This window comes from Sporosarcina pasadenensis (genome assembly GCF_047228845.1).
Taxonomy (GTDB): Bacteria; Bacillota; Bacilli; order Bacillales_A; family Planococcaceae; genus Sporosarcina.
Genome location: NZ_JBFEGM010000011.1, coordinates 1 through 57671, shown reverse-complemented (window position 1 = coordinate 57671; position 57671 = coordinate 1). Strand labels below are relative to the sequence as shown.

The 57671-nt window shown below is 47.3% G+C and carries 53 protein-coding genes (1 of these 53 running past the window's edge); 47 read left to right on the top strand and 6 right to left on the bottom strand.

Annotation, left to right across the window (positions count from 1 at the left end; genetic code table 11):
* The 16 genes from glyA to AB1K89_RS14610 form a co-directional block, all read left to right on the top strand.
* Positions 1–297: the final stretch of a serine hydroxymethyltransferase gene (gene glyA / locus AB1K89_RS14685; protein ID WP_252501938.1), read on the top strand. Its footprint begins 957 nt before the window's first position; the window shows 297 of its 1254 coding nt (coding positions 958–1254); its start codon lies beyond the left edge, outside the window; the stop codon is at positions 295–297.
* Positions 298–598: 301 nt separating this feature from the next.
* Positions 599–1228: a uracil phosphoribosyltransferase gene (gene upp / locus AB1K89_RS14680; protein WP_413055461.1), complete on the top strand. Its 630-nt coding sequence runs from the start codon at positions 599–601 to the stop codon at positions 1226–1228.
* Positions 1229–1284: 56 nt separating this feature from the next.
* Entirely contained in the window at positions 1285–2385 is a 1101-nt protein-coding gene (wecB, locus tag AB1K89_RS14675) for a non-hydrolyzing UDP-N-acetylglucosamine 2-epimerase (RefSeq protein WP_371922515.1), read from the top strand.
* Positions 2386–3210: 825 nt separating this feature from the next.
* Positions 3211–3585, top strand: coding sequence for an ATP synthase subunit I (locus AB1K89_RS14670; RefSeq protein ID WP_413055460.1), 375 nt, complete (start codon positions 3211–3213; stop codon positions 3583–3585).
* Positions 3586–3615: 30 nt separating this feature from the next.
* Positions 3616–4329: a F0F1 ATP synthase subunit A gene (gene atpB, locus AB1K89_RS14665; protein ID WP_413055459.1), complete on the top strand. Its 714-nt coding sequence runs from the start codon at positions 3616–3618 to the stop codon at positions 4327–4329.
* Positions 4330–4398: 69 nt separating this feature from the next.
* Positions 4399–4623 carry a F0F1 ATP synthase subunit C gene (gene atpE, locus AB1K89_RS14660; RefSeq protein WP_252501943.1) on the top strand — a complete coding sequence of 75 codons (225 nt, stop codon included), beginning with the start codon at positions 4399–4401 and terminating at the stop codon, positions 4621–4623.
* A 195-nt stretch (positions 4624–4818) separates the two neighbouring features.
* Positions 4819–5349 (top strand): F0F1 ATP synthase subunit B, encoded by a 531-nt coding sequence (gene atpF / locus AB1K89_RS14655; protein WP_413055511.1) that lies wholly within the window; start codon positions 4819–4821, stop codon positions 5347–5349.
* On the top strand, positions 5346–5885 hold the full coding sequence (locus tag AB1K89_RS14650; protein ID WP_413055458.1) for a F0F1 ATP synthase subunit delta: 540 nt from the start codon (positions 5346–5348) through the stop codon (positions 5883–5885). The genes atpF and AB1K89_RS14650 overlap by 4 nt, the downstream gene beginning before the upstream one ends.
* A 23-nt stretch (positions 5886–5908) precedes the next feature.
* The gene (gene atpA, locus AB1K89_RS14645; protein WP_413055457.1) at positions 5909–7420 is read left to right on the top strand and encodes a F0F1 ATP synthase subunit alpha; all 1512 of its coding nucleotides are present in this window, start codon (positions 5909–5911) and stop codon (positions 7418–7420) included.
* A gap of 56 nt (positions 7421–7476) precedes the next feature.
* Positions 7477–8334 carry an ATP synthase F1 subunit gamma gene (gene atpG, locus AB1K89_RS14640; protein WP_413055456.1) on the top strand — a complete coding sequence of 286 codons (858 nt, stop codon included), beginning with the start codon at positions 7477–7479 and terminating at the stop codon, positions 8332–8334.
* A 39-nt stretch (positions 8335–8373) separates the two neighbouring features.
* On the top strand, positions 8374–9789 hold the full coding sequence (gene atpD / locus AB1K89_RS14635; RefSeq protein WP_413055455.1) for a F0F1 ATP synthase subunit beta: 1416 nt from the start codon (positions 8374–8376) through the stop codon (positions 9787–9789).
* 23 nt (positions 9790–9812) lie between these two features.
* Positions 9813–10214, top strand: coding sequence for a F0F1 ATP synthase subunit epsilon (locus AB1K89_RS14630; protein WP_413055454.1), 402 nt, complete (start codon positions 9813–9815; stop codon positions 10212–10214).
* 366 nt (positions 10215–10580) lie between these two features.
* Positions 10581–10817, top strand: coding sequence for a DUF1146 family protein (locus AB1K89_RS14625; RefSeq protein ID WP_413055453.1), 237 nt, complete (start codon positions 10581–10583; stop codon positions 10815–10817).
* 393 nt (positions 10818–11210) lie between these two features.
* Positions 11211–12512 carry a UDP-N-acetylglucosamine 1-carboxyvinyltransferase gene (murA, locus tag AB1K89_RS14620; protein ID WP_413055452.1) on the top strand — a complete coding sequence of 434 codons (1302 nt, stop codon included), beginning with the start codon at positions 11211–11213 and terminating at the stop codon, positions 12510–12512.
* 67 nt (positions 12513–12579) lie between these two features.
* The gene (spoIID, locus tag AB1K89_RS14615) at positions 12580–13578 is read left to right on the top strand and encodes a stage II sporulation protein D (protein ID WP_413055451.1); all 999 of its coding nucleotides are present in this window, start codon (positions 12580–12582) and stop codon (positions 13576–13578) included.
* A 10-nt stretch (positions 13579–13588) separates the two neighbouring features.
* Positions 13589–14239 (top strand): peptidoglycan DD-metalloendopeptidase family protein, encoded by a 651-nt coding sequence (locus AB1K89_RS14610; RefSeq protein WP_413055450.1) that lies wholly within the window; start codon positions 13589–13591, stop codon positions 14237–14239.
* A 173-nt stretch (positions 14240–14412) separates the two neighbouring features.
* On the opposite strand, the gene AB1K89_RS14605 is transcribed toward AB1K89_RS14610, so the two are convergent.
* On the bottom strand, positions 14413–14631 hold the full coding sequence (locus AB1K89_RS14605) for a hypothetical protein (RefSeq protein WP_413055449.1): 219 nt from the start codon (positions 14629–14631) through the stop codon (positions 14413–14415).
* Between the two features lie 116 nt (positions 14632–14747).
* On the opposite strand from AB1K89_RS14605, the gene AB1K89_RS14600 reads away from it, so the two are divergent.
* From AB1K89_RS14600 to AB1K89_RS14560, 9 genes are all read left to right on the top strand, one after another.
* Entirely contained in the window at positions 14748–15017 is a 270-nt protein-coding gene (locus AB1K89_RS14600; RefSeq protein WP_239430942.1) for a sporulation transcriptional regulator SpoIIID, read from the top strand.
* Positions 15018–15382: 365 nt separating this feature from the next.
* The gene (locus AB1K89_RS14595; protein ID WP_413055510.1) at positions 15383–16363 is read left to right on the top strand and encodes a rod shape-determining protein; all 981 of its coding nucleotides are present in this window, start codon (positions 15383–15385) and stop codon (positions 16361–16363) included.
* Positions 16364–16461: 98 nt separating this feature from the next.
* A complete protein-coding gene (locus AB1K89_RS14590) occupies positions 16462–17301 on the top strand; it encodes a flagellar hook-basal body protein (RefSeq protein WP_413055448.1) in 840 nt (279 codons plus the stop codon).
* 25 nt (positions 17302–17326) lie between these two features.
* Entirely contained in the window at positions 17327–18163 is an 837-nt protein-coding gene (locus AB1K89_RS14585; RefSeq protein WP_413055447.1) for a flagellar hook-basal body protein, read from the top strand.
* Positions 18164–18185: 22 nt separating this feature from the next.
* Positions 18186–18521 carry a DNA-directed RNA polymerase subunit beta gene (locus AB1K89_RS14580; protein WP_413055446.1) on the top strand — a complete coding sequence of 112 codons (336 nt, stop codon included), beginning with the start codon at positions 18186–18188 and terminating at the stop codon, positions 18519–18521.
* Positions 18522–18571: 50 nt separating this feature from the next.
* On the top strand, positions 18572–19015 hold the full coding sequence (gene fabZ / locus AB1K89_RS14575; RefSeq protein ID WP_413055445.1) for a 3-hydroxyacyl-ACP dehydratase FabZ: 444 nt from the start codon (positions 18572–18574) through the stop codon (positions 19013–19015).
* Between the two features lie 108 nt (positions 19016–19123).
* The gene (locus AB1K89_RS14570; RefSeq protein ID WP_413055444.1) at positions 19124–19516 is read left to right on the top strand and encodes a hypothetical protein; all 393 of its coding nucleotides are present in this window, start codon (positions 19124–19126) and stop codon (positions 19514–19516) included.
* Between the two features lie 88 nt (positions 19517–19604).
* Entirely contained in the window at positions 19605–19973 is a 369-nt protein-coding gene (locus AB1K89_RS14565) for a hypothetical protein (protein ID WP_413055443.1), read from the top strand.
* 310 nt (positions 19974–20283) lie between these two features.
* The gene (locus AB1K89_RS14560) at positions 20284–20637 is read left to right on the top strand and encodes a hypothetical protein (RefSeq protein WP_413055442.1); all 354 of its coding nucleotides are present in this window, start codon (positions 20284–20286) and stop codon (positions 20635–20637) included.
* 353 nt (positions 20638–20990) lie between these two features.
* On the opposite strand, the gene AB1K89_RS14555 is transcribed toward AB1K89_RS14560, so the two are convergent.
* A complete protein-coding gene (locus AB1K89_RS14555) occupies positions 20991–21437 on the bottom strand; it encodes a YwpF family protein (protein WP_413055441.1) in 447 nt (148 codons plus the stop codon).
* Between the two features lie 242 nt (positions 21438–21679).
* On the opposite strand from AB1K89_RS14555, the gene AB1K89_RS14550 reads away from it, so the two are divergent.
* The gene (locus AB1K89_RS14550) at positions 21680–22138 is read left to right on the top strand and encodes a single-stranded DNA-binding protein (protein ID WP_413055440.1); all 459 of its coding nucleotides are present in this window, start codon (positions 21680–21682) and stop codon (positions 22136–22138) included.
* A 281-nt stretch (positions 22139–22419) separates the two neighbouring features.
* Entirely contained in the window at positions 22420–22581 is a 162-nt protein-coding gene (locus tag AB1K89_RS14545) for a hypothetical protein (protein WP_252501961.1), read from the top strand.
* Positions 22582–22624: 43 nt separating this feature from the next.
* On the opposite strand, the gene AB1K89_RS14540 is transcribed toward AB1K89_RS14545, so the two are convergent.
* Together AB1K89_RS14540 and AB1K89_RS14535 are read right to left on the bottom strand one after the other, a co-directional pair.
* Positions 22625–25369, bottom strand: a complete 2745-nt coding sequence (locus AB1K89_RS14540) for a DEAD/DEAH box helicase (protein ID WP_413055439.1) — start codon at positions 25367–25369, stop codon at positions 22625–22627.
* A complete protein-coding gene (locus tag AB1K89_RS14535) occupies positions 25366–26943 on the bottom strand; it encodes a hypothetical protein (RefSeq protein WP_413055438.1) in 1578 nt (525 codons plus the stop codon). Before AB1K89_RS14535 ends, AB1K89_RS14540 begins: the two co-directional genes overlap by 4 nt.
* Positions 26944–27062: 119 nt before the next feature.
* Between AB1K89_RS14535 and AB1K89_RS14530 the strand changes: the two genes are divergently transcribed.
* The 14 genes from AB1K89_RS14530 to AB1K89_RS14465 all read left to right on the top strand — a co-directional run bounded on the left by AB1K89_RS14530 (position 27063) and on the right by AB1K89_RS14465 (position 45634).
* Positions 27063–27380 (top strand): hypothetical protein, encoded by a 318-nt coding sequence (locus AB1K89_RS14530; RefSeq protein WP_413055437.1) that lies wholly within the window; start codon positions 27063–27065, stop codon positions 27378–27380.
* Between the two features lie 87 nt (positions 27381–27467).
* A complete protein-coding gene (locus tag AB1K89_RS14525; RefSeq protein WP_413055436.1) occupies positions 27468–27911 on the top strand; it encodes a transcriptional regulator in 444 nt (147 codons plus the stop codon).
* A gap of 407 nt (positions 27912–28318) precedes the next feature.
* Complete coding sequence (locus tag AB1K89_RS14520) at positions 28319–29005, top strand: hypothetical protein (protein ID WP_413055435.1); 687 nt, start codon at positions 28319–28321, stop codon at positions 29003–29005.
* Entirely contained in the window at positions 29006–30280 is a 1275-nt protein-coding gene (locus tag AB1K89_RS14515) for an efflux RND transporter periplasmic adaptor subunit (RefSeq protein ID WP_413055434.1), read from the top strand.
* A 417-nt stretch (positions 30281–30697) separates the two neighbouring features.
* On the top strand, positions 30698–31831 hold the full coding sequence (locus tag AB1K89_RS14510; RefSeq protein ID WP_413055433.1) for a polysaccharide deacetylase family protein: 1134 nt from the start codon (positions 30698–30700) through the stop codon (positions 31829–31831).
* Positions 31832–32431: 600 nt separating this feature from the next.
* The gene (locus AB1K89_RS14505; RefSeq protein WP_413055432.1) at positions 32432–36349 is read left to right on the top strand and encodes a S8 family serine peptidase; all 3918 of its coding nucleotides are present in this window, start codon (positions 32432–32434) and stop codon (positions 36347–36349) included.
* A 389-nt stretch (positions 36350–36738) separates the two neighbouring features.
* Positions 36739–37344 (top strand): 3'-5' exonuclease, encoded by a 606-nt coding sequence (locus AB1K89_RS14500; protein WP_413055431.1) that lies wholly within the window; start codon positions 36739–36741, stop codon positions 37342–37344.
* A gap of 416 nt (positions 37345–37760) precedes the next feature.
* Positions 37761–38732: a nuclease-related domain-containing protein gene (locus tag AB1K89_RS14495; RefSeq protein ID WP_413055430.1), complete on the top strand. Its 972-nt coding sequence runs from the start codon at positions 37761–37763 to the stop codon at positions 38730–38732.
* Positions 38733–39027: 295 nt separating this feature from the next.
* Positions 39028–39348, top strand: coding sequence for a YhdT family protein (locus tag AB1K89_RS14490; protein ID WP_413055429.1), 321 nt, complete (start codon positions 39028–39030; stop codon positions 39346–39348).
* Positions 39345–40787 (top strand): sodium/pantothenate symporter, encoded by a 1443-nt coding sequence (gene panF, locus AB1K89_RS14485; RefSeq protein WP_413055428.1) that lies wholly within the window; start codon positions 39345–39347, stop codon positions 40785–40787. Before AB1K89_RS14490 ends, panF begins: the two co-directional genes overlap by 4 nt.
* Before the next feature lie 473 nt (positions 40788–41260).
* Positions 41261–41656, top strand: coding sequence for a hypothetical protein (locus AB1K89_RS14480; protein WP_413055427.1), 396 nt, complete (start codon positions 41261–41263; stop codon positions 41654–41656).
* A gap of 142 nt (positions 41657–41798) precedes the next feature.
* Complete coding sequence (locus AB1K89_RS14475; RefSeq protein ID WP_413055426.1) at positions 41799–42710, top strand: DMT family transporter; 912 nt, start codon at positions 41799–41801, stop codon at positions 42708–42710.
* A gap of 260 nt (positions 42711–42970) precedes the next feature.
* Complete coding sequence (locus AB1K89_RS14470; RefSeq protein ID WP_413055509.1) at positions 42971–43945, top strand: nuclease-related domain-containing protein; 975 nt, start codon at positions 42971–42973, stop codon at positions 43943–43945.
* A 606-nt stretch (positions 43946–44551) separates the two neighbouring features.
* Entirely contained in the window at positions 44552–45634 is a 1083-nt protein-coding gene (locus tag AB1K89_RS14465; RefSeq protein WP_413055425.1) for a CAP and S-layer homology domain-containing protein, read from the top strand.
* Positions 45635–45795: 161 nt separating this feature from the next.
* On the opposite strand, the gene AB1K89_RS14460 is transcribed toward AB1K89_RS14465, so the two are convergent.
* Together AB1K89_RS14460 and AB1K89_RS14455 are read right to left on the bottom strand one after the other, a co-directional pair.
* Positions 45796–46623: a glycerophosphodiester phosphodiesterase gene (locus AB1K89_RS14460; RefSeq protein ID WP_413055424.1), complete on the bottom strand. Its 828-nt coding sequence runs from the start codon at positions 46621–46623 to the stop codon at positions 45796–45798.
* Positions 46624–46837: 214 nt separating this feature from the next.
* Positions 46838–47035 (bottom strand): hypothetical protein, encoded by a 198-nt coding sequence (locus tag AB1K89_RS14455; protein WP_413055423.1) that lies wholly within the window; start codon positions 47033–47035, stop codon positions 46838–46840.
* A 159-nt stretch (positions 47036–47194) separates the two neighbouring features.
* Between AB1K89_RS14455 and AB1K89_RS14450 the strand changes: the two genes are divergently transcribed.
* From AB1K89_RS14450 to AB1K89_RS14425, 6 genes are all read left to right on the top strand, one after another.
* On the top strand, positions 47195–48370 hold the full coding sequence (locus AB1K89_RS14450; protein WP_413055422.1) for a S41 family peptidase: 1176 nt from the start codon (positions 47195–47197) through the stop codon (positions 48368–48370).
* A gap of 166 nt (positions 48371–48536) precedes the next feature.
* Positions 48537–49826: a nucleotide sugar dehydrogenase gene (locus tag AB1K89_RS14445; protein ID WP_413055421.1), complete on the top strand. Its 1290-nt coding sequence runs from the start codon at positions 48537–48539 to the stop codon at positions 49824–49826.
* Entirely contained in the window at positions 49827–50537 is a 711-nt protein-coding gene (locus tag AB1K89_RS14440; protein ID WP_413055420.1) for a WecB/TagA/CpsF family glycosyltransferase, read from the top strand.
* Positions 50538–51620: 1083 nt separating this feature from the next.
* The gene (locus AB1K89_RS14435; protein ID WP_413055419.1) at positions 51621–55355 is read left to right on the top strand and encodes an S-layer homology domain-containing protein; all 3735 of its coding nucleotides are present in this window, start codon (positions 51621–51623) and stop codon (positions 55353–55355) included.
* An 890-nt stretch (positions 55356–56245) separates the two neighbouring features.
* A complete protein-coding gene (locus AB1K89_RS14430; RefSeq protein WP_413055418.1) occupies positions 56246–56518 on the top strand; it encodes a hypothetical protein in 273 nt (90 codons plus the stop codon).
* Between the two features lie 98 nt (positions 56519–56616).
* Positions 56617–57671, top strand: a 1055-nt coding sequence (locus AB1K89_RS14425) for a hypothetical protein (RefSeq protein ID WP_413055417.1), incomplete at its 3' end; no start/stop codon positions are given.

Below are 57671 nucleotides of genomic sequence, written 5' to 3'. Positions count from 1 at the left end.
CTCGTCAACTTGAAATCACTCGGCATCACAGGCAAAATTGCTGAACACGTTCTTGACGAAGTCGGCATCACTGTCAATAAAAACACAATTCCATTCGACACGGAAAGCCCATTCGTCACATCCGGCATCCGTATCGGAACACCAGCTGTCACAACACGTGGTTTCAAAGAGGAAGAGATGAAGGAAATCGGTTCCATCATCGCCCACCTATTGAAAAACCACGAAGACGAAGCGGTGAAAAAGGAAGCGGCTGAGCGCGTCAAAGCACTAACAGACCGTTTCCCGCTATATGCATAATTGATAAATCCCCGCTCTCTTCGCGAGAGCGGGGATTTTTTCAAGAAAGGACGCATAAAATTCATTTTCCGCGCATAAACGCTTCTAGATACGCATAAACGTCGCCAAAAACGCATAAATCACAATTCCTACGCATAACCGCCACCAACTGCGCATAAATTAGAAATTCCACGCATAAACCGCCACAAATACGCATAAAATTCTTATTTCACGCATAACCGACACAATCTTCATTCCCAATGTGTAAATCGACACGTTTCTGTTATAATGTACAGGACATTCCGAAAAGGAGCGATTAGCAATGGCAAAAGTACATGTATTTGATCATCCGCTTATCCAGCATAAATTGACACATATCCGTGACGTGAATACGGGAACGAAGGAGTTCCGCGAGCTCGTCGACGAAGTGGCGACATTGATGGCGTATGAAATTACCCGGGACCTTCCGTTGACAGAAGTGGAAGTGGAAACACCGGTCCGCACAGCAAAATCAAATGTATTGGCAGGCAAGAAATTAGGGATTGTACCTATTCTGCGTGCAGGCATCGGCATGGTCGATGGCATTTTGAAATTGATTCCAGCAGCGAAAGTCGGACATATCGGCTTGTTCCGTGATCCGGACACACTGCAACCTGTAGAGTATTTCGTGAAACTTCCTTCCGACGTATCGGAACGTGAATTCATCCTCATCGACCCGATGCTTGCAACAGGCGGCACGGCAGTGGAGGCTGTGAATTCATTGAAAAAACGCGGTGCGAAAAACATCCGCTTCATGTGCTTGATTGCAGCTCCTGAAGGCGTAAAAGTATTCACTGAAGCACATCCTGACATCGATGTGTATATTGCTGCATTGGACGAAAAATTGAACGAAAAAGGATATATCGTTCCGGGACTTGGTGACGCAGGTGACCGCCTGTTTGGAACTAAATAATCACGGAACAAAATAATGGGGAAGGCGTGAATGGATTGAAACGGAAATGGAAAGTGATGACGATTTTCGGTACGCGTCCGGAAGCGATTAAAATGGCTCCGCTCGTACTTGAACTGCAAAAGCATCCCGAGGAGATCGAATCGATCGTCACGGTGACTGCGCAGCATCGTCAAATGCTCGACCAAGTTTTGCATGCATTCAACATCACACCAACTTATGATCTGAACATCATGAAAGATCGGCAGACGCTCATCGATGTCGCGACACGCGGATTGGAAGGGCTCGATCAAATTATGAAAGAGGCGCAGCCTGATATCGTGCTCGTCCACGGCGATACATCGACGACATTCATCGGCAGCCTCGCAGCGTTTTACAATAAAATCGCAGTCGGTCACGTCGAGGCGGGACTCCGCACATGGGATAAATTCTCCCCGTACCCGGAGGAAATGAACCGCCAGCTGACGGGCGTCCTTGCCGACCTTCATTTCTCGCCGACCGAAAAGTCCGCGCAGAACTTATTAAATGAAGGAAAGCAGGAAGACCGTATTTACATTACGGGGAACACCGCAATCGACGCGCTTCAGACGACGGTGCGGGACGATTATAACCATCCGATTCTCGACGAAATCGGCGAAGATCGTCTCATTCTTCTTACTGCGCACCGACGCGAAAACTTGGGCGAACCGATGCGCAACATGTTCCGCGCGATTAACCGGATTCTTGAAAAGCATCCGGACACGCAAGTCATCTATCCGGTCCATATGAATCCGGCGGTGCGTGAAGTGGCGGACGAAATCCTTGGTTCGAACAAGCGCGTTCATCTGATCGAACCGCTCGAAGTCGTCGATTTCCACAACTTCGCAGCACGTTCGCATATCATTTTGACCGATTCGGGCGGCATCCAGGAAGAAGCGCCATCACTCGGCAAACCGGTCATCGTCCTCCGCGACACGACGGAGCGTCCGGAAGGCATCGAGGCCGGCACATTGAAACTTGCTGGTACCGACGAAGACACGATCTTCAACTTGACGGATACACTACTATCCGACGAAGCGGAATATAGCGCAATGGCGAAAGCTTCTAATCCCTATGGAGACGGCCACGCTTCCGAACGCATCGTCAGCGCGTTGAAGGAATACCTTTCTTCATTAAATTAATCTGAAACGGGTTGGATTTATGCGTAAAAACGCATAAATCCTTCTAAAGAAGCATAAACCCGCAGAAATGCGCATAAATTGCAAGAAAGACGCATAAACACTAGCAAATACGCATAACCGCCGCAAATCACGCATAAATCCATTCAAAAACGCATAAAAGTATTTATGCGCGAATAAATGACTTTATGCGTATTGCGGCTCGGTTATGCGGAATTATAGCGAATTATGCGGATCTGGCTCAATTTATGCGCGTTTATTGACAATTATGCGTATCTAGAAGATTTTATGCGTATTTGCAGTTGCTAGGCGTTCCAGTACGTAAGCTCCATTAGGATAGCGACGTGCTGGAACGAAGCAACTATCTATTTAAATAGAAGAAAACCAAGGAAATTCACTCATCGACTACGACAAAAAATTCCTACATTAACAAATATGTCGATTATTTGACAATATGAACAGTTTGTGAATAATTTCACGGGAATCAATTGACATCAAAATGCCCCTATTGTATGCTAACAAAGGGTAAGAATGATAGGGATTCATACATAGAAAAAACGCCTCGGGGATAAGCTTCAGGGCGATTCTATCAACCTTCATAGGACGTCGTTCCACGAGGGACCCCTTGAGCGTGCTCGATGGCAACGCCTCCTGGTGGTCAGTTGCTTACGGCGATTCACATGCAATTATAGGTTCCGACCAATCGGAATCTCTATCAGTACAAGCCCTCATTAGGAGCGATTCAAGTCGTTTTGTGTCGTATCTTGTACAACCCCGCTTTTCGAAGTCGCCAGACCCGGAAAATACGAATCAGGAGAATCACCCATCATGCATACATTGCGACACATTTTTAATAGGCAGAAGAAAGCACTCTTTTTTTTGCTCGCATTGTTTGTCATCGGATGGGCTTTTAGTGCATTCAAACCGGTTTTTGGTGGATTGATCCTAGGTTCCTTATTCGGACTGTATAATTTTTATATTCTTGTCCGTAGAATGGAAAGATTTGATCAGAACATTTCGGAAGGGAAAGCAACAAAGTCAATCGGAGGAACCGCATTGCGATTCGGATCCGGTGTGGCTGCCGCAGCCATTGCGTTGTCGATGCCGGAAAAATTCGATCTGATCGGAACAGTGATCGGACTGATGATTCCATACGTTCTATTGCTCGTCGACAGAATCGTAGTCCACGTCAAGCATTTCTAAACTGACACGCATAAGGGAGGTGAACGAAACGTGAACCATGGAAATCCGGAGTATATACAATTTCTCGGATTAAACTTTAACCCAGCAAACATCCTCATGCTCTTTGTCACATGTCTAGTCGTCTTCCTCATTGCCGTACTCGCGACGCGCAATTTGCAGATCAAGCCGACCGGTATGCAGAACTTCATGGAATGGATCATGGATTTCGTCAAAGGGATTATTAAGAACAATATGGACTGGAAAACAGGTGGTCGATTCCACGTACTCGGAATCACCTTGATCATGTTCGTCTTCGTTGCAAATATGCTCGGATTACCATTTGCGGTAGTCTGGAAAGGTGAGCTTTGGTGGAAATCACCAACAGCGGATCCCGTCATTACATTGACACTCGCTGGGATGGTCGTTGTATTAACCCATTACTATGGCGTTAAACAATTGGGGACGAAAGGGTACTTCAAAACGTACCTTCAACCGATGCCATTCTTAGCACCACTAAAAGTTATCGAAGAATTTGCAAACACATTAACACTCGGTCTACGTCTATACGGTAATATTTTCGCAGGAGAGATCCTTATCGGTCTACTTGCAACACTCGGGGCTGGTAGTGCATTCGGTCTTATTGGAGCCGTCATCCCGTCACTCGCTTGGTTAGGCTTCTCAGTCTTCATCGGAGCGATCCAGGCATTCATCTTCGTTATGTTAACGATGGTCTACATGGCGCATAAAGTCTCAACAGACCATTAAACATATATTGCCCCTGTTCAGGGTTAGTAAACAACAAAAAAACACGAAATTTTAGGAGGATATTACACTATGGTAGGTTCAGTTGGTCTATTAGCAGCAGCACTTGCAGTTGGTCTTGGTGCACTTGGAGCAGGTATCGGTAACGGTTTGATCGTTTCTAAAACAGTAGAAGGTATCGCTCGTCAACCAGAAGCGCGCGGTATGCTTCAAACAACAATGTTCATCGGGGTAGCGTTAGTTGAGGCCCTTCCGATCATCGCGACTGTTATCGCGTTCATCGTAATGAACCAATAATAAGACAACAATTCTACAAAATGGCGAAGACCGCGGCATAACTGCCCTTCGCCATTCATTTATGTAATAACTGACGTTTGAAATAGTAATTTGAAGTTGAAAATTAAGAATGATGTTCTTTTTATACAATAATGAAAATTGACATGAGCTCTTGAAGGGAGTGAAACAATCGTGTTAGGAAACACCTTCATCCTATTGTCCGCAAACGGCGGAGGATTTCTGTCATCATTGAATGACCCGAATGGTTTAAATCTAGGCGATATCATTGTCACAGTAGTATTCTTCACACTCCTCATGCTTCTACTAAAGAAGTTCGCATGGGGCCCACTAATGGGCGTAATGGAACAACGTGCACAATTGATCGCAACTGAAATCGAAGCAGCTGAAAAAAGCCGCTTGGAATCTCAAAAGCTTTTGGAAGAACAGCGTGCCCTATTGAAGGAAGCGCGTGAAAACGCACAATCGATTGTTGAAAATGCTCGTAAGCAAGGAGAAACACAACGCGAAGAGCTGATGACAGCAGCGCGTGCAGAAGTGAACCGGATGAAAGAATCCGCAACACTCGAAATCGCGACAGAGAAGGAAAAAGCAGTTGCGGCTGTCCGCGAAGAATTCGTTTCACTTTCAATCTTGGCGGCATCTAAAGTTCTTGGTAAAGAAATCTCTGAAGAGGACAACCGTGCTTTGATTGAAGAAACGATTGTGAAGGCAGGCGAAAGCCGATGAGCAATTCGGTCGTAGCAAAACGCTATGCAACAGCACTTTTTGAACTATCTCAACAACACGGGCAAACCGGTCCAATTCAGGAAGAAATAAAAGAATTGACGAAGGTGTTCCGTGACAATAAAGACCTTGGTGAACTATTAAGTTCTCCGAAGTTATCATTAGCGAAGAAGAAGGAAATGATCGCAAACATTTTCACAGGCGTGAATCCGCTCGTATTGAATGCGTTGTACGTATTGCTTGATGCGAAGCGCATGGATGAAGCCCAAAATGTTTTCGAAGAGTTCCTCGGCCTAGCAGATGATGCTGCGGGAATTGCAGAAGCGAAAGTGTACTCGACACGTCCATTGACGGAGCAAGAGACGAATGCCATTTCGTCAACTTTCGCGCACAAAGTAGGTAAACAATCTTTACGCATTGAAAATATCATCGATCCAAGCTTGATCGGGGGCGTCCGTCTCCAAATCGGCAATCAGATTTACGACAGCAGCTTGAGCGCGAAGCTCGAAAAACTGCAACGTAAATTGATCGGATCCTAATTTGAAATTGAGGGGTGACATACATGAGCATCAAAGCTGAAGAAATCAGCACGCTGATAAAGCAGCAGATTGAAAACTATCAGTCTGAGATGGAAGTAAGCGAAGTCGGTACGGTTATCAAAATCGGTGACGGTATCGCTCTTGCTCATGGCCTCGACAACGTCATGGCCGGAGAGCTTCTTGAGTTCTCTACAGGTGTCATGGGTATGGCGCAAAACTTGGAAGCGAACAACGTTGGTATCGTTATCCTAGGACCATACACAGACATTAAAGAAGGCGATGAAGTACGTCGTACTGGCCGTATTATGGAAGTACCTGTCGGTGAAGAACTGATTGGACGCGTCGTGAATCCACTCGGCTTGCCGGTAGATGGATTGGGCCCGATTGCAACGACAAAAACTCGTCCGATCGAAAGCCCTGCACAAGGCGTCATGGCACGTAAATCCGTTCATGAGCCATTGCAAACAGGCATCAAGGCGATCGATGCACTCGTACCGATCGGCCGTGGACAGCGTGAATTGATCATCGGTGACCGTCAAACAGGTAAAACAACTGTCGCAATCGATACAATTCTTAACCAAGCTGACCAAGATATGATTTGTATCTATGTAGCTATCGGACAAAAGGAATCCACAGTTCGTGGGGTTGTTGAAACACTCCGTAAAAACGGTGCGCTTGATTACACGATTGTTGTAACAGCATCCGCTTCACAACCGGCTCCATTGCTATTCCTAGCACCATATACAGGTGTAACGATGGCGGAAGAATTCATGTTCCAAGGCAAGCACGTCCTTGTCGTCTATGATGACCTTTCAAAACAAGCGGCTGCTTACCGTGAACTTTCCTTGCTACTTCGCCGTCCTCCAGGCCGTGAAGCTTACCCTGGTGACGTATTCTACTTGCACTCCCGTCTACTCGAGCGTGCAGCGAAGTTGAACGATACATTGGGCGCAGGTTCCATTACTGCTCTTCCATTCGTTGAAACGCAAGCTGGGGACATCTCCGCTTACATTCCAACGAACGTTATTTCCATCACTGATGGACAAATCTTCTTGCAGTCGGATCTCTTCTTCTCGGGTGTACGTCCAGCGATCAACGCCGGTCTTTCCGTATCCCGTGTAGGTGGTTCCGCGCAAATTAAAGCGATGAAAAAGGTTGCGGGTACACTCCGTCTTGACCTTGCAGCATACCGTGAGCTTGAAGCGTTCGCAGCATTCGGTTCCGACCTTGATGCAGCGACAAAAGCGAAACTTGACCGCGGAGCGCGCACAGTTGAAGTATTGAAACAAGACTTGAACAAGCCGCTGAGAGTGGAATACCAAGTTGTCATCCTTTATGCGTTGACACGCGGACTTCTAGATGACGTAGCCGTGCATGACGTTCTTCGCTTCGAAAGCGAATTGACGAGCTGGCTCGAATCTAACCACACTGAAGTGTATGATCATATCCGTACGACAAAAGACCTTCCGTCTGATGAAGTGATGAAAGATGCGATCAACGCATTCAAGAAGAACTTCGTACCGTCCGAAGCTTAATTCGAAACGTATCTAAGGATTTTGATCTAACTATACAATAAGGTGGTGAATTGCCAGTGGTATCATTACGCGATATAGAAAACCGTATTAAATCGACAAAGAAGACGAGTCAGATTACGAAAGCGATGCAAATGGTGTCGGCTTCCAAATTGAACCGTGCGGAGATGAATGCGAAAGCGTTCGTCCCTTACATGAATAAGATCGAGGAAGTCGTGGGCGCCATCGCAAGCGCGACGAGCGACTCCGGTCACCCGATGCTCGTGAACCGCCCAGTGAAGAAGACAGGTTATATTATCGTGTCTTCTGACCGCGGCCTCGTTGGAGGGTACAACGCCAACATCTTCCGTGCAGCGAAACGTGCGATCGAGCAACGTCACGCATCGAAGGACGACGTGAAAATCGTCGCAATCGGACGGAAAGGGCTTGAATTTTTCCGGCGTCTCGGATATGAAGTCGTTGAAAGCCTCGTCGGCGTATCGGACCACCCTTCATTCGATGAAATAAAGTCAATCGCGAATCGAGCTGTTGGCATGTTCACAGAAGGCGAATTCGATGAAGTGTACTTGTACTACAGTCACTACATCTCCGCCATCTCCAGTGAAGTGACGGAAAAGAAATTGCTTCCGCTCACGGACCTTTCATCAGCGTCAGCAATGACTTCGTATGAATTTGAGCCTTCCGCGGAAGCGATTCTTGAAACGCTTCTCCCGCAATACGCGGAAAGCCTCATCTACGGGGCAGTGCTTGATGGAAAAGCGAGCGAACATGCTTCCAGTATGACAGCGATGAAGACTGCTACAGATAATGCAGGCGAATTGATCGATTCATTGAGTCTTCAATTCAACCGTGCACGTCAAGCAGCAATTACGCAAGAAATCACTGAAATCGTCGGCGGAGTTGCCGCTCTCGAATAAAGCATTTTGAACGGGAAAAGTAAGACAGGAGGGAAAAGCATGAGTAACGGACAAATTCTTCAAGTTATGGGTCCGGTTGTTGACGTTAAATTCGAAAACGGTCAGCTTCCAGAAATCTATAACGCATTGAAGGTTCAAATCCAACGTCCTAACGCTGAACCAGAAACGTTGACACTTGAAGTCGCACTCCACCTTGGGGACGACTCGGTGCGTACGATTGCAATGTCATCCACGGATGGCCTTCAGCGTGGGTCTGTCGTTACAGACACTGGCGCAGCAATTTCGGTTCCAGTCGGCGACGTAACACTTGGACGCGTATTCAACGTACTCGGAGAGATCATTGACCTTGGGGAGGAAGTTCCGGCATCAGAACGCCGCGACCCGATCCACCGTCAAGCTCCAACATTCGAAAACCTTTCAACGAAAGTTGAAATCCTTGAAACAGGTATTAAAGTTGTCGACTTGCTTGCACCATACATTAAAGGTGGTAAAATCGGCCTCTTCGGTGGTGCGGGTGTAGGGAAGACTGTTCTTATCCAGGAATTGATCAACAACATCGCACAAGAACACGGCGGTATTTCCGTATTCGCAGGTGTTGGTGAGCGTACACGTGAAGGAAACGACTTGTTCTATGAAATGACCGATTCCGGCGTTATCAACAAAACTGCGATGGTATTCGGACAAATGAACGAGCCGCCTGGCGCACGTATGCGTGTTGCTTTGACTGGTTTGACAATGGCTGAATACTTCCGTGACGAACAAGGCGCGGACGTTCTATTGTTCATTGACAACATTTTCCGCTTTACACAAGCAGGTTCTGAAGTATCCGCACTTCTTGGCCGTATGCCATCTGCCGTTGGTTACCAACCGACGCTTGCAACTGAGATGGGTCAGCTTCAAGAGCGTATCACTTCAACTAACGTAGGTTCCGTTACATCGATCCAAGCGATCTACGTACCGGCGGATGACTATACGGACCCGGCTCCGGCTACGACATTCGCTCACTTGGACGCAACGACGAACCTTGAGCGTAAACTATCAGAAATGGGTATCTACCCAGCGGTTGACCCACTTGCTTCCACTTCACGCGCACTAAGCCCTGAAATCGTAGGCGAAGAGCATTACGAAGTGGCACGTCAAGTACAATCAACGCTGCAACGTTACCGTGAACTACAAGATATCATCGCGATCCTCGGTATGGACGAGCTTAGCGAAGACGACAAACTTGTCGTAGGACGCGCACGCCGCATCCAGTTCTTCCTATCGCAAAACTTCCACGTTGCCGAGCAGTTCACAGGCCAAAAAGGTTCTTACGTGCCGGTTGCTGAAACTGTTCAAGGCTTCAAGGAAATCTTGGATGGCCGCTATGACCACCTTCCGGAAGATGCATTCCGTCTAGTTGGACGCATCGAAGAAGTCATCGAAAAAGCGAAAAGCATGGGCGTTGAAGTCTAAAAACAGGATCAGGAGGGAAACAAATGAAGACAATCAAAGTCAATATCGTCACTCCCGACGGACCTGTTAGTGAAACTGAAGCGGATATGGTGATCGCCGCCACGGAAACTGGTGAAATCGGGATTCTTCCCGGCCATATCGCAATGGTTGCACCACTCCAAATCGGTGCCCTTCGCCTGAAAAAAGACAACTCGACTGTTAATGTCGCCGTCCATGGCGGGTTCATCGAAGTTCGTCCGGATGTTGTCACCGTTTTAGCACAACAAGCTGAATTGGCTTCCGACATCGACATCTCCCGCGCCCAACGCGCAGCGAAACGTGCGGAAGAAAAGCTGAAAGCCAAAACAGACAAACTTGAAGCTCAGTTGGCGGAACTCGACCTCAGACGGGCCATCAACCGAATCAACGTATACGAACAGAAATAATAGATGTGACTAGTTGGCGGGCAGAGGGAGTCTTTCTTCTGCCCGCATTTTCTTTCTGGGAATCTTAGCTAATAGAGCCATATTAGGGATGAATTAATCCTGTTATGTTGCGTGGCTCATAAAACGTCGCAAGTGATCATAAATCGCTGCAAGTGATCATAAACACTGGCAAGTGATCATAAATCGTTGCAAGTGATCATAAGCCGCTGCAAGTGATCATAAACGCGGGGCAAGTGATCATAAATCGTTGCAAGTGATCATAAGTCGCTGCAAGTGATCATAAGCCGCTGCAAGTGATCATAAACGCTGACAAGTGATCATAAACCGCTGGCAAGCGCTCATTAAATGCAAAAAGGAGGCAGGACTATGAATGATGTTTTTGCACATAACCCGATGCTGGCCATCGTCTCGCATATTTTTTTCATCGGCCTGTCATTTTATGCATTGCAATCGATCATGCCGGAAAAAATCATTAAAAAGCACCACGTTTTTCAAGCACAATTGCTGTTTATTTTATTGAGTTTTGCGATCGGTTCTACCGTATCAAATTTCTTTTTGGACATATCCTATTGGTCAGGAAGGATTCCTGCATTATTCAATTAATTGAGTTTGGACAAGTGAAAATCGGGTAGATAGTCATTAGGCTATCGTCTCAGTCAAAACTGCTCATATGCCACTGATCCATGTCATCGCCGCGTCTACATTACGTATGTGTACGGGGCGATGGCATGAAATGAAAATATGTTTACTTTCAAATAAATAATGGGAAGTACATAAGTACAACAAATGCCTATCAAGGAAAGCACACAAATCGACATATGGGTACATATTATAGACTATCTTATGGATAGACGGGAAAATAGCTCTGTAGTTACTTGTTTAATAATGTAGAGCGTTGTAGAATAGTATGTGTTTTTATGTTTAAATTATGACGAAAAAAATCAAAAGAAGATATTATGGCAACGAGTATAAATTTTTGAGTCGGAGGGGCTTTTTGTGGATAAAATAATTATTAATGGTGGACGCGTTCTTCACGGCAACGTCCGTGTAGAAGGCGCTAAAAATGCGGTTTTGCCAATCTTGGCTGCTGCATTACTCGCGTCTGACGGTCCCAATATCATTCGTGATGTGCCGAATCTTTCGGACGTCTCCACGATCAATGAAGTAGTAAAGAGCCTGAATGCGAAGGTCGATTACGATCCAGCTAGAGGGCAAGTGATCATTGATTCAACAGAAAAACTTGCAAGCGAAGCACATTTTGAATATGTACGTAAAATGCGTGCGTCAATCTTGGTTATGGGACCATTGCTCGCGCGCAACGGTTTTGCACGCGTAGCTTTGCCTGGAGGATGCGCGATCGGCTCTCGTCCGATTGACCAGCACCTGAAAGGTTTCGAAGCGATGGGCGCGGAGATCACATTCGGACATGGACATGTCGAAGCGAAAGCGGAGAACGGCCTTACAGGAGCTAAAATCTATTTAGACTTCCCGAGCGTCGGCGCTACGGAAAACATCATGACTGCGGCAGCTTTGGCGAAAGGGACGACTATTATCGAAAACGCGGCGAAAGAGCCGGAAATTGTCGATTTAGCGAACTTCATCAATGAAATGGGCGGAAGAGTGATCGGTGCCGGTACGGATGCAATCCGGATCGAAGGCGTGGATAAGCTTCACGGAACGATTCACCATATCATCCCAGACCGTATTGAAACAGGTACATTCATGGTAGCTGCAGCGATTACGGGCGGCGACATTACAATTGAAAACGCGGTTCCAGAGCATAACGCTGCGTTAATTTCCAAGCTTGGAGAAATGGGAGTTGTTATTACGGAATTGGACGAAGGCTTGCGCATCCGTGCGAAGCATCCTTTGAAAGCGGTCGATCTGAAGACGATGCCGCACCCTGGATTCCCGACAGACATGCAATCGCAAATGATGGCACTTATGCTGACGGCATCCGGAACGGGTGTGCTAACGGAAACGGTATTTGAAAACCGCTTCATGCACGTCGAAGAATTCCGCCGCATGAACGCAAGCGTTAAAATTGAAGGACGCTCGGTCATCATCTCAGGACCATCCAATCTGCAAGGTGCCGAAGTTGCGGCGACAGACTTGCGCGCAGCAGCTGCCCTCATCTTGGCAGGCCTCGTTGCGGAAGGTGTGACACGCGTCACAGAACTTGATCATTTGGACCGCGGCTATGTCGATTTCCATAAGAAATTGAAAGCACTCGGGGCAGATATCGAACGCGTCTCAATGGAAGAAACGACTACAGAAACAGAGAAGCAACTCGTCTAATCATTATTCATACTTTATTCGAAGCTTCCATAACTGCTCCTCGTCAACTCGACGGGGGGCAGTTTTTTTGAATGAAACGGGGGGCTTCATCATACAATCGAATATGGACAAACTACTAGCCGTTTTATTCATCGTACTACTATTTTTCATTCCCATCCTTATGAAACCGACTGTCGAACCTGAGAAGAACGTGGCAATGGAAGATCCTTGCGCAATCTATATCACTGTGGAAGGGGTGGACAAGCCTTTGCCGCTTGAGGAGTATGTGTTGGGGGTTGTCGCCGGTGAAATGCCGATCGACTTCCACGACGAAGCCTTGAGGGCACAAGCGATTGCGGCTCGGACATACGTGCTGCGGACGACGGAGGGCGGCAAGAAGCCGATCCAAGCGACCGTCTCCGCACAAGTATACAAAACCGCAGCAGAACGGAAGGAACGCTGGGGGAAGAAGTTTAAGCAAAATGAAAAGAAGCTGCGTGAAATAGTCGCGACGACCACCGGGGACACGATTGTGTATGGTGATGAAATGATTACCGCAATGTTTTTTTCGACATCGAATGGGAAGACTGAAACCGCGCAAAACTATAGCGGCAACCCGATTCCCTACTTGCAAAGCGTGGAAAGCCCGGGGGAGGAAGTCGTCGCTGCAGAAGTGGAGCGGCACATCGAAATGCCGATTGCAAAATGGAATGAAGCGCTCGGATCCGTCTGGAAAGCCGATCGATTCAAAAGCCTCCAGCTCGTCCGCAATCAAACAGGGCGCGTGCAAAAAGCGGTCTCCTCAGGCTTCGAAATGAGCGGAAGGGACATGCGTGAAGCACTAGGGCTCGCCTCTACGGACTTCGACATCGCCTACGACGTAACGAACGAGATCGTCCTCATTAAAACGAAGGGATACGGGCACGGGGTCGGCATGAGTCAATACGGCGCCGAAGCCTTTGCCCAGAAAGGATGGACAGCTGAAAACATACTGACCTACTATTATTCCGGCACAACAATAAAAAAGTTTGAAGTAGACGAATCTGAATGTTTAAAAACACCAACACTTGCAAACAATAGCAAGTGAGGTGATGATAATGCGAGAAGAAAAACCGAAATCCCCTTCTCAGAAGAATAAGAGTCAGAAGAGTAGATGGTTCTGGCCGGCCATCTACGCAGGAATTGCGATCGTCTTCGTCGGCATGATTTGGGGCTATAATGCCTTCATTCAAAAAGGGCCGAACGAAACAGCGGACGCAACAGATCCGAACGCTACGCCGCTAGTGGAAACAAACGCTGCAACCGAAGTACTCAAATACCCGTTCAACGAGGACCAACTCGACAACGTGGCTATTATACAAGAGTACTATGATGCAGAAGCCGATGAAGAAACGCGCGAAAGTGCACTACTCGTCTTCAATCAAACATATCTTACAAATAAAGGCGTTTCGATCTCGATGGATGGCCAACCATTTGAAGTCGTCGCAGCACTTAGCGGAACAGTGAAGGAAGTCATTATTGATCAATTCAAAGGCTCCGAAGTCACACTTGAACACACGAATGGAATGACGACAATCTACGGTTCATTGACTGGAATCCTCGTCAAAGAAGGCGACGAAGTCATCCAAGGCCAATCACTCGGCACCGCTACTAGCAACGAATGGAATGCCAAAGCCGGCACACACTTGCATTTCCAAGTGCACAAAGACGGCAACCCAGTCAACCCGCGCACATTCCTAGGATTCTAACCAGCCAAGCCGCTCTCCGTTGGGAGAGCGGCTTTTTTATATGAAGTGTGAATGCGGAAATTTCAATTTGATTTGACACGCTATATCGCGATTAACAAATAAAGGGCTATTATGGATTCTTCCTTGTCTAATGGATCTCTACCTATTCTAATCATGCAATTGGAGCAGATCTTTTAATTGTCAAAAGCAATTGGCGCGAATTGTGATGTTCGTCCGATGGAGATTGTCCCGCGTCCAAAGTATCGTGCTGCGCGTCCAAAGCGGCATGTCCCGCGTCCAAACCGCCGTGCTACGCGTCCAAAGCGGCTTGCCCCGCGTCCAAAGTATCGTGCTGCGCGTCCAAAGCGGCTTGCCCCGCGTCCAAACCATCGCCGCCCGAGCCAAAAAATCATCCGATCAAACCCCTGCAAAAGAATAACCAAGCCACCGCCATAACGCTTTGACATAACTGTTGCCTACGCCGCATAGGATAAAGGAAGAAATGGAGCTGACAGGAAAGGAAGAGGGCGTGCACGAGCAAATTCGGAGGCGATGCGTGCGCCTCGGCAAAATGTTGCTGGACACTGGACTTACCGTACGGGCGCTGGCGAAAACGACGGGCTATTCCAAAAGCACGGTCCATAAGGATTTGACGGAGCGGCTGCCAAATGTGGATGTGGAATTGTCTGAAGAAGTCGCCAAAATACTTGCCTATCATAAGTCTGTCAGACATTTAAGAGGCGGTGAAGCAACACGGATGAAATGGATGAATGAAAATAAGAAAGCCCGCAACACGTGACGGAAATAGACGGGGCCCATCGACCATCCTTGTAGGAAGGCGGACACCCTGTCTTTTCGCATGGAAAAAAACCAGCTGGACTACCCGAAAAGACAAACAAATATTATATTAATGTTTAATGAATCTACCTATGTCTTTTAGTAGGGATTGAAAAAGGACTATATGAAAACGGTTGCCATATTATGAACTCCCCATAAACCCCTGTAAAAATCCTCCATGCAATAATATTCCCCATGACCTAAATAACTGCATAAAAATATACGGAATTCCTGTCAAACTTTGTGTTCATTAAAGAGCCATTATGGTACAATCTATAGTTAGGAGAATAGACGACCGAACTATGGTTGGAAGGGGAAACGGGATTGATGTTTGCAAAGGATATCGGAATCGACCTTGGGACTGCGAATGTGTTGATTCACGTAAAAGGGAAAGGCATCGTTCTAGACGAGCCTGCAGTTGTCGCAATCGACAAACATACAAACAAAGTATTGGCGGTTGGCGAAGAAGCGAGTAAAATGGTAGGAAGGACGCCAGGCAACATTATTGCTATCCGTCCGATGAAAGATGGCGTCATCGCCGATTTCGACGTGACGGAAATGATGCTGCGTCATTTTATTAATAAATTGAATGTCAAAGGATTCTTATCGAAACCGCGGATTCTCGTCTGCTGCCCGACGAACATTACGAACGTCGAGCAGAAAGCGATCCAAGATGCGGCGGAGAAATCTGGCGGCAAAAAAGTTTATCTCGAAGAAGAGCCGAAAGTCGCAGCGATCGGCGCCGGTATGGACATCTTCCAACCGAGCGGGAACATGGTCATCGATATCGGTGGCGGCACGACGGACGTCGCAGTGCTGTCGATGGGGGATATCGTCACTTCCGAATCGATCAAAGCCGCTGGCGACTTGTTTGACAATGACATTATTCAATCAATCAAGAAAAAATATAAATTGCTAATCGGGGAGCGGACGGCGGAAACGATCAAGATAGAAATCGCGACCGTCTTTCCGGGCAGCCGTAAGGAAGAGATGGACATCCGTGGCCGTGATATGGTCACAGGACTTCCGCGCACCATTACGATCAGCTCCGAAGAAGTGCGGGAAGCGCTCAGCGAATCGGTCGCAATGATCGTCCAATCGGCGAAAAACGTTTTGGAAAAAACGCCGCCCGAACTATCTGCGGACATTATTGACAGAGGAGTCTTCCTTACTGGCGGCGGCGCTTTATTGCACGGAATCGACCAGCTGCTCGCCGAGGAATTGAAAGTTCCGGTATTCATTTCGGACAACCCTCTGAGCTGTGTGGCGATCGGGACGGGAATCCTCCTCGAGAACATTAGCAAATAAGCTCAATTTTAATGAAAAATATACGTCTGTTTGATTAATAAATGACGGATTCATCCGAAGATAATAGAAGGACGAATAAACGAAAGGGGGCGGGCATCATGTTCCGTGGATTTTACACAGTCGGCTCCGGCATGATCGCGCAGCAGCGCAGGACGGAAATGCTAGCGAACAATATCGCGAACGCAAATACACCGGGCTTCAAAGCTGAACAGTCGAGCATCCGTTCATTTCCGGAAATGTTCATGTCGAGCCTCAATGCAAAGCGCATTCCGACGGAAAAAGGCATTCAACTGAACGGCTTGTCGCCGGTTGGAGCCCTATCGACGGGGGTCTACATGCAAGAGACAATGCCGCTATTCACGCAAGGGTCAATCCGTGAAACCGGCATGACGACTGACGTTGCTCTATTGGACGGAAGCTTGCCGATCGACCCGGAAACCGGTGAACAGGGAGCCGTCTTTTTCCGCCTCGAAAACGGAAACGGAAATGAGCTCTACACGAAAAACGGGAATTTCACACTCGACGCGGCAGGCTACTTGACGAATCCGATGGGGTATTACGTACTCGATACGAACGGTCAGCGCATCCAACTGCAAAATGACGATTTCAGCATTACGGATGCTGGCGACATTATGCAAGAGGGAGCGGCCGTCGCAACTCTCGGTGTTTCATTCGCGGAACAGCCCGGCGCCCTCCAAAAGCAAGGGAACGGCCTATTTGCAAGCACGGCAGGCAACTTGCCTGAAGCACAAAATATTGCAGGAGTGGGGTATTCATTCCAACAAGGCTATTTGGAAGGCTCCAACGTTGACGCTGCAAAGTCGATGACGGACATGCTCGCCGCGTACCGCGCATTCGAAGCGAATCAAAAAATCCTTCAAGCGTATGACCGGAGCATGGAAAAAGCTGTGAACGAAATTGGGCGTGTCAACGGATGACGCGTTTTGAAAGGAGCCGAAACGAATGATACGATCAATGACGACAGCTGTTAACACGATGAACCAACTGCAAAGCCAGTTCGATATTATCGGGAATAACCTTGCAAATTCGGCGACAAACGGGTATAAATCGAGTGAAGCCAATTTTCATGAACTGCTATACCAGCAATTCAATAATGATAAAGCCGACACGGCGCAGCGACTGTCACCACCAGGGATCCGGTATGGCGTAGGTGCAGCGCTCGGTCCGGCGAAAATGAATTGGACGGTCGGTTCTTTACAGATGACCGGCCGCGAACTCGATTTCGCATTGACCGAACCGAAGCAGTACTTCAACATTATCATGCCCGGAGAAGACGGGGAGCAAACGGTTTACACGCGTGCTGGGAATTTTTACGTTTCGCCTACTAACGGCGGCAACTTGATGCTCGTCAACGGAGACGGCTATCCGGTCGCAAATAGCGCGGGGCAGCCGATCACTTTCACGGATAACGTCAAAAATTACAACATGCTTCCAGGCGGTGTGCTTGAAGTGACGCATAATGACGGAAATGTTCAGCAAATCGAAATGGGCGTTACGACTTTGGAACGTCCGAACTTGATGAGCCGCCTTTCCGATACACTATTGGCGCTTCCGGACAACGTGGCGGAACTCGGCGTCGCTGCCGGGGACATCCTGACGGAAATGAACGGCGCCAACCGCAACCGCATCGGCATGGAAAACCTGAAGCTCGAAGCTTCCAACGTCAATTACGAAAAAGAAATGACAGACCTGATCAATGTCCAGCGTTCTTACCAATTCAACGCGCGGACGGTCACGCTCGCCGATCAAATGTTGGGTTTGATCAATAACATTCGATAAGCCGCGCTAGGGAGAATCCGATATGATAGATGAAAAACAGAAACATCCTCAATGGGACCATATGAAACAAACTGACGTCACCGAGCGGCAAATCGTCGCGTCTCGCTTGGAACGCAGCCAAATGAAGAAGCAGAAGTCCGTCAAAGAGGAAACGAGCGACAAGCGGCGCATTTGGGTCCAAATCCGCCTGCTGCCGATATGGTTGCGGATCGTACTCGTCCTTCTGTTGCTCACTGGCGCCGCAATTCTCGGAGCCATGATCGGCTACGGCTACGTCGGTGACGGCAAGCCTTCCGATGTGCTGAATAAAGAAACATGGACCCATATACTCGATATCATAAATGGGAAGGAGTCGTAACGGCTCTTTTTCATTTAATCAATACATAAAATTACGGGAGGTTAAAGGCAATGCTAAACGCAGAACAAATTCAAGAAATCATTCCACATCGCTATCCCTTCCTTTTAGTCGATCGGATTACAGAAATCGAAGAAGGGAAACGGGTCGTCGGCTTGAAAAACGTCACGATCAACGAAGACTTTTTCAACGGACACTTTCCAGGCTACCCGGTCATGCCGGGCGTCTTGATCGTCGAAGCGCTTGCCCAAGTCGGTGCGGTCGCCATCCTTCAAAAAGAGGAAAACCGCGGACGCCTCGCGTTCTTTGCAGGCATCGACAACTGCCGATTCAAACGCCAAGTCGTTCCAGGAGACCAATTGAAACTTGAAGTGGAAATTACAAGAATGAGAGGCACCATCGGAAAAGGGAAAGCGGTTGCGTCCGTTGACGGTGAAATCGCCTGCGAAACGGAAATTACATTCGCACTAGGTCCAGTGGCAAAACCTTCAAATTAATTTGCGCACGTGCAAAATGTCAGCTACAATGGAAAGTGCAGTGTGTTTATTGTGTTTATTTGCTAGCGACAACACACGCACGTTTAGAGTGGGAGGTACCAACCAATTATGTACAATGATCTTTCTCCAAATATAAAGAGCAGCATTACGCGCTCCATCACCCAAACGTTTGAACAATACATGACGAACATCGCCTGGGACGAAGAGCTGTACGATATCGAAGACTTCATCGATTTATGGCGCGAATACATAACGACTAAAGCGCTTTGGTACGAGAGAATTCCGGACGACGTAAAAAGAGATCCGAAATTCCACGAAGACCTCGCCCAGCGAATCAATGAAGTCATTCAGCGCATCTTAACCGATCCGCCATCCGAAGAGCAAATCGCCAACATCCAGATCATGCAAGAAAAACTGAACACGCATTTAACATACGACTGTAAAGCCGAAGCCGTCTTTGTCGAAACACTGCTAAAAGATCGCCTCGTAAAAGAACAATAAAAAGTATGGATAGTTCCCTCCTTTTTAGCCAACCTACGAGTATCATACGACTTGTATGATATAGGCTTGTGGAAAGGAGGGAATTTTCATGTTCAAAAAAGCGATACCGTTCGTACTCGTTTCCGGACTTGTCTTGACGGCATGTACGACTCACAACAACGGGGTTCCGCGAAACAACGAAACGCCGATGCAGAACACGACGAACACGAGCAACGGTCTTACGACACCACGTGTTAATAACGGCGCAGGACCGGACATGGATGGCATCCACAACGGAGTCGATCGGAACAATGGTGTGAACAACGGAGTCATCAATAATGACCGTAACGGACTCAACAACGACCGTCTCAACGGAACTTTGAACGGTGGCACGACTGCACCGACCGAAGAAATCATTATTGAAGAAAACGTAACTACTCCAAACGGCACCACCAATCGCAATGGGACCAACCGCTAACCGCAAGCCGAAAGAAAACCGCCACCCCCGGCGGTTTTTCTTTTTCTTCGAATAATGTTTCACAGTGTTTCACGGTGCCTGTGCAGCATGAAATTCAGTTTATTCACTACAATTGTATAATGTAGAATAGGAAGTCATTAATACAGGGAAAATGTTGACTTAATATCGTATTTTTATTCATCTATGCGAATTGTCATAAACTTGTACTGCACAGGCACCGACACAATTTGGATAGTTCCCTCCTTTTTAGCCAACCTACGAGTATCATACGACTCGTATGATATAGGCTTGTGGAAAGGAGGGAATTTTCATGTTCAAAAAAGCGATACCGTTCGTACTCGTTTCCGGACTTGTCTTGACTGCATGTGGTAACTATGGAAACAACGGGAACAACGGGAACAACGTCCCAGGCAACAACGAAACGCCGATGGAAAACTTGGACAACACGACTCCACGAGTCAACAACGGCGCAGGACCGGACATGGATGGCATCGACAACGGACGAAACAACGGTGTAAATAACGGAATCATCAATGATGACCGAGACCGTTTAAACGGAGACATGAACGGTGACAACACAATTGCACCGAACGACAACATCATTACTGATGACAACGTGACAACTCCAAACGACACTAATCGTAACCGTAACAACAACCGCTAACCGCAAGCCGAAAGAAAACCGCCACCCCCCGGCGGTTTTTCTTGTTTAACGGTGCCTGCACAGCGAACAATTCAGTTTATTCACTGCAATTGTATGGGGAAGAAATAAGAAGTCAGTAATTCAGATGAATAGTTAAATAATATCTGTATTTTTATACACTTCCATGAATTGTCATAAATGTGTGCTGCACAGGCACCGACACAATTCTGAAAAACGCATAAAACGTCATACTTGCGCATAAATCGTGCAATTGAAGCATAAACTGCCGTAAATCCTCATAAATCCATATATTTACGCATAAACTGCCGCAATTACGCATAAACAAAAAAACTGCCCGATACAGGCAGCTTTCCTCATGATTCTTTCGCTTCTTCTCTGTCCTTTTTCAATCGCGGACGTTCGCGCATATCTGACTCGAAGCGTCTCAGCAACTCTTCGCCGCTCAGACCTTCGGTGATCAATTCCTCCAATAGATGCTCGGCGTACTGGGTACGTGCGCGCTTTAATCGGCCCTTCAGCAAGACGGAAATGTTATCGCCGATTTGCTGCACCGTGTCGACGGCCACGCGGAATCCTGCAGGCTCGTTTTCTGGATAGGAAATGACGACGCGCGCTTCCAATAACTCTCCCGATTCCTTCCATCCTTCAAACAGCTGCAAGTGTTCCTTATCAATGAAAAGTTCGAGAATCCACATACGGTGGCTATTCTCCTGATTGATAATAATGCCGTCGACCAGCGGAAAATCCTGGATTTTATCGTCTACTAAAATACCGACTGAAATCATTTTAAATGTCTTCAATTGCGCCACCCCGCTCACTTTTGCATCAAGTATACCATACGCCGGAAAAAAACTTCAGAAACAGCCAAGATCGAATTATCTCGAAAAAGTGAAAACTCACAAACGTTGACAACATCCATTTTCCTCATTTCCAACCCGAAAAACAGACGTCAAAACACTATCAAAATCCAATTTTCACGATTTGCGCCAATTTTCCAATCGTTATAAGATAAAGGCACCACAGACAGAAAGGAGGGGAAACAGTGAACCAAGTTGCACTCGTAGGGCGCGTGACGAAGGATCCGATTCTAAGAAGGCTATCGGAAGGAAGACTGCAAACGAGCTTCATCCTTGCCGTGAACCGCAAATTCAAAAACCAGCAGGGCGAAGTGGATGCCGACTTCATACTTTGCACGGCTTGGGGGAAAGTTGCGGAAAATACAGCGAAGCATTGCGGAAAAGGGTCTTTGATAGGTGTCGGAGGACGGATCCAATCGCGGACTTATGAACGGGAAGACAAAAGCCGCGTCTTCGTCACTGAAGTGATCGGCGAGGAAATCCGCTTCCTGTCGACGAAACGGAGAGAGAACGACAATTTGTACGGAGAGCCTGAAGTCAATGTGCAACAGAGCGGCGGTGATGAAAGGAAGACCGAACAGGAAAGGGTTAGCTCGAATTTCCATCTGCCGCAGGATGAAAAAGAGGGACTGCCTATCTATTGAACGCAAGGATGATACATAGGAGGCAGGGAAAAAAGGGTAAAGGAGGATCGCCAGAAAGACACAGGTACGCAAAACAGAATAGTGGAGTAAAGATATCTACGAGAGAAAAAAGAAGTAAAAGGAAATCAGGATATGGAAGGGTGGGGGTCCTCCCATATCCACAGGGGAGCATTGCCGTCTGCCTAAAGGCAATGCTTGCTGCATAGACCGGATGATCTAGGCCAAACAATGCGGCGGGGACCGCTCCCGCCGCATAATCCAATCATAAAGGAGGGGACAACATGGAACAACACAAACAACAACTCATCCGAATGGAACTCCAAGTCGGACAACTCATCCGCATCATCGCCGGGTTGAACGAGCGGCTCAATGAATTGGAGGAAAAAGAACTCGCAAGAAAAGTCATCCCTATACATATGCGACGCCGGGCACAGCGGACGTGAACGAAAAAACCCCGGCTCCCAAAAGGAAACCGAGGTCGAACACCTATCTTTCAAATGAAAGAAGATCATCCAATTCCGTATCGGACAACTCCGTGAGCCATTGACTCGACTGAATTAAATCCGCAGAAAGAGCAGCTTTCTCGACAAGCATCTTATCGATCTTCTCCTCAATCGTCCCGACGGTCACGAACTTATGGACATGCACGAACTTCGTCTGTCCGATCCGGTATGCCCGATCCGTCGCCTGATTCTCAACAGCCGGATTCCACCATCGGTCAGCGTGCAGCACATGATTCGCCGCCGTCAAATTCAACCCGGTGCCGCCAGCCTTCAGCGACAAGATGAAAATCGGGAATTCACCAGCCTGGAAAGCCTCGACCAAATGATCGCGCTGCCCTTTTGGCATGCTTCCTGATAGGAACGGCACATCGATATCGTACAGTTCGCTCAAACATTGGCGGATCAATTGACCCATCCCGATATACTGAGTGAAAATCAAACATTGCTCGCCGTTCGAAGCGATATCCGCCGCCATCGACACGATCCGATTCAGCTTCACCGAGCGCTCCAGCATTTGATCGGCAGGCGCATGAGGCTCCTTCAAAAACAGCGACGGGTGATTGCAAAGCTGCTTCAAGCGGCTCAACATCTTCAAAATGAGCCCTTTCCGCTCAAAGCCGGTCAACGTATCCAGCTTGAACTTCGTATCCTCGATGAAACTTTCATAGAGCGCAGCCTGCTCCGTCGTCAACGGACAATACTCGTTCTGTTCGAGCTTCTTCGGCAAATTCAGCTGCAAATCGGGATCGTTTTTTGTACGGCGCAGCAAGAACGGACGGATTTTCGCCCGCAGTTTGCGCTTCTCGAGCTCCGAATCATCCCGCTCGATCGGAACGATAAACTGCTCGCTGAACGTCCGGAAACTTCCGAAATACCCTTTATGGATGAAATCGAAGATCGCCCACAGCTCGGACAACCGGTTCTCAATCGGCGTACCCGTCAACGCAATCTGATGGTCGCCATGCAATTTGCGGATCGCCCGGGACTGCTTCGTCTGCATGTTTTTAATATTTTGCGCCTCATCGAGCGTAATGCTCGCAAACACGGTGCCGCCAAGCGTCTCATCGTCCTGCGTCGCGGTGCCATACGTCGTCAAAATGACATCAGGCTTACGCTCCTCGAGAAGCGCGTCGAACTCTTCGTCCCGAGCACGCGATGGACCGTAATGCGTATGAACGACGAGCGACGGCGCAAACCGTTCAATCTCCTTCTGCCAGTTGCCGAGCACGCTCGTCGGGCAAATGATGAGCGAAGGGGAGTCCGTCTCAGGGCGCGCATGCACATTCAATAAGTACGTAATGAGCTGCACCGTCTTCCCGAGCCCCATATCGTCCGCCAAACAAGCGCCGAAATGATGGTCCCGCATGAAGACGAGCCAATTATACCCGTCGACCTGATATGGACGGAGCTCAGCTTTCAACGCGGCCGGAATGCCGGCGTCAGGAAGACCTTGCTTATTCGAAACCATCCCGACATAATCGCGCAGCGACTGCTGCATCGAAAATGCAAGAAGGGGGTCGTCCGCACCGTCATCTTCGTCAATCGGAATTATCTCCTCAGGAATCTCTTGGAACAGCAAGTCCTTCACCGTCCATTCGCCCGCATCCGCCTGCTCCATAAGCTCGCGGATCCGCTTCAGCCAAAGCGGGTCGATATGGAACCACTCGTCACCCGAGCGGATATATTCGCGGTTCTCATCGACGAGTTTCCGGAACGTATCCTGGTCGATCTCCTTCCCGGCAAGCGAGAAGTTCCAATCGAACGACAGGACTTCATCGAGACCTGCGGCGGAGCGATACGACTGCACACTGGCACTCGTCCGGACGCGCATCCTCGACTCCGTCACCGACTTCAGCCAAGCCGGCAAAATGACGGGATACCCGAACGACTGGAACACGGGCAAATCTTCCTGAATGAACATCCGCACTTCCGGATCCGACATCGACATTGCCAAAAACCGGTTCCCAGGCTCGGCCTCGACCGAACGGAGGAAAGACACCATCTCAGACTGCTTCTCCCGGATTTCATCGGCGTATTCCTTCCACTTCGCAGGAAGCGCATCACCAATATCAGCATTCGCCTTCCGGACAGCTGGCGTCCAATGCGTCCCGCGTTCACTGACGACGACCGTCTCTAGCAGCCACTCCGTATCTTCGTCCGCATCCGGCTCCGTCAAGCGGAAAGCAACACGGATCGGCATCGTCGAAACCGAATCGCCCGGCCATCCGAACTTGCGCAAATGCGGCAGCAACGCCGGCAACTGATCGAGCCGCATTGCCGAAGCATTGATTTTTTCGCGAATCGCATCATGCAAAATCATCGAAGAAAGGGCGGAAATCCCGATTTTCTCCTCGTCAAATCGAATTGTCCCTGCGTCCAGCTCCGCATGCTGCCAGAAATCGGGTTCATTCCATACACGAGCCGCTTCCCGCAACGCGGATAAATGGGCTTCGTCGTTCGTCGTCCGACCTTCGAACGATGCGAAAGGATGCGTCTGGCCTGCGAACACTTGAAGAAACTCGTTCGTATTCAAATGGACGAACTCACCATCTGTCACCGGCAACAAGCCGTACAACGCCTGCTCATTGTTGAAGAACAGGAACGATGAGAGCCTGTCCGGGGCAATCGCCCGTCCGGATGAATCGGTCGCGGTAACCGAATACCGCCCTCCTTCGTCCCGTTCGATCGACAATTGGAAAAGGAGATTCAATGTATCCATTTTCGTCATAAATTCAAATTCCCCTTTTCCATTTCTTCCGACAAGGCGCGCAGCCTTCGATACTGCTCGCGCACCGTGTCGATGTAGCGGTTCCAGAAATCGACCTTGCCGCTCTTTTTCGCGCCCGCCTTCATATTTTTGAACAAGCGTACGGCGCGGCGGTAGCTATGCCGGTTCTTCTCCTGGATGAAGCGCATCGCGTACGTATGGAGCAAAGGCATGACGGAAGCCGGGTCATTCGCGAGGACGAACTTCAACGTATCCGGTTCAAGCCCGTCATACGGAATATTGAACCGGTGCATGAGCGCCGCCCATTCGGCGAAACGTTCACGCTCGATGAGGAAATCGCCGAACGCGCTGACGCCGTCTTCCCCGTAGATCATGAAAAGCTCTTCTCGACGTTTTTCCGGAAAATTCGCCTCTTCAAGCAAGCCGTCGATTTTCCGGATGAAATGATACCGATCGGTTGAAAATGGAATCCGCTCAAAGAACTCGCCGATATGTGGATAGATCGTATCCATGATGACGGCAAGCGAACCGGCGTCCTCCATCTCGGCAGCAAGATCGGCAAGCGGCAGCCAATGGCCGACGAGCTCGCCTCCAGCCCGCTCCGCGATTAATGAAAGGGATTTCTCATCGCCCTCCATCAAATTGAAGTAAGCGGCGAAAAAGGACGCATCGACCGAATCATCTTCAAGTAGATGGGCAAGCTCTTTCTCCTGTGCAGCCTTGTCTTTGTACAGGAATTCCCACATGATCGCATAAATCTCGAGGCGGACTTCAAAAAGACCGTCATTCCGCAAGACAAACTCGCGGGCTTGCGTTTTGAGCGCCGTGTAAAACGCGTCAGTCTCAAACAACCGAGGATTTTTTCCGAGCGCCTTACCGATATCGCGCAATTTCTCGATTTGCTCATTGAGCCACATCTTCACTTGCCATTGGCGGTATGTGAAATGATTTGCCTCCTCGAGATGCCCATGCGCAAAAGACCAGCCCGCTTCCAAAAGATGCAGCCGGTAAAACAGTTCGAACAGCGGCTTCCATTCATATTCGAAAGGGGACAGCGGGATCACTTTCTGATCCATCAACGAGCTTTCATGGATGAAAACATTCGGATTGTCGCCAGGCCCGATTTCCCGCAGCGGCTTCGTCAGCCTGTACAACACATCGTTCCAAGCTTCGGGCGTCCGTTCCGAAACGGTGAGCACCAATTGCTCCGTCTCTCTCCGTTGCCAATCATGCAGCCATTCCGTCAACGAATGGAACTGTGAATATAAATGAAAGACAGTCGCGATCTTATGGACGCACCAATCGCCTTCACCGCAAGTGCAATCGTTGAACGGTACTGAAGGGGCAAGCTTCACCGTTTGCTCGCCTTCATCAGCCAATGTCGCAACAAAGGTAGTCACTCCCTGTACAAAACGGAAGTCAAGAAACGCGCCTTTTCGGACGAGCGTCACCGCCTTCCGGATCTGCTCGGACTCCTTCTGGACATCCGGACGAAACGAATGCTTGATCTGACTCATCCATTCATCTATTTCACGCTCATGTAAATACGAAAATCGTTCCACTGACATGTGCATCGGCTCACTCCCTAAACTTAAGCATTCCCTTTATTATAAGGCTTTTAAGCGTGAATCGTAAATGATATCATTTAAAGTAAGGCAACAACATACATAAATTTCATGAAGGGGGATCCAAAATGGAACAATTGATGCTACACGTACCTAAAGTTTATGAAAAACGCTATCTATTGCTGGAAGATTATACGTCAATTGACCATATCTATGTGGAAGACGGAAATGGGGGCGGCTTTATTGCAGTAGAAACTTTCATGTTGCCGGAGCCTGAAACCCAATCGGTCGTCGTCAATTATCAATCCGACGAAGTGACATTGTTCTTAGACAAGGAAAGTAAATTTCTCAATCAGCTTCAGAGAAGGAAAATACCGTTCGAACCTGTGCACACTCAATTCTTTTTGCACCCGAAGGAGAAGAATCATCAATCCAAACGTCGTTGAATAGGATAGAAAACAAATCATTCACAAAAAATGGTGAACTATGATAGAATGATAATAATCGGAATATTCAATGATGGAGGGATAAACATGCTTTCAGTCCAGCGTATGACGCCTTTTTTCACTAGCCAAGAGGACTTCCGTCTACGTCTCGTGTTCGCCTATCAATATTTCTCGATCATAAAAGGCGGTGAAGTGTACCAATTCGTTCCCTCTGAAGGAAAGGAAATTGTCGTCAACGTGAAGAGCCTGCAAGTCGAAAACCTTGGCGAGGTGTTCGTCTTCCAACGTGGCAGCCGATTCATCCGGCTGCCGCTGTACCAACTCCTTCTCATCTCGGATCTTCATCTGCATCTGTCGTCGATCCTTGAAGGGACGTTGAACTTGCAATTGGAAATACCGGAAGTCGTTATCCAAGAAGCAGAGGAGCTGATGAAAGAAATCGAATCCGAGAACCGCCTGCGCATGATCGACTACGCACTCGAAACAAACAATCGTACCTTATTCACTCAACTGACGGAAGGAATGCAATAAATTGAAAAACAAATCATGAAAAAACACTTATCGTCCAAAAAAACGATGAGTGTTTTTAATTTTGTCCTTAAATTAGTTTTGAATGCTAGAATGATAGGGTATATATAGCTTGCTCACTTGCTTCAACTCGTAAAAAAATGCAAGGCGATGACGAATACAGTGGAACCAGTCAATCCGAACAAGAAATCCTGCATAGTAAATCGATGTTTATCGTCTTGATTCATCAAAATCCGCTCCTTTGTCGATTTCCCGGGAAATAAGGCAGTTTAGGGAATAAACTAGCTACTAGACTGGCCGATTCCCGAGAAATTTATACATATTACTCTACTAAAAATTGAATAATTCACGAGATTTGATACAGTTATGTATATAGCACCAAAAAATATCCGCAGAAAGGATGGTCGCGCTTGTTCTTTGACTACCGATTTTGGCACTTTTTGACGAGGCCCTATGACCTTGCATCCCAGATGCAAACCGGAACGATGCGGCACTTCAACAGACGGCTGCTCATCGTATTCCTCGCAGGCATCGCCATTTTCCTGCTCCGGGAAACGTGGGGCATGGGCACCGAAGCACTGACGTCATTGATGACGACAATGACGACAACGGACTACATAATCGCAAGATACGCCTCACTTGCAGGCACATTCCTTTGGTCAATTCTATACATAGCATTCCATATTTTTGGAGTCGCACTGATCCTTTCGAGGCTGACAAAGATTCCATACCGGCAACTCGTTCCGCTGCAAGTGCTCATTACGGGCTTATTGCTCATGGAAAAGGCGATCCTCTTCATCGTCTTTGCATTGAAAGGATCTACCGTCAGCCTCTCATTCCTATCATTCGGCCCGCTCGCCGTCACAGTTATGGAAAATTGGTATTTGATCCTCTTCATGAACCAATTGACGATTACGAGCGCGCTGATCATCACGCTGCAATACCGTTTCATCCGAGGCTTCGTCGAAGATGGCAGATGGAAGGAGCATCTTTGGATATTGATTGGAATGCATTTTGCAATGGCACTCATCACGGCGGCGGTCGCATTCATTCCGTTCGATTCCATCCTCAATTCACTTTTCGGAGGTGGCTTCTAGATGAATAAACGATTAAGCATCACCGTCGCAATTATCATCAGCCTTTTCATCGCGGTGAACGTCCACCTGCTCTATTCAAACAAAAGCACCGTGCCAAAATCATTGTATGTCCATAAATACGAGCGCATGACTCCTGGACATCATGAAGAGGAAATACCGAAAGAGGGGCTTATCACGCCTGAAGACATTTACACTGTCTACGTCGGCGACGATGAAACGATCGAATCATGGCTCGTCAAGGAAGGCGATCCAGTTCAGGTCGGGGATGAAATCGCGTTGTTGCAGACCGGACGTGCAGAGAGCCAACTCGCGGCATGGGAAGCGGAGGAAGAAGGCCTTCTTGAACAGCGGGATGCGATTGAATCAACGATTGCAAGCCTCGAATCAGAGAGGGGAAGCGCCCGGAAAAACTCCTCCCGCGTCAATACGACCGAAACACCGGGCGACTCTGAAGTCGAATTGAACGTCGACGTCCAAGTCGATGTCCACCAAGACGGCGCATTCGCCCAAGCAATCGCCGAAGCCGAGCGCGAACTGGCGGAAATCGATCGGAAACTTGCCGTCGTCCAAACGCAGCTCGAACAAGACGCCACCCGTCCTGCGCTCATCAGCCCCGTGAACGGCACGGTTTCGAAAGTACACAAACACGGCTTCACACTCGCCGCCGATATTTACAGCGACGCGAAATTCGTCACAACGTATGTGCAACTCGATGAATGGCAGAAAATCGAGGAAGGGGATTCCGTCCGCATTCAGGAAAATAGTATGGATGCAGTCATCGAAGGGACGGTCCATTATATCTCCGAAGTGCCGGCAACCGACAGCAGATGGCGCAAAGCATATGACAAGCTCGATCCGAAAGAACGGAACAATCCGCTCGATCTATATGAGATTACGATCATGCCGCTCGAACAACTGCACAGCTTGCCGTTCGGGGCGAATGTCAATGCATCGATCATCGTGAACGAAGCGGACGCCGTCTCCGTGAAAATCCACTGGCTCGAAGCGCATGTGAAAGACAGTGCCTTCGTATGGAAGCTGGATGAACAAGGCCGCGCCGTCAAAACGAACGTCACAGTTCCATTCATCACGAACAACCGGGCCGTCATCACGGAAGGACTCACAACTGGTGACGTTGTCATCTACAACCGCAACATCGACGAAACCGACAACCTGTCGAACGTCTTCCTGCCCCTCCCGCTCGAACTTCCATCGAAAAGCGATTGGAGAACATTCGGCTGGAAGAACTACGTGAAATATGGATTTGTGGAATAAGAATAAAGACAAAAACCGCCCAAGTGGCGGTTTCAGCCTGTTGACAAACGCTCGCATCCGTTGTTGCTCGTGTCGCTCGTCCGCTCATGAACTTTAGTTCTATTCGCGTCTTCGCTCCACTTCGCGCGGGCTCGCAGGATGCGAGTCATGCAACCGTTGCCACAGGACGTGGCGCTCTTAGGTTGCCTTCCTTGACAAGCGTTTTCAATCAGGCTGAGGAAATGTCTGTTTATCGTGTTTATCCTAAAATTGAGTGTAGACAAAGTCAAAGAACGACTTTGTCTACACTCTGAAACCGCCCAAGTGGCGGTTTTTTGCTGTCCACGTAACTCAATTTCAATATCCGCTTCTAGACATGTCCCTCTTTCAATATAGTGAAGAAATCGTAAAAATTTCGGGGGGAGACGGGGAAAGCAGATGAAAAAATGGACGTTGATATGTTGCATAGCAATCATTTGTATTTTATTCACAGCAGTTGGGAAAGTCGAAGCGGCGAGCGAAGGCGGGAAACGGTATGTCGGACTGCACGATCGTATCTTGCCAATTGAGGACATCCGCGTCGTCGACGGTGACACGAAAGTGCCGCTCAAAGACATCGCAAAATATCTTTATTTGCCCGTCGAAACGAAAGATGGGAAGACAATCATCCGAAAACGAGGGAAAGAAATTATTTTTGATCATTCAACAGGGGCAACGACTTTGGACGGAGTGGATCAGCCGTGGACGCCGATCGCATTTATTGACGGTCAGCTTTTCATTAGCGTGAAATATATCGCCCGTGAAACCGGGTTCCAATTCGAGTATTTTCAAGAGCACCATACAATCCGCATCTATCGCGACGAATTCAATCATATAAGCCATGAAGCGTTCAAGGAAGTTATTAAAGCATATGGCACGAAACAGCAGCCCGCACCGACTACGAAAAAAGCGACCGTCTATTTGACGTTCGATGACGGTCCGAATCAATTCACATTGATCAATCACGCAACGCTCGAAAAATACAAAGTGCCCGCCACGTTCTTCTTCTTGGGTAATCAAATGAAACAGAATGAGTCCATCGTCAAGACCGTTTCGAAAAGCGGCCATTACATCGGCTCCCACAGCATGACCCACGACAAAGCATTCGTCTACGGATCGACCGAATCATTCATTGCCGAAATGGTCGGCGGTGCGGAACTCGTCGAACAACTGACAGGGAAAACATCGAATCTCGTGCGCGTCCCATACGGCAGTAAGCCGCTCGTCACAAAAGGAATGCAACAAAGCTTGATTGACCGCGGGCTGAAAATGTGGGACTGGGACGTCGACTCCAATGACTGGCGCTACACGGACAAGCAGGCGGACCAAATTGTGAAAAACGTCCAAGACGGCGTGACCACAGCGGCGAAATCCGGCGACAAGGAAATCATCATCCTCCTGCACGACCGGAGCCAAACGACCATCGCACTTCCTAAAATCATCGAATGGCTGCAAAAAGAAGGCTACAACTTCAAGTCGTACGAACCCGACAACCACATCATCCAGAACTTCCTACGCGACCCGCTTCTCTGAATCAAACCCTTAGTTTGTCAAAAGCATTCAGCGCGAAAACTTCTGCAGTGGAAATGAGCTCTTGCCGCGAAAACGAGAACTCTTTGAGGTGGAATGAGAAGTTCTTACCGAATAATGAGAACTCTTTGAGGCAGAACGAGAAATCTTCGGCGATAAGTGAGAACTTTCACCTCGAAAACGAGAACTTGCGCATAAATCGGCAAATACGCGCATAACTCGCTAAAGTTACGCATAAATCCCGCCAGAAACGCATAACTCGCAAGAAATACGCATAAAGAAGCGAATCTACGCATAAAACCGAGAAATCACGCATAACCCAAAAGCCTTCACCCGAAATGAATCACACTATCCAACCTATCGCCAGTAAACTTCCATATTTCCATATCAAATCTACTAAACAAGCAACTTAGCCAAATACTCATACTTCCAGCTTCATCCATATACCGTCAGAACTACCCACACCCAGAAACATCCATATCTTTAGAACGATTTTTCTGAACAATCGGCATTTACGACATTGGTCACTATTTTCAAATAAATCTTACTATGATATTGTGAAATGGCAACAATCTACCAAACTACTAAGGGGGAATAGGTATTTTGAAGAATCGCAACTTTACAAAGCTGTTCAGCACATTCTTGGCAATCATCCTCGTGCTAACAATGCTCACGCCATTCACGGCATCCGCCAACACGGATCCGGCTGAAACAGCTGACCAACCAACAAAAGCGTTCAAGCAGAACTTGCAAGATGAAAGCATCATGCAGCAAAAAGCCGCCATCGCCGAACAGCTCAACTTGCTCGGGGGCGAAGCGAAACTGCATGAAGAGCTTCAAAACGTAACAGGGAATCAACAAGTCCCAGTCATCATCCATCTCTCTGAAAAATCAGTAGGACTCCAAAAGGGAATCCAAAAACTGAAAGGAAAATCATTCTCCCACTCAGAAGCGCAACAAACAAAACAAAAAGTGCGCAACCAGCAAGCGGCTGCGAAAAAAGAAATGGTTATCAAAGGCATCCAATTCAACGAAGGCTTCAGCTATGACACCGTCCTCAATGGAATGTCCGGAACCGTCAAAGCTGACGACCTTCCAAGACTTCTCGAAGTGAACGGCGTCACACTCGTCGAGCCGGACACAATCGTCTACGCACTCGAAGACAACAAATCGAACGGTAAGAAAAAACAGGCTCCATCCGAATCGCCTCTCCAAAAGAAAGCAATAGATGGACAAGTCGGACCTGCCATGGACACGAGCATCGGATTCCTCGGAATCGAAGCGCTCTGGGCGGAAGGCTATGAAGGACAAGGCATCAAAGTCGCCGTCCTCGACACAGGAATCGACGCCGACCACCCTGATTTCCAAGGCATCTACAAAGGCGGTAAAAACTTCATTCCGCACAGCAGCAACTACACAAAACCACGTGCGGATGACGATGCATCCGAAACGTCGCCAGTAGAACGCCCTGCAAACGTACCGGAATTCAACACGAACGGCAGCTCATTCTACACATCCCACGGTACACACGTCGCGGGAACAATCGCTGCAATCGGCAACAACGAATACGGCATTAAAGGGATTGCACCGAAAGTCGACCTATACGCATACCGCGTACTCGGCGCATACGGCAGCGGATCCACATCAGGCATCATCGCAGCGATTGACACAGCAGTCCAAGAAGGCATGCACGTCATCAACCTGTCGCTAGGCGGCGGTGTAAACTCCGAAACAGATGGCGCATCTTTCGCTATCAACAACGCCATGCTCGCAGGCACAATCTCAGTCATCGCAACAGGAAACTCCGGACCGAACCGCGGAACGATGGGCACACCAGCGACATCCCGCCTCGGCATCGCAGTCGGCAACACGACAAACCCTGAAGCGCACTACCACGGCGACATCAACATCAACGCCGGCAACTACAACCTATCAAAAACGCTCAACCTAATGGGCACAACATACGGCCAAGACCTCGCCACGCAGCTTGACGGCGAATATAGCATCGTCGCAGTCCCTGGACTTGGAAAACCAACAGACTACGCTGGACTTGACGTCAATGGCAAAGTTGTACTCGTCTCGCGCGGCGAAATCGCATTTGTCGACAAAATCGCAGCAGCGAAAGCCAACGGCGCAATCGCCATCATCGTCCACAACTTCGCGGGCGGAACAGGCGCACCAGGCCCATCCGGCACGTTCCTTGGCGACGCATTCGAGTTCATCCCGACATTCGACATGTCCCAAACGGACGGCGAAGCAATCCGTGATGCATTAGCGAAAGCGGAAGGCACGATTTCATTTGGCAATTTCGATAAAACAATGACAGCAGGCGACGAAGTGAACAACTCCAGCTCACGCGGACCGTCCACACCGAACTTCGACATTAAACCTGACGTCACTGCACCGGGAACGAACATCATGTCGACAATCCCGATGTACAAAGCAGACTTCCCGGAAGCGACCTACGAACAGGCCTACACGCGTAAAACAGGAACTTCCATGGCAACACCACATATTGCGGGAATCGCGGCGTTAGTGAAACAAGCGAATCCGACTTGGGACGCTTTTGACGTAAAAGTCGCGCTCTCCAACACAGCGAAGGTCCTTGATACTGGCAAGTACGACGTCTTCGCACAAGGGGCAGGCCGCGTACAAGCTTACCAAGCAGCGCACCCTGAAATCCTTGCATACGCAATCGACACCGCAAACAACGATGGACAAACTGTTGAGAACAAGAAAGGGACAGTGACATTCGGTCCACAAGATTTGAAGACAAGCATCTCTGTCACAAAGCAGATCCTTGTGAAAAACGTAAAAGGCAGCGGAGGCACATACAACGCATCTGTTCAAGTGACGAAAGGCTTCCGTGACGCAGCTGTCACAATCGACAAGCCGACGTTCACTCTATCCGGCGAGCAATTGCTCAACGTCACGTTGACAGCATCCGCAGCGAGCACGAAAGCCGGCGATGAAATCCTCGGCTACATCAACATCGAAGGCGGCAGCACGGTCGCATCATTGCCATTCGCAGCTGATTTCGGCGGGAAAGCAGCAGATGAAATAAAGAACATGAGCATTTCGGAAACAGACCTGAGCTTCAACGGCGACGGCGTGAAAGATGAAGCAGTTTTATCCTTCACGATTACGGGTGACGTCGCTACGAACTATATAGAACTTTGGGATATCATGGATCCTGAAGGCGGCGCATACGGAGACGGCTACATCGGCTACCTGCACGCGGGCACTGCATTAGGGGCAGGTTCATACACGCTACGAGTCGGTGGAAACTATAACCCATGGGGCGGATCTGGCGCGACAAGGATTCCAGACGGACTCTATACAATCGACTTCACAGCACTGACGGTTTCAGGCAACCCGCCGATCATCGGTGACTTCGTAGGACCAGTCGTCGTCAAATCGACAGCGGGCACAATTGAAGGTGCAATCGAAGGTACGATAGCAACCGGCCAAATCGATGACGCGTACATTCAGTACCAAGAGGAACTCGAATTGTACGGCCTTGGCTACAACATCAACACAAAACTAAAAACTTCTTACGAAGTGCTAAAAGGTGAAGAAGTTGTCGCATCCGGTCCGGTTAACCTCGAGCAGGACGGCACATTCACATTCGAACTTCCTGAGCTCAACAAAAAAGAAAACTCGGTTAAAGTGAAATATGAAGACGCTGCTGGCAATAAAGCCGAAGCGGTCATCTACAACGCTGGCGACCAAGTAGGTGACGAAGTCACTTACAACGTCAACCACGAATCACTCACGCTTGAAGTCGGCACATCAGAGCAATTGACAGTAACTGAAACGACGACGAAAGCGGACGGAACGACAGAAGAGAAGGACGTCACGGCTGACGCGACATTCACTTCTGCTGACGCTTCAATCGCAACAGTCGAAAACGGCAATGTCACAGCACTAGCTACGGGCACGACGGAAATCACTGTTACGTACAAAGACTTTTCGGCAAGTGTCCTCGTAACTGTCGCAGCTGAAGTAGAGCCGGAGCCAGAACCAGAGCCAGGGAATAGCTACGTCGTCACGGAAGAGATTGTTTCACAATCCGGCAAACAGATCGTTATTGATGTGACTTCAATGCAAGGGGAAGTCGACATTGTAATTAACGCTTCCGTCATGAGTGCAATCGAACGTTCTAAGAAAGACGTTGTCATCCACAAAGATGGCGCTGTCTACTCCCTTCAAAAAAATCTATTGAAGGCATTGAAAGGTAACATCACGATTTCAGTAGCAAGTAATGACGCATCGGGAGTAGCCAACGCGGTTTCCGACATTTACACAATCACTTTCTGGAACGGAATCGGGGAAGCGAAACAACAAGTGACGCGCCTTGGTCATTCAATCGATATCGTCATGCCAGTCAACACGAGCAGCAAGCAAGTCCGCGTGATCGACGCGAACACATTTGAAGAAGTTGCCAAAAAAGCAAATGTCAAAAACGGCACAGTCAGCTTCTCAGCTAATACTGGCGGCAACTTCGTAGCCACCAACTAATCCGAAACGAGCCTTTCCAATTCCCGGAAAGGCTCGTTTCATTTATTTGTTCACGACGCATCAAAAACGCATAACTGTAGCTAATCACGCGTAAATCCTCCCAAAAACTCATAAACGCTAAGAATTACGCATAAATTCCTCCAAACGCGCATAAACCCACCCAGAAACTCATAAACGCTAAAATTCATGCATAACGCCTCTTACCAGCCCCTTAATTTGTCAAAACCATTCAGCGCGATAGACAAATCCCACACCAAAACATCACCGCGAGTACTCAAATACTCATAAACTATCTCAGTTAAAACATATATCTAGTTTAATACTTTTAAAAAGGTGTAATATAGTAATAGAATTGAAATAATCGTGAAAATAAAGGATGTGCAACCAAGATGAGCCCAAATCGAAAAGCGGCAGAACTGCTGCAAACAAAAACGGACATCCAAAACTGGGGCGCCCGCCGCGCTTCCCGTATCAGGAAGTACAAAACGACAACCAGGCACGTCACAGACTACATCGTCCTCGACTTCGAAACGACAGGCTTCCGGGCTGGCGCTGATCGCATCATACAAATCGGGGCCCTCAAATACATCGGCCACGAGCGTGTCGGTGTACTTAACAGCTTCATTAACCCGCAACGACACATCCCGGCGTCCATCACCCGTCTCACAGGCATAACGAACGAAATGGTCCAATGGGCACCGACCATTGAAAATAAAATCGACGACCTTCTCGAATTCATCGGCGACCTGCCGATCATCGCCCACAACGCCAGCTTCGACATGGGTTTTCTCTACGCCCTCGACAACATTGAAGGCATTAAGATTCCCGAATACACCGTCATCGACACTGTGAAACTGGCACGCAAGACAATTACAGAAACGCCCAACCACAAACTCGGCACACTGGCGAAGCACCTCCAACTTGAACACGACGCCCACGACGCAATCGGCGACTGCCTCGCAACCGCCGCCATCTACCAATACTGCACCCAGTAAACCGCCGAAAGTGGCGGTTTTTTAATTTGTCAAAAGCATTCAGCGCGATTAAAAAACCCCATCCTAACAATCCATCCTCCACGTCAGGACCGAATCACGCATAAATCTCCCCAAATACTCATAAACCCTCCCAAACGTGCATAAATCCATCAACTCACGCATAAATCCCACCAGATACGCATAAAACCGCCAACTTACGCATAACCCCAAAATCTCACGCATAACCAAAAAAATCTCCGCATAACCTCTCACATCAGCGCATAAACTCTATCAATCAACTAGCAAAATTCATTTTTAATCGCCGAAATCGAATCATAACGCAATTTTAAACGCCAAAAAAGCCCCAAAATGCAATCTTCATCCAAAGTATTCCATTCAAACAGGAAGCAAGCTAAACTAAACATGAGGTGAACAAATTGATCTACAAAAAACGGACAATGCCAAATGAATTGAAAGCACTCCTATCCCTAGACAAACGCCTGCCAAACAGCCATATGAAAAAGCACGAAGTCAAAAAAAATCTCCTGATCTGCCAAGCAGGCTACAACGGCGAACTCGAATTTGATGCCCACATCAATGAATTCCAGCCAGATTACCCGCACGCCATCCTCCACGACCTATACCTGCAGCAAGACGGCACCTATTTTCAAATCGACTCGCTTGTCATCACGCCATCATCCATCACCGTCGTCGAAGTGAAAAACCACAAAGACAAAACGGTCATCAAGGCGAACCCTACCCAATTCATCCGCGTCTTCCAAAACGGCGACCGCAACCCGATGCGCAACCCATACATCGAAATCGACCGGAAAATCCACTTGCTAAAAAATTGGTTGCAAACACGCGGCATCCAAATGCCGATCGACGGTCTCCTCACATTCGCACATACGAACGAACTCGCCATCGAGCACCCGTCGCCCGAAATGAAAACGATCTTCACTTACGAAGCGCCCGTCCATTTCCGATCATTGCCCGTGAATGAACAAATACTCGACGGGCACGCCATACACAACTTGGCAACCGCGATGATCGCACACCATAAAGACTACAACCCATTCCCGCTCGCCGACCGGTACGACATCACCCCTGAAGACATCGCACCCGGCGTCATCTGCCCAAGCTGCGACCGGCCCGGCATGAAGTGGAGGAGGGAGAAGTGGAACTGCCCGTCATGCGGACACGCCGGAAAAACCGAACACCAACAAACCGTCCAAGACTGGTTCATGCTCATCAAACCTCAAATGACGAACCGCGAATTCCGCTACTTCACCCAGCTCAACAACCGCAACGTCGCCCGCAGCCTGCTCGCCAAATCTGGCCTTCAACTCATCGGCGAACGCAAAGCCGCACACTATGTAGTAATGAAAGATAGAACTCCGACTCCGTAAAAAAACGCTCCCACCCGGAGCGTTTTTTTCAATCCAACCCCTTAATTTGTCAAAACCATTCAGCGCGATCCTCACTCTCTATATAATAGTAGGAACTCCGCGACCTCCCCAAAAGCAGCATAAACTCGCCCGAAAACTCATAAACTCCCGCAACCACGCATAAACCGCCGAAATTCCGCATAACGCACTCCCAAATACTATCAAACTCCAAATACCTCTCCCAAAAACAAGAAATTCCTGTATAATCAACCTAAAAGACTTTAATCGAACTTCAACCGAAAGGAGCAATCAACAAATGGCCAGCAATCCCAAGCCGCCCGAACAATACAAGCCCGATCCGCGCTTCAAAATCGCGCACAAAGAAGCACTCATCGGCGTTGGACTAGCAATATTCAACTTCATCTGGTGGTACGGCTTCGCCTACGGACTCGGATCCCGCCCACCCGAAGAATATACATACATTTTCGGCCTGCCCGACTGGTTCTTCTACAGCTGCGTTCTCGGGTTCATCCTAATGTCGGCGCTCGTCATCATCATCACCAAATTCGTACTAAAAGAAGTCCCGCTCGACGCGGACCCGTACGCTGAAACAAAGGAGGAATCCCTAAAACAATGAACATCCAAGTCATCATCCCGCTCGTCATCTTCCTAGTCGCGATCTTCGTCGTCGGCTACATCGCGTCCAAACAAATGAGCTCAACTGGCGGATTCCTCCAAGAATACTTCCTCGGCGGACGCGAACTCGGCGGCTTCGTCCTCGCGATGACGATGGTCGCCACATACGGCAGCGCATCGAGCTTCCTCGGTGGACCCGGAACCGCCTACACAGTCGGTTTCGGCTGGATCCTGCTCGCCATGACCCAAGTCGTCACCGGCTATTTCGTCCTGCTCATCCTCGGGAAAAAATTCGCAATCCTCGGCCGCAAATACAACGCCGTCACGATGATCGACTTCCTGAAAGCGCGCTACAACAGCCCGGCCGTCGCGATTCTATCAGCCATAGCCATCATCATCTTCCTATTTTCCGCCATGACCGCGCAATGGGTCGGCGGGGGACGGCTCATCGAATCGCTCACCGGGCTCGAGTACACATCGGCGCTCTTCATCTTCGCGATTTCGGTCCTCGTCTACGTCGTGATCGGCGGATTCCGCGCCGTCGCACTGACCGACGCCGTCCAAGGAGCGATCATGGTCGTTGGCACACTCATCCTGCTCATCGGCGTAATCATCGCGGGCGGTGGAGTCCCGGCCATCATGCAGGACTTACTGAATGAAAACCCGAGGCTCGTCACGCCTTTCGGAGCGGACGGAAAACTGACCGCCGCCTACGTATCCTCCTTTTGGATACTCGTCGGCGTCGGTGTAGTCGGCCTCCCGCAAATGGCCGTCCGCGCCATGAGCTACAAAAGCTCCCGCGCCATGCACCGGGCACTCGTCATCGGCACAATCGTCACAGGTTTCATCATGCTTAACATGCACCTGATCGGTGTCTTCGCGCGCCCCGTCATGCCAGGAATTACCGTAGGGGACAAAGTCATTCCGCTAATCGCGCTTGAAGTATTGCCCCCATGGCTTGCAGGCATCGTCCTCGCGGCACCAATGGCGGCCATTATGTCGACCGTCGACTCGCTGTTGCTGCTCGTCAGCTCAGCGATCGTCAAAGACGTCTACTTGAACTTCATCAAACCGGAAGCAAGCGAAAAACGGGTCAAACAAATAAGCATCGGCGTCACCGGCATCCTAGGAATCATCGTCTTCCTGCTCGCCCTGCAACCGCCCGACCTGCTCATCTTCCTGAACCTGTTCGCATTCGGAGGGCTCGAAGCCGCCTTCATCTGGCCGATTGTCCTCGGACTGTACTGGAAATACGGCAACAAACACGGAGCCATACTGAGCATGATCACCGGCATCGCAAGCTACATCGCGATCCACTTCTACAACGCGGCTTACGGCAACCTACTCGGCGTCCACACAGTAACGATCCCCGTCGTCCTGTCCCTGCTCGCCTACATCATCGGCTCCCTCGCCATCCAGCGAAAAGCCTTCAGATTCTAAATGAAAAGCGGACTCCCAAACGAGAGTCCGCTTTTCCCATCCAAAAACGCATAAACTGAAAAACTCACGCATAAATCCCCCAAATTACGCATAAACTGCAAAACTTACGCATAACTCCCGCCAATCACGCATAACCGCCCCCAAACACGCATAAATCCCAAAACCTACGCATAACGTCTTCAATCAACCCCTTAATTTGTCAAAACCATTTGGCGCGAACAGAGGAGGGCATTCCAAAAAATTCTCCGCGGACACAAATCAGCTAAACTCCTGCGACTCTCCACTAGTTTCCAATGAAGTCTTTGGTGATATATACATATAAGATAAATATTTAAGAAAGGGGGGAATATATTGTATGGAATATAAAATAATCGAATTTTTATATTCTGTACAATATAATTATGGCTATAATATTCTATTTAAAAGAGAACGGGGAAAGTCAGGTAATATCGGAAATATCAAAGGTTGTCCAAATGGGAATCAAAGGCGATGGCAACGCACAAGAATTGGCGAAGTTTCTACGCCAAGGACTTCAGCAATTATCTTCTGTAGGCATTCCAGCCAATAAAGAACTTATCATGGTTGGAGAAGACGAGAATGGACATAAAAGGACATTTCGGCTTTTTAAAGAGCTTACCTGTAATCGTCCATTAAATGAGATCAGAGTTAACCGAAGGAAACCTGGTGCTTTTAGAGCCATTTTCTTCGAATATGAATACGAGGGAGAGCAACTGCTACTATTTACAAAAGCAGTTATTAAGAAAGGCGATCCAAATCCCCCGGAATTCCAAACGGCAATCAGGGAAAGTGAAAGATTATATGATAAATTCCTCCAGAATCCTGATAAATACATAAGAGAGGATGAGTAATGTGAAGAACGTTAACAAACAACATGAAGAAGTGATGGATCTCACCGCAACTATTGAGATCCTTTTTTTACTAACTCCCGCATAACCCCCTCCCATATGCTAAACTAGACTCTATCGACCAAAAGAAAGAAGGCACTCAACCATGTGGAAACTCTACACACTCCTCACCATCACCATGCTCCTCTGGGGCATCAACCTCCCCATGCTCAAATACCTGCTCACCTTCATGCACCCTGTCACCATGACCGCACTTCGCGTCCTAACAGCAGGCATCACCGTATTCGCCATCCTGGGAGCCCTTAAACTCGTACGCCTCCCAACCAAAAAAGAATGGACATACATAATCGGCGGAGCCGCCCTCAACGTCGTCCTCCACCACTACTTTCTCAACATGGGCCTCTTCCGCACAACCGGTACGAACGCCAGCCTCATCCTCGGAACCGGCCCAGTACTAACAGCAGTATGCACAGCACTCATCCTGCGCAACTACCCGACGAGAATCCAATGGCTCGGTGCAATCGTAGGCTTCATCGGCATCGGCTCCGTCGTCCTCGCAGGCGGCGATTCACTATCTGGCCTCAAACTCGGAGACGCATTCATCTTCATCGCCATCCTTGTACAAGTCCTTTCGTTTTTAGTAATCGCTAAGGCAGCAAGGACGCTTGACCCAAGGGTTCTCACCGCGTACATGCTGATTGCCGGAAGCCTCTTACTGTTCGTCATCAGCTTCATCCAAGAGCCCGGCGAATTCGCCAAATTCACAACCGTCCCGCCAAGCTTCTGGGTCGTCTTCGCCGCAAGCGCCATCCTAAGCACAGCCGTCGGACACATGCTCTACAACTACTCGATCGCACAAATCGGCCCATCGAAAGCCGCCATCTTCATGAACCTGAACACATTATTCGCCCTAACAAGCTCAGCCCTCTTCCTAGGCGAAATCATCACCGGCCGCCACCTGATCGGCTTCCTCTTAATTATCATCGGAGTAATGCTAGGGTCGGGTGCTGCAGAAGAATTATGGAAGAAACGCAAAATGAAACCCGAGCCGTCGTAACGACGGCTCGGGTTTTTAATATTTATATAGCCCGCAATACAATTAATCTCCCGCGCAACATAATGAAATCAATCCGCAACACAAGCAAGTCCCAATGCATCACAATCAACTCCCCCGCAACGCAACAAACGACTGTCACAATGCAATCAATCCCAAACGCAACGCAACGAACTCCACCCGTAACACAACCAACAACAAACTACAACGCAACCCGTTGCACCCACGAAAAATAAATGCTAATCTATCAATGAACAAAGAATATTCAATTTAAAGGAGCGTGCACACCAATTCACGAAAAACGTAACGAGCCCGAAGAACTTACCCAACTCGAACGGCTGCGCACAAGATTACCAACCGACCACCCGCAGTACGGAACGGTCAGCAAAAAGTATCACCAAGCTAAAGCCGGCTACACCGGCGAGCTCTATGTAGATCGAGTACTTAACGAAATCGCCTTTCCCCAGGGCACAACAATCCTGAAAGACATCACATTAGAAATTAACCCCGATTTCCTTATCCAGATCGACACCTTTATCATATCCCCATCTATCGCATTCCTTCTCGAGATTAAAAACTTCACTGGTACCGTGCACTTCGACGAAAATTCAGGCAAAACTACCAAAATCTCTCCATACGGAGAGACCGAAAAATACGATTGCGTCATTCACCAACTAGACCGAGCGGCAATCGGCCTAACCGAATGGCTTAGACAACGAAACATCAATATCCCGATTGAGCCCATCCTTATCATGGCAAACAATAATACCGAAATTCCTAAATTCCCAAATGCAGTAACACTAAAATACGCAAAACAGTTACCGCGCTACATTCGGAAATTCATCTCGGACGAACCCAAGCTGACAGCAAAACAAATCCGTCAAATAACTCAAATCATCAACCAGAACCGGAGAAAATGGTGGAACGATAGAGCATGTAAACGATACAAAATCTCACCAAACGAATTAAAACGTGGCGTACTCTGCCCAACATGCAACGAACCAGCCACCCGCGTCCGCGGTCACTCCTGGTACTGCAGATCATGCAAAAAGAACACAAAAGACGCCCTGCAACAATCGATCGACGACTGGTTCCTACTCGTCAGCCCAACCATAACGAACAGGCAGCTCCGCCTATTCCTAGATCTGAAATCCAGCTCAGCCGCAAGCGTCATCCTACGCCAAACCAACCTACGCCGCCACGGCGCCTCCCGCAACACAACCTATACCAAACCATAAAGCCGCCTGGGAGGACGGCTTTTTTGTGGAATCGCGTACACAGACTCCTATTCCATTAAAATTCCCCGCGTACTCAACCACCTTTGCACAACCATCTCATACTGCAACACAACTAAACACCGTTATAACACAACCAACCGAACTCACAACGCAATCAACTCACCCAGCAACACAACAATCCGCTTCCGCAACACAACCAAACACAGTCACAACGCAACCGATTAAACTCGCAATACAATCAACCACACCGCATCAACCCATCTAATTTGTCAAAACCATTCAGCGCGATACGAAGAGTAGGGGATACATCCAAATTGCCCACGACCAACCCAACCGCCCAACACAATTAACTTCCGCCGTAACGCAATCATTGCCACTCGCAACACAACAATCCCGGCTCGCAACGCAACCAAACACCCGCAACACAATGGACTCACTCCGCAACACAACGAAACACAATCGTAACGCAACCATTCCAACTCACAACACAACCATCCACCAACGCAACACAACCAAACCTCCGGTTTTTCAAAGAACACCCAACCGTTTCATTCCCACCCTCCACCAAAAATCCACTATAATCGTAGAAAAGGAGGCGAAACATCTATGAAACTCAAAATCTCAACTGCACTTCTCACTACAGCACTGCTGCTAACACCCGCAATCCAACCGGCACAAGCCGCATCATTCACAGACGTCCCGAAATCCCATTGGGCACACGACCCGATCGACGCCATTTCAGAACTAGGCATCATCAACGGCTACCCGGACGGCACATACAAACTCAACCAACCGGTCACGCGTGCACAAGCTGCTAAAATCGTCGCGCTCGCAACAAAAACGAAGCCGACACACGACTTCACGCCGGACTTCAAAGACGTCACCCCGGCCCATGGTGCGTACGACCACATCCGCGCACTCACCGAACGCGGCATCTTCAACAACGGCGAAGTCTTCAACCCGAACGCGCCACTCAAGCGCGGGCAGATGGCCAAGATCATCACCCTCGCCTATGACATCAAAGTGGACGACAACGACCTGATCTCATTCAGTGACGTCATAAAAATCAACGGCTACCAAAGCTACATAACAACCATTGCCGAGCTCGGCATCACAACAACCGAACAAGGCGGCGAATTCAAGCCGAACGATCCTGTATCCCGCGCCCACATGGCCGCCTTCATCCAACGTGCCATCGAATTTGACGCCAAACGGAAAACCGGCGAACTCTACTATGACGAAGCCCAACAAAAATACGTCGAAAAAGTCTACTCCATCCCTGAGCCGCCACCGAGCCAAATGGACGAGTCGATAGCAGCTCAAACCATCAATCTAGTAAACAATGAACGATTACAACAAAATATCGCACCACTCAAACATGACATGTCGCTCTCAACCATCGCCCAAGCGAAAGCCGATGACATGGCAGAGAACAACTACTTCACCCACAACTCGCCAACATACGGCTCCGTCGGCGACATGCTCGACCACTTCGGCTACGAATGGTCAGGCTACGGTGAAAACATCGCAAAAGGGTACACAACAGCCGAAACCGTCGTCGAAGGCTGGATGGAATCACCCGGCCACCGCGCCAACATCCTCCAATCCCGATTCACCAACATCGGCATTGGCTATGCCATCGACAAAAACGGCACCCCCTACTGGGTCCACCAATTCTCAGTCCAATAACTATAAAAAGACGGCGAAGGGGAGGGGACCCCAGCCGTCTTTTTCGTGTAATCGCGCCTCACCAACTTTCAACCCCATAGCAACCTCCGCATCCATCCCTAAAAATACAAACAAAAAAGGAGCAGCAACTACTCCTTTACTAAAACAATCTTATAAAAATACTAGTTTCGTGGATCCACATAATCCGGATAATCAGTAATGATCGCGTCCACCCCCATTTCAAATAGAAAATCCGCCGCTTCCTGACTGCGCACCGTCCATGAACCAACCTGCATTCCTAAAGAGTGCACTTGCTCCACCAACTCCTCCGTCACAATTCTATAATTCGGGTTAACCCAATCCGCATACGTTGAAAACTCTAGTAAAGCTTTCAATGTTGTGTCTGCACGGTTAGAAGTCAATACACCGATTGGAACTCGGGGAAGAAGCTCATTCATTTTCTTCATCGACTCAAAGTTGAACGATTGAATAATGATCTTTTCATTTTGCGGTTTATCGAGATTTCGTTCGAGTAATGCTTCTGCCACCTGCTCTTCAATACCAGGGTAAAGCTCCGGAGCCTTCAACTCTATTAAAATGCCGATCTTACCATGGTAACGATCTAGAATCTCTTCAAATGTCGGGATAGGTTCTCCTGCATACTGTTCCCCAAACCAACTACCCGCATCAAGGCTCCTCAACTCTTCAAATGGCAAATCCCCGACATGACCTGTTCCATCCGTCGTACGGTCCACCGTCGTATCATGGATTAATACTAATTCACCATCTTTGCTTCGTTGAACATCGATTTCTATATAATCAGCTTTCATATCCACTGCGAGATCGAAAGCAGCAATCGTATTTTCAGGTGCATAACCTGATGCGCCACGGTGTGCTACATTATCTACTTGTTTTCTAGTACCGACTGTTGGTTCATCCGCAAGCTGACTGAACGGGTTGAATAATAAAGATAAGGCTACTCCTGCTTCTAGTAGTAATTGTTTGCTCATTTTCTCCATCTCCTATCTAAATTAGATTCAACTTCAGTTTAGAATAGGGATGTTAAGCTACTATATTGATAGTTTTAACGCTGCATAAAGATTATGTTAACGAATACCGATCGTTGTCCCTACGGTTATTTACAAATCGAATTGATTGAAAAGTAATGCCATACTTACATATAGTGCAAAAAGAAAAACGCCAGAAACTGGCGTTTTCACATAATCATCGTTGCTTACCTTGATTGTTTTGCTTGTTTCCCGTTACATTCTGTACAGCGTTTTTAGCAGCATCTACAGTGTTCATTGCAATATCTTCTGTTGTTTCTAAAGCATCATGAGCTGTTTCGAATGCGGATCCAGCTGTATTCTTAATGCTCTCCGCGACGTTTTTATTATTTTTACCGTTTTGTTGATTAACCATTATGTTTCACCTCCTAAACAAGAATAGGATGTGTATGTTGTCGTTATTTATCCGTGCAAGGGACCTACTCTATAAAACTATTCTCCCGTACCATGTCTTTAATTTAATAATATGGGTATAATAACCGTATCAACGATCCTCAAGAAAGGAGTCATCGGCATGAAAAAAATCCAATTCATCCTACTCGCATTCATGACTATTATCCTGCTCGCTCCATACGCATCGGCCCAGACAGCACTATCCGCCGAAGCTGAAGCCGCACGCGTCGACGACATCAAATTCTTCGTCGAAAACTTCTATTATGGAGACATCCCGGAAAACCTTCATGCCATGACGACAATCGACGAAATCATAGATTCTCTCGACGAATACTCGCGTTACATGTCACCCGACGAATACATGAACTACGTAGCAGCAGTGGGTGCCGACGACATGGCCCTCCATAACCTAACGGAGCCCGCCGTCACATCCCACATGCTCTACGGCAACATCGGCTACATCAAAATCACCACCTTCTCCGCCAATATGGACAAAGCCGTCACGAAGCATTACACGAACCTGAAGAACAAAGGCGCCAACAAACTCATTATTGACCTCCGCTATAACGGTGGCGGCTACGTCGAAAGCGCCGAACAACTCCTCGGGCACTTCGAAGGCGTCAAAACAGCCTACGAAATGAAAACGAGGGAAGGCACGACAACCGTAAAACCTGTACTATCGAAACTGAAATTCCCGAAACAGACCTATGTACTCGTCAACCGCTACTCGGCATCCGCATCTGAGATTGTGGCGGCATCCCTCAAAGACCAGAACGCCGCAATCATCGTCGGCGAGAAGACAAAAGGGAAGGGCACCATTCAGTCATTCTTCGAATTCGAAGACGGATCGGCACTCAAACTGACAATCGGCGAATTCACAGGACCGAAGAAATCCAAAATCCATCGCACAGGAATCGTGCCAACAATCGCAAGCGAACATGACCAAGAACTTTCTACTATACATGCGCGCCTATTGAAAGACTCATTGTCACAGAAAAGCTATAAACAAGTCGACAAGCTGCAAGAAGTGCCGACTAACAAAACATTCCATCTCCATTTCACGCAAAAAATGAACCTTACTGGCGCAAACACGTCCAATAAGGTAGAACTCATAAAAGTAGGAGGCGTCGCAGTACCGATTTCAATCAAACCGAACGGCACGGACATGCTCGACATCACGCCACTCAAACAAATGCAAAAAGGCGGTTCATACTTCCTCGTCGTCCACCCAGGGATCGCAAACGACACCGGACGGACGACCAAGCAGGGCATCTTTACACCTATCACGGTGAAATAAGCCCCGTAATAGTGGAAATATGTACAACCGATTCAACTATGCTATAATCAACGAATGTAAATTCAAAAGAGCAGGGGTCGAGCATCACCGCCCCTGCGCAAGCATTTCAATGAAATTTCAAGCATTACCTAATAAAAGCACCCCCATTCAGAAAGGAACATCACTCATGAACAACACTATGTGCGTCATCGGCCTCGGCTACATCGGCCTACCGACAGCTGTCATGTTCGCCAACAGCGGACTCAAAGTCCACGGCGTCGACATCAACGAAAAAGCAGTCAACATGATCGCCAACAAGCAACTACATATAGAAGAGAACGGACTCCAAGAACGACTCGACCAAGCAATCGACGCTGGAAACCTAACCGTCTCCACGACTCCAGTCGAAGCTGACGTCTACATCGTCGCCGTCCCGTCGCCGATCAATCCCGACAACACGGCAAACTTGGAATACATCCGCAAAGCGACAGCATCCATCGTTCCATATTTGAAGCCAGGCGCACTCGTCATCTTGGAATCGACTGTCCCACCAAAAACAGTTGAAAACATCATGTTGCCAGAACTTCGCAAATCGGATCTAGTACTCGGCGAAAACCTCTTCGTCTCACACTCGCCTGAACGCGTCATCCCAGGCAAGATCTTCGAAGAACTCGTCAACAACGACCGCATCGTCGGCGGCATAACACCAGAATCAGCTGAAAAAACAAAAGCGCTCTACAAAACATTCGTTCAAGGCGAAATCCACTTGACGGACGCAACAACAGCTGAACTCGTCAAAGTAATGGAAAACACATACCGCGACGTCAACATCGCATTCGCCAACGAACTCGCGAAAATCGCGGAAACAATCGGTGTAGATATATGGGAAGCGATCCGTTTCGCAAACTTCCACCCGCGCGTCAACATCCATTTGCCAGGTCCGGGAGTAGGCGGCCATTGCATCGCAGTAGACCCATGGTTCCTAGTAGAACTGAACCCGGAAAACGCGGAAATCATACACAAAGCACGGCTCACAAACGACGCCATGCCGCAATTCGTCGCGCAAAAAGCGCAATTCCTGTTGGACGCGAAAGGTATCACGGACGGCAAAGTAGCCGTACTCGGCCTCGCATTCAAAGGCGACGTCGACGACATGCGCGAAAGCCCTTCAGTCAGTGTAGTTGAAGCGTTGCAAGAACGCGGCATCGAAGTGAAATCGTTCGACCCGCACATCAAAACATTGCAACACACGACACAACAAGCAACACTTGAAGAAGCAACACAAGACGCTGACCTGATCATCTTGACGACGGATCATACCGACTTCAAACAGCTCAGCCCGAATTCACTTACAACAAAACAGCCGAAACCATTCATCCTCGACACGAAAAACGCACTCTCTCGAGACAAATGGGAACAAGCCGGATTCCATTACTTCAAACTCGGCGACGGCTCACCAGTAGGAGTCATGAGCTAAATGAAAGAAACGATATTAGGCGTCGACGTCAACACAGAGAACTACGATGAACTCATCCCGAAACTCTTCAACAACATCGACGCCAAAAAGAAATCATTAATCGTAGCCATCAATCCTGAAAAGTTAATGAAGGCAAAAGACGACCCAGCGCTGAAAGCCCTGCTTAACCGGGCGGAATTCCAAATCCCGGACGGCATTGGTGTTATCATCGCGTCCAAGATCCAAAAAGGCAACATACAATCCCGCGTAACCGGAGTAGACATGATGGACAGAATAGTTAGGGAAGCCGCCCGAACAGGAAAGTCCATCTTCCTCTACGGCGCGAAACCAGGAGTTGCAGATGCAGCCGCAGCTAAACTGATTGACACGTATCCCGATCTCAAAGTGGCCGGCACACAGGACGGCTACGAAAAGGACACGTCAAAAGTGATCGCAAAAATCAACGCCGCACAACCCGACATCTTGTTTGTCGCAATGGGATCGCCGAAACAGGAATTATGGATTGAAGAGCATCGCGATAACTTGCATCCGATCCTTTACCAAGGAGTCGGCGGCTCATTCGACGTGCTAGCAGGCAACATCAAACGCGCACCAGCCGCATTTCAAAAGGTCGGAGCGGAATGGCTCTACCGGCTATTGCTGGAGCCAAGTCGTATCAAACGGCAAATGAACTTGCCAAAATTCCTTTTTGAAATAATTCGCCAAAAATAAAATAATGATACTTGTAATCTAGTAATACTGGTGATAGAATACGAAATGTAAGGATAATTTCCTCTGTAGCATATATTATTAAACGCCACGCAGGACGAAAACGGTTGGTTGACCGCACAAAAGGACTTGAACAGCTCCCATCTGTTCAAGTCCTTTTGCATTCTATAGAAAAGCGGAGGGCGCTTGCTCAGATGCTAAGTGGCGCCTTATTCCACACAGCGGCTACGACTTATGACCCGAGCAGCTAGCGACCGGAGCTAGACATAGAAGAGCGGAAAGCAAAGCGTTCAAAGACTAAATTCTGAGGCTGTTAGCCTCTTCTCCACCTGCATTAGACAAGATCCCCAAAACTATTTCCTCTAATCTACTTCTATTAATAGTTTCCCTAGCATAGATTCAATAGATTTAATCAAATACCATAACGAAGCAGGTATTTTGCAATCAAAAGTGTCATTGTGGAAGCATATTTAGGTAAATCTACTCTCGTTTATTGTCTCAAGCAGGATCCGTTTGCACTAAAACACAATTTCTTTCTATTAAGGTTCTATTATGTTCAATAAATAATAGATTCTAAAGCGTTGGTAAATGGGACAACCAATTTTATTTCCAAAAAACAATTACTTTTTCACTAATAAAATTTCAAGGAGTCGGTGAATAGGACAACTAATCACTGCTATAAAAACAATTTCTTCCTACTACAATTCTATTACATTTATTGCATTAATAGATTAACGTATGGGGGGGCGACCGCCATAATGGCCGATTACTCCCAGTATTAGGAAATGATAAATCTACAAAACCCTTGCAAGACAAGCCACATAAAAACAGTAAGATAATTGGGATGATTTAAGACTTTTAGTGAAATATGATAGAAATACTTGATATATTTTTGAGATAAGGTAGAATAGTAGAAGCAGCGGCAAATTACATAGGTTTGGGACTTGCAATCTAGCAAAATACCAATAAGTAATTGACATCCCTGCTGTTAGAATCTATACTTTATTGTGTAATGGCTTCTACTTCCATTTTGCCGTGGGGTAGATGACAAATTTTATTTCTTAAATAAGAGGAGGAAATTATTCAATGGCTAACCAACCAACGAAGTATCGCAAGTTTGTAGTTGGCGCTGCATCAGCTGCTTTAGTAGCATCTGCAGTAGCACCAGTAGCAAGCGCTAAAGATTTTTCAGACACAAAAGGCAACACACATGAAGCAGCAATCGATGCACTATCTGATGCTGGCATTATCTCGGGTTACCAAGACGGTTCTTTCAAACCGAACCAAACGTTGACTCGTTCTGACGTTGTTAAATTGATGGGGAAATGGCTTGTATCTGAAGGATACGAAGTACCTTCTGACTACAAAACGAACCCACGTTTCACAGATTTGACAGCAGCTTCAAACGATGAGCTTCTAAAATATGCTGCAGTTGTTAAAGACAACGGCGTATTCAACGGAAGCAACGGTCGTCTACTTGCAGGCGACAACATCACTCGTGAGAACATGGCAGTAGTACTTGTTCGTGCATTTGATTCAGTTAAAGATATTAATCTAGTAGAATATGTTTCCGGCCAAGACTTCAAACAAGAAGTTGCTGACCGTAACTCTGCTAAATCTGAAGCTCGTCCAGCAATCGATGTCCTAGACTTCTTCGACATCACAACTGTTGCACAGTTCAATCCAAAAGGAACTACAACTCGTGGCCATTTCGCTACATTCCTTCACAACTTCCTAAACGCTGATCTTTCAAAAGTAACTGGCGTTGTAGCAGGTGTTGAGTCAATTACGGCTGTTAACAACACAACTGTTGAAGTGAAGTTTGTTGAAAAGGTTGAAGATCTTGCAGCATTGAACTTCAAAATCGACGGACTAGAAATCACTAACAAAGTCCTTAAACAAACTGACGCTAAGACTGTAGTATTGACTACTGCTGTTCAAGAAGGCGGAAAAACTTACACAGTAACTGCTAACGATAACAAACTTGGAACTTTCAACGGTGTATCTGCTGTAGTTCCAACTGGTATCAGCGTTACTACTCCATCTCTACAAGGTGTAATTGGTAAAGATGTTACTGTTACTGCTACAGTTACAGTTCCAGAAGGACAATCTAAAGCTGGCGTGCCAGTTACTTTCAACGTAGTTAATAGCTCTGCTACAAACGAAAAACTTGAAGCAGTTGCTTATACTGACGATAAAGGTGTAGCTTCTTACACTTACACTCGTTACTATGCTTCTGAAGACAATGTTGCAGCATACGCTACACACAAATCTTCAGTAGTATCTTCCGGTAAAGTATACTGGGCAGACAAAATTCAATTAGCTGTTTCTGAAATCACTACTGGTAACGATTTGGCTAACGAAACTAAAAAATCCTACAAGGTTACTGGTAAAGCAAATGCTACTTACTACATTGCTATCAAGGAAAACCTAGGGGTTGCACCAAATAAAATTACAGATGTATATGTTCAAGATCATGCAACTAAGAACTTCGTAACACCTTATGAATTAACAACTGGAGCTCAAAAATTCGCGACAGTAACAACAAATGCAAGTGGTGAAGGTTCATTTACAATCTATGGTACTAACTTAACAGCTACACCAATCGTGTATGCTCCTGAGTCAACACCAACTACTCCAGTTTCTTACAATTACAATAAATTGGACTTACAAGCAGAAGCACCAACAGTTAAATTCTCTCAATTAGATAGCTTGGCTATTGCTGTAGTTGGAGAAGGTACTGCAAATTCTGCTGAATACTTTGGCACTGTTGCTCCAGTAGCATACGATGCAGTCTCTGCTGGTGGTCGTACTTATACAGTAACAGTTACTGATAAAGCTGGAAAAGTTGCTCCAGAAGGAACTGTTGCATATGTAGCATTCGATGATCTAGCTGGCGATGTGTACTTCTCAACTGGTACATCTAACTTTGCTAAGCTAAACACGAACGGGACTGACATTAAGACAATTAAAGTTGGTAAAGATGGTAAAGCTCAATTCCGCGTAGCTGGAAAAGGTGCTACATCTTATGTAACTCCAACTGTATTCTTAAATACTGCTGGTGATGTTACACCTGTTAAACTTGATAAAGCAGATGTTCAATCTGTTGCTGACACAACATACTTCAAGTCTCCAGTTGTTACAAATGCTGTATTATCAGTTGAAGATAAGGATGGAAATGCAGTTACTTCGCTTTCAACAGCAGAAGATGCATATTTCGTTTATCAATCAGTTGATCAAAACGGTTTTGCTTACCGTCCAACAGAACAAAGAACAACTTCAACTCAAACTGTTTACCGACAAGAAGTTCGTAATGGCGTAACTTACTTTATTCCAGTATCTGAAACGAATACAGAAGTTATTCCAACTAAATACGTATTGGCATTTGATGTAACTTCTACATTTGGTAATGCCGATGTGAAAGATGAGAATGGAGTTCCTCTGAAAGAAAGGCAGAATTTAGGAAGAACTAAAACTTATCATGTAGAATCTGATGTTAACGGTCAAGCAGTTATCCGTGTAAATTCAAACACAGCTGATACTGTTAGTGTAAATGTTACTGGTGCGAGTGGAATTCTTCCAACTCAAACAGCTTCAGTTTCATTCACTGCATACGATGGTATCCCTGCGAAGCTTGATAATGCAGTCGTAACTGCTGTTGAGCTTAACAGAGATCGCTTGAAGCTACGAGTAGACGCTGATACTGAAACAGCATGGATTAACTACGGTGCTGCTCAATTCTACAAAGCTAATGGCGATGTTCTAACACTAGTTCAATTTGAAGATATCATCTCTGCTGGTGATGTGGTTAACTTCCAAAAAGGCGCAGATGGAAAACATATTTTCCGCGTTGTAACTGACAATGCTCCTGTAACTGGTGCAACAAATCCTACATTCACGGATACTGATGGAGACCTTGGTGAAATCGGTGGACCTATTAACTTTACAGCTACAGCTGGACATTCTTATGAAGTATTCTTAGGAACTGCTTCATTAGGAACAGCTACTGTTACAGGAACTGCTGGAACATTTACTGTTGCTCAAAATACAGCATACACTGGTCAAGAACTTAAAATCGTTGCAACTGTATCTGGTTCGGGATTAACTGCTTCAACAGTAGTAGCAGTTACTGATCTTGATACTGCTACTGGTGCAGCTGCTCAATTAGCCGCAATTAATTCAGCTGCTTCATCTCAAAATTGGGCTGGAATTACAGTAGCTACATTGACTGGCGCTGGTGTAACATTCAAAGCTGGATACACTGTTACAGCTGCGGATTTTGCAGCAATTAAGACACGCTTACAAAACGAGATTGCTGTTGATGCTGACGGTAAGTTTAACCTAACTGAGCTTCAAAATATTATTGATCTTGAACTAGCTGACGAATATGCAGCAGTAGATACAGCAGCGGCAGTGCAAGCTGTTAATGCTATTCAAGGTAAAGAAGAAGTTGATGCAGCTTTGAGAAATCCTGCATTAGGATTAAATCTCACTAAATATTCAGCTCTAAATACTGCTCAACGTGAAGACTTTGTTGCGGATTTCTTCCCACGTGGCACTGCAGAATTACCTAACTTTGCTAACGCTGCAGGCATTCAAGCTTGGTTAGATGCAGAAGTACCGAACGCAGCTGTTAAAGAAATCGTTTGGGCTGCTGGCGAAGGTAATTGGGATCAAGTAAAACTAAACATGTTCACAGCTGCTGGCATTACAGGAGTAACTGCAAGCAACTTTGATGCAGTTAAAGCTGCATTGGAAGCAGTAAGTTCTACTTTGGATGATGCAGCAAGCATCCAAGCTGTTGTAAATGGTGCTTCTTAATAAAACTAAACGAAACGTTACTCTATAAACTGATCCAATCAGTGAAATGAGTGGAAACGAATACCCCGTGTCTTGCCTTTTGGTAGTACACGGGGTTTCTTTCTAACTGCTATATTCCAATATACGGGTGAAATTCCTGTTCTTGTAAACAGTCAAAAGCAAGTGCCTAATCCTCCTGCATCCAGTGATGTGCTGAATACACAAAAGGGATGAAGTCAGGTGAAGTCGTACCCGGTGGTCCCGGGGCGGGGTTCTTTAAAAGATTTCTATGGTTAGGTAGACGAATCCATGTAGGCAGGGTAAGTTAGTGTATAGTGCGAAATAAGCTAGGAGCTCACTTTACATCCTTATAGTTGAAATGCTATAGTGGCGATCGAGAAATTGACTGTTAATCCGGTCGTTCTTACACCTGGATAGTGGAAACCTAAGGGAATCAAAAAGAGGGATGGAAATAGCGGAACGTTTGAAGTCTTACTGGAAGAGGTGTTTCAGCACCTATGAGACTAGTAAGATGGCAGCGGGTTCATAGTAGTGTTGATGGTTAGCCGTTCGGACTTGTATGGTAACATACGAGAAGGAGAAAACTAACTGGAGCGAAGGGACCCAGTCAGTGGTCGTTATTCATAAGCTTACTTTGCTTAATAATGCTTACCAATTTCATAGTAGGACCAATCATGCAATAGCGATTGGTCTCTCTTTTTGCCATTTATATAGGTATATTCACACGGTTAAATATTTACTATAAAAATGCAATTATATGTATGAAATGGTGCAAAAATGAATAACTACTGTTGATGGCACGCCGTATGCGGTGAAAGCCGCCTGTACGGTGTAGGCTCATTATAAGCCTGTCCATAGATATGATATGGATGGGGGAAGGTGAGAATAGCGTGATAAGTACAACAGTAGCATTTAATAATGCTATTAAGAGTGCAAGCCCTATCGCTGGTCCAATTACAATTAGTGGAGATATTCAAAATGGATCAGTGTTTGATCTTCAAAGTAAAACAATTACCAATTTAACAATTGATTTAACAGGACTAGTGAATGGTGAAAAAATTACTTTGCAAAATGGTTCTGTAACGAATCTAACAGTTATAGATAAATCAGGTGTTACATTGGTGAAAAAATCAGTTGCCATAAATAATGAAACAATTAAATAAAAATTCCCTGTAAAAATGGAGGAAGGGGAAAGCAAGCTTTCTCCCTTCCTCTTCATTATCCCATGATTGCTGAACTTTAAAAAGGAGGATAAATATTAATGAATAAACATAAAAGATGGGCAGGTTATGCAGTATTATCTACAGCAGCATTTGCAGCTACAGTAGGAACGCCAGCTATTGTAGCACATGCGGATGTATATTTCGCTGAGGGTACAAAGGTGACGGGTAATTTCATAATAACAAAACCAGTGGAGTTAACTACAAGTAACCCTGAGGCGTTGAGTGATGCAAAAGTTATCATTGATCCAGTAGATGCAGGTGCAGAAATTGATTTAAAAGCAGTGAAAATAACAAATATTGAAATTAGAGGATCAGTCAAGTTGAAAAGTGGAGCATTAGATGGTGCTAATATAGTTTTAAATCCATCTAATTCAGATGCTAAAATTGACTTAACAGGAACTAATGCTATGACTGTTGAGGTTAAAAGTCTAGTAAACGAGATTAAAGTTCCGAATGGAGCTGTAGTTACTGCACCGAAAGAAATTGCTGGAGAATTAGAGGGTAAAGTAAAAAATGCAAAAGGAGATAAAGTAGTTGTAAAAGAAGAAAGTGACCAAACTGTACCAACTGATGCAGTTAAAGTAGCATCAGCAAAATCAACAATTGAAGGATTAAATATCTCATGGAATACTGATGTAGCAACAACAGTAGTTTCTGCAAATATAGCTATCGAAAATGCGACATTACCGGAGGGTGTAACAGCAGTAGTAGCAGAGGGAACAGATTCAAATGCAGGCAAAGTAGTAATCACAATTACAAGTGGGACAGAGTCTGACACAATTGTGATATCAGCAGCAGTCCCAACAGAATCAATTGAAGCGGTAAATAACGCAAAAGATGTAACAAGCCTTAGAGGAGCGATAGCAACACATTGGAAAGCTTTAGGCATTTCGGAAGACATCAAAAATAACTTTATGTCATTACCAGAAGGCGCAGGCCGTCAACTAGCGGTGTATCAATTTGTAAAAGCAACTGGAACGTTTACAGATGCTAGTACACTTAAAGAAACCTTTGAATATGCAGTAAATCAAGAGTTTCATAAGTATGAATTTATCAAAGCTGTCGATGGTGCAAAAGATGTTAATGAAATGGA

Coding starts and splice junctions, on each gene's coding strand:
- AB1K89_RS14525 (WP_413055436.1), top strand. CDS start 27,468: ATGCTTTCAGTCCAGCGTATGACGCCTTTTTTCACTAGCCAAGAGGAC.
- AB1K89_RS14540 (WP_413055439.1), bottom strand. CDS start 25,369: ATGACGAAAATGGATACATTGAATCTCCTTTTCCAATTGTCGATCGAA.
- AB1K89_RS14535 (WP_413055438.1), bottom strand. CDS start 26,943: ATGCACATGTCAGTGGAACGATTTTCGTATTTACATGAGCGTGAAATA.
- AB1K89_RS14595 (WP_413055510.1), top strand. CDS start 15,383: ATGTTTGCAAAGGATATCGGAATCGACCTTGGGACTGCGAATGTGTTG.
- AB1K89_RS14580 (WP_413055446.1), top strand. CDS start 18,186: ATGATAGATGAAAAACAGAAACATCCTCAATGGGACCATATGAAACAA.
- panF (WP_413055428.1), top strand. CDS start 39,345: ATGAACATCCAAGTCATCATCCCGCTCGTCATCTTCCTAGTCGCGATC.
- AB1K89_RS14440 (WP_413055420.1), top strand. CDS start 49,827: ATGAAAGAAACGATATTAGGCGTCGACGTCAACACAGAGAACTACGAT.
- AB1K89_RS14435 (WP_413055419.1), top strand. CDS start 51,621: ATGGCTAACCAACCAACGAAGTATCGCAAGTTTGTAGTTGGCGCTGCA.
- atpA (WP_413055457.1), top strand. CDS start 5,909: ATGAGCATCAAAGCTGAAGAAATCAGCACGCTGATAAAGCAGCAGATT.
- AB1K89_RS14590 (WP_413055448.1), top strand. CDS start 16,462: ATGTTCCGTGGATTTTACACAGTCGGCTCCGGCATGATCGCGCAGCAG.
- AB1K89_RS14610 (WP_413055450.1), top strand. CDS start 13,589: ATGCGAGAAGAAAAACCGAAATCCCCTTCTCAGAAGAATAAGAGTCAG.
- AB1K89_RS14510 (WP_413055433.1), top strand. CDS start 30,698: ATGAAAAAATGGACGTTGATATGTTGCATAGCAATCATTTGTATTTTA.
- wecB (WP_371922515.1), top strand. CDS start 1,285: ATGACGATTTTCGGTACGCGTCCGGAAGCGATTAAAATGGCTCCGCTC.
- fabZ (WP_413055445.1), top strand. CDS start 18,572: ATGCTAAACGCAGAACAAATTCAAGAAATCATTCCACATCGCTATCCC.
- AB1K89_RS14465 (WP_413055425.1), top strand. CDS start 44,552: ATGAAACTCAAAATCTCAACTGCACTTCTCACTACAGCACTGCTGCTA.
- AB1K89_RS14490 (WP_413055429.1), top strand. CDS start 39,028: ATGGCCAGCAATCCCAAGCCGCCCGAACAATACAAGCCCGATCCGCGC.
- AB1K89_RS14585 (WP_413055447.1), top strand. CDS start 17,327: ATGATACGATCAATGACGACAGCTGTTAACACGATGAACCAACTGCAA.
- AB1K89_RS14530 (WP_413055437.1), top strand. CDS start 27,063: ATGGAACAATTGATGCTACACGTACCTAAAGTTTATGAAAAACGCTAT.
- AB1K89_RS14625 (WP_413055453.1), top strand. CDS start 10,581: ATGAATGATGTTTTTGCACATAACCCGATGCTGGCCATCGTCTCGCAT.
- AB1K89_RS14545 (WP_252501961.1), top strand. CDS start 22,420: ATGGAACAACACAAACAACAACTCATCCGAATGGAACTCCAAGTCGGA.
- AB1K89_RS14565 (WP_413055443.1), top strand. CDS start 19,605: ATGTTCAAAAAAGCGATACCGTTCGTACTCGTTTCCGGACTTGTCTTG.
- AB1K89_RS14460 (WP_413055424.1), bottom strand. CDS start 46,623: ATGAGCAAACAATTACTACTAGAAGCAGGAGTAGCCTTATCTTTATTA.
- AB1K89_RS14480 (WP_413055427.1), top strand. CDS start 41,261: ATGGGAATCAAAGGCGATGGCAACGCACAAGAATTGGCGAAGTTTCTA.
- AB1K89_RS14605 (WP_413055449.1), bottom strand. CDS start 14,631: ATGATTTTTTGGCTCGGGCGGCGATGGTTTGGACGCGGGGCAAGCCGC.
- upp (WP_413055461.1), top strand. CDS start 599: ATGGCAAAAGTACATGTATTTGATCATCCGCTTATCCAGCATAAATTG.
- atpE (WP_252501943.1), top strand. CDS start 4,399: ATGGTAGGTTCAGTTGGTCTATTAGCAGCAGCACTTGCAGTTGGTCTT.
- atpD (WP_413055455.1), top strand. CDS start 8,374: ATGAGTAACGGACAAATTCTTCAAGTTATGGGTCCGGTTGTTGACGTT.
- AB1K89_RS14515 (WP_413055434.1), top strand. CDS start 29,006: ATGAATAAACGATTAAGCATCACCGTCGCAATTATCATCAGCCTTTTC.
- AB1K89_RS14560 (WP_413055442.1), top strand. CDS start 20,284: ATGTTCAAAAAAGCGATACCGTTCGTACTCGTTTCCGGACTTGTCTTG.
- AB1K89_RS14445 (WP_413055421.1), top strand. CDS start 48,537: ATGAACAACACTATGTGCGTCATCGGCCTCGGCTACATCGGCCTACCG.
- AB1K89_RS14475 (WP_413055426.1), top strand. CDS start 41,799: ATGTGGAAACTCTACACACTCCTCACCATCACCATGCTCCTCTGGGGC.
- AB1K89_RS14500 (WP_413055431.1), top strand. CDS start 36,739: ATGAGCCCAAATCGAAAAGCGGCAGAACTGCTGCAAACAAAAACGGAC.
- AB1K89_RS14650 (WP_413055458.1), top strand. CDS start 5,346: ATGAGCAATTCGGTCGTAGCAAAACGCTATGCAACAGCACTTTTTGAA.
- AB1K89_RS14450 (WP_413055422.1), top strand. CDS start 47,195: ATGAAAAAAATCCAATTCATCCTACTCGCATTCATGACTATTATCCTG.
- AB1K89_RS14570 (WP_413055444.1), top strand. CDS start 19,124: ATGTACAATGATCTTTCTCCAAATATAAAGAGCAGCATTACGCGCTCC.
- AB1K89_RS14630 (WP_413055454.1), top strand. CDS start 9,813: ATGAAGACAATCAAAGTCAATATCGTCACTCCCGACGGACCTGTTAGT.
- AB1K89_RS14670 (WP_413055460.1), top strand. CDS start 3,211: ATGCATACATTGCGACACATTTTTAATAGGCAGAAGAAAGCACTCTTT.
- AB1K89_RS14455 (WP_413055423.1), bottom strand. CDS start 47,035: ATGGTTAATCAACAAAACGGTAAAAATAATAAAAACGTCGCGGAGAGC.